We start from the raw sequence: 57,671 nt of genomic DNA on the forward strand, positions 1-57,671 counted from the left end.
GTGTCCGAGCACCAGGTGAACCTGGGCGTGGTCTGGGAGCAGGTCGTCCGGGAGCTCTCGGCCGGGACCCTGTCGCCCTCGCAGCGCGCGTGGATGCGGATGACGCGCCCGATCGGCCTGCTCGACGGCACCGCGCTGCTGTCCGCGCCCAGCGACTTCGCCAAGGAGGCGATCGAGCGCGCGCTGCGCGAGCCGATCACCGCCGCGCTGTCGCGCAGGCTGGGCCGGGTGGTGTCGCTGGCGGTGAAGGTCGACGTCGCGCCGAGCGCCGCGGCCCGCGGCCCGGTGGCCGCCCAGACCGCGGTCATCCCGCCGATCGCCCCGCCCGCGCCGCCGGTGCCGGTGGTGCCGACCACCCTGGGCATCGACTCCGACACCGTGACCATCCCGGCCGCCGACGTCGCCGCCGCTGAGGCCACCCCGTACGAGCAGGCGCCCTACGGCGCCGAGGGCTACGAGCCCGCGGCCTACGAGCCGCCCGCCCGCGAGTTCACCGCGCCCGAGCAGCCGCAGGCGCAGGCCGGTGAGGGCGACGACGACTCCGAGGAGGTGGACGAGGAGGGCGACGCGCTCGCCACCGTCCACGAGATCTGGCCGACCTTCACCGGCCAGCCCCCCGACAGCGGGCAGCCCTACACCGCCCCCGCCCAGCCGCAGACGTCGAAGACCCGGCTGAACGAGAAGTACAACTTCGACACCTTCGTCATCGGCGCGTCGAACCGGTTCGCCCACGCCGCGTCGGTCGCGGTGGCCGAGGCTCCGGCCAGGGCGTACAACCCGCTGTTCATCTGGGGCGAGTCGGGCCTGGGCAAGACCCACCTGCTGCACGCGGTCGGGCACTACGCCCAGCGGCTGTTCCCCGGGATGCGGGTGCGGTACGTCTCGACCGAGGAGTTCACCAACGACTTCATCAACTCGCTGCGCGACGACCGCAAGGTGGCCTTCCAGCGCCGCTACCGCGACATCGACGTGCTGCTGGTCGACGACATCCAGTTCCTGGAGGGCAAGGAAGGCACCCAGGAGGAGTTCTTCCACACCTTCAACACCCTGCACAACGCCAACAAGCAGATCGTGGTGTCCTCCGACCGGCCGCCCAAGCGGCTGGAGACGCTGGAGGACCGGCTGCGCACCCGGTTCGAGTGGGGCCTGATCACCGACATCCAGCCGCCGGAGCTGGAGACGCGCATCGCCATCCTGCGCAAGAAGGCCGCCCAGGACCGGCTGGCCGCGCCCGCCGAGGTGCTGGAGTTCATCGCCGCCCGGGTCGAGGCCAACATCCGCGAGCTCGAGGGCGCGCTGATCCGGGTGACCGCGTTCGCCTCGCTCAACCGGCAGCCGGTGGACGTGCCGCTGGCCGAGATCGTGCTGCGCGACCTGATGCCGGACTCGCAGGCGCCGGAGATCAGCGTCTCGACGATCATGGGCGTGACCGCGGAGTACTTCGGCGTGGCCATCGACGACCTGTGCGGGCCGGGCAAGACCAAGGCGCTGGCGCAGGCCCGGCAGATCTCGATGTACCTGTGCCGGGAGCTGACCGACCTGTCGCTGCCCAAGATCGGCCAGACCTTCGGCGGCCGCGACCACACCACGGTCATGCACGCGGACAAGAAGATCCGCAAGGAGATGGCCGAGCGCAGGCGGGTCTACGACCAGGTCCAGGAGCTGACCTCCCGGATCAAGCAGCGCGCCCGCGGCTGAGCCGCCACCCCCACCCCGGACAGGCACCATCCCCGCCAGGCACCACCCCGGACGACCGCGTCCTCCCGGCCTGAGCCGACCCGGTTGACGCCCAGCCCCCGCCCCCCACGGGCGGGGGCTGTTCTTATTGCGCCGGTGGAGCGGCCCGCACAGCCGCAATAAGGCCCGGCGTCGCGCCCGGCCGCGGGGGCCGGCAGGCTGCTCCCCGGTGCGACCACCCCGGCGGCCGCCGCACCGGCCGAACTTTTCTGCCACCGGGGGCGGAGCCCGCACCTCCCCGCAAAACCCCCGCGCCGCCCGGCGCCGCCGCGCCCTCGGCACCCGCGCCCCCGGCCGACCGCGCGGGCGGGACTTTTCTGCGGCTGGGGGCAGCGCCTCCCCAACCGGGAAAAAGTCGCTGGAGCCGGATCGCGGGCGGGCGACCACACCGCCGCGACGACCGATGAGCGGATGGGCACGCCGGCCACCGCGCCGGGCTCCGCGCAATAAAGACAGCCACCGCGCGGCGCACCGCCTTATTGGGGGTGGGGAGCGGGGCGTCCACACCCCGAAAAGTCGGCCGGAGGTGAACGGCGGGCGTCCGGTGACACCGCGCGGCGAGGTCCGGGGCCGCCGCCGGGCGCTCGAACCGGCTCGCCGGGGGGTCGGCGACGCGTCCTCCACCGCCCCGAAAACCCTTGCCACACCGGGAAAACCGGCACCGGTGAGTGGTCTCGGTCACCGGTACGGGGGACTTCAGCTGTGGATGGCTGTGGACAACCCTGTGGGTCGTTCGCGGGCAACCTGTGCGCTACTCGGCGCACATCTGGGGATGGAAATGTGGACAACTCGCGCCGTCTGTGGACAGTTCGAGCCTGTGGACAACTCATCCACCGAAGGCCCGAGTTGTCCACGGGTTGTCCCCAGGGGTTCTCCACAGCCCCGCACCGGTCCTGACCTGCTGGGACAACGGCTGTCCACAGTATCCACAGGACCTACTACTGCTACTGGCTTTTGATCTCTTGAAGAGAAGAAAAAGACAGAAATAGGGGAGCTGTGGATCTGGGGACAGCTCGGCCGGGGCGGGTGGTCGGGGCACCGGGCCGGGGCGGCCGCGACCACCCGCCCGAATCGACGCGGCCCGGGAGCACGCTCTACGGTTGGGGCTCCACAGCGTGGACAGCCCGAGGCCCCGGCCTGCACCGCACGGCGCGCTCGCCGGGCCCCGGGCCAGGCTGGGGCTGGCACCCGACTCCGACGCGGACCGACCCGACCGCACCCGACCCCCGACGCGGGGACCCGTGCCCGGGACCGGTCGTGCGCGCGGCGCCGGTCGCCCGCCCCGACCTCGGGGACCGCGCCGTGGTCCCGGCCCGCCGTGCACGAACCGTGCCGCGAAAGGACTCGCATGAAGATCCGCGTCGAGCGCGACGGCCTGGCCGACGCCGTCGCCTGGGTCGCCCGCAGCCTCCCGTCCCGGCCCCCGGTCCCCGTCCTCGGCGGTGTGCTGCTGGACGCCGGGTCGGCCGACGGCGCGGACGGGCTGACCGTCTCCGGCTTCGACTACGAGGTGTCGGCCACGGTCGGCGTGCCCGCCACGGTGGCCGACGGCGGCCGGACCCTGGTCTCGGGCAGGCTGCTGGCCGACATCACCAAGTCCCTGCCCGCGCAGCCGGTGGAGATCTCCGTCGACGGCGCCAGGGTGGCCATCTCCTGCGGCAGCGCGCGGTTCTCGCTGCCGACGATGCCGGTGGACGACTACCCGCAGCTGCCCGCGATGCCCCAGCACGCAGGCGAGCTCGCCGGTGAGGTGTTCGGCCAGGCGGTCAGCCAGGTCGCGGTCGCGGCGGGCAAGGACGACACGCTGCCGATGCTGACCGGGGTGCGGGTGGAGATCACCGGGGACAAGCTGACCCTGGTCGCCACCGACCGCTTCCGGCTGGCGATGCGCGAGTTCGACTGGAAGCCCTCCGGCGACGTCGAGGACGCCGCGGTGCTGGTGCCCGCGCGCACGCTGGCCGACGCGGCGAAGGCGCTGGGCAGCGCCGGGCGCACGGTGGAGCTGGCGCTCTCGCCCACCGACGGCCTGCTGGGCCTGTCCGGCTCCGGCCGCCGCACCACCAGCCGCCTGCTCGACGCGGAGTTCCCGCGCTACCGCCAGCTGCTGCCGAGCGAGCAGACCTCCAGCGCGGTGATCGCGGTCTCGGCCCTGGTCGAGGCGATCAAGCGCGTGTCACTGGTCGCGGAGCGGGGTACCCAGGTGCGGCTGGAGTTCGCCGACGGCGTGCTCCGCCTGTCCGCGGGCGGCGAGGACGAGGGGAGCGCGGAGGAGGAGCTGCCGGTCGAGTTCACCGGCGAGCCGGTGACCATCGCGTTCAACCCCGGCTACCTGCAGGACGGCCTGGCCGCGCTGCACTCCGACCGCGCCGAGCTGTCGTTCACGACCCCGAACCGGCCCGCGCTGGTCAAGCCGGTCGGCGCGGAGGGCGAGGTCACCCCCGGCTACCTCTACCTGCTGATGCCGGTGCGGCTGCCGGGCTGACCCCCGGCAGGCACCCGATCGAGAGGAATGTGATCGTGCAGCTCGGACTCGTCGGCCTGGGCAAGATGGGCTTCAACATGCGCGAGCGCCTGCGCGCCGCGGGGCACGACGTGGTCGGCTACGACCGCAACCCCGAGGTCAGCGACTCGGAGTCGCTGGCCGACCTGGTCGGCAAGCTGGCCGCGCCGCGCGTGGTGTGGGTGATGGTGCCCTCGGGGCAGCCGACCCGCGACACCGTGGCCGAGCTGGGCGAGCTGCTCAGCGAGGGCGACCTGGTCATCGACGGCGGGAACTCCCGCTACACCGACGACAAGGGCAACGCTGAGGTGCTGGCCAAGCAGGGCGTCGGCTACCTGGACTGCGGGGTGTCCGGTGGCGTGTGGGGCAAGGAGAACGGCTACGGCCTGATGGTCGGCGGCGAGCGCGAGCAGGTCGACCGCGCGATGCCGATCTTCGACGCGCTGCGCCCGGAGGGCCCGCGCGAGGAGGGCTTCGCGCACGCGGGCAAGGTCGGCGCGGGCCACTACGCGAAGATGGTGCACAACGGCATCGAGTACGGCCTGATGCAGGCCTACGCCGAGGGCTACGAGCTGCTCGAGGCCGCCGACGAGGTCACCGACGTCGCCGCCACCTTCAAGGCGTGGACCCGCGGCACCGTCGTCCGCTCCTGGCTGCTGGACCTGCTGGTCAAGGCGCTGGAGGAGGACAAGGGGCTGACCGGGATCTCCGGGTACGTCGAGGACTCCGGCGAGGGCCGGTGGACCGTCGAGGAGGCCATCGCGCACGGCGTGCCCGCCCCGGTGATCTCCGCCGCGCTGTTCGCCCGGTTCGCCTCCCGGCAGGAGGACTCGCCCGCGATGAAGGCCGTGGCCGCGCTGCGCAACCAGTTCGGCGGGCACGCGGTGCACAAGGCGGGACCGAGCTCCGGCCACGGCACCACCGCCTAGTGCGCGTGCGGCACCTCCAGGTCGTCGACTTCCGCTCCTGGGAGCAGGCCGACCTGGAGCTGGAGCCGGGGCCGAGCGTGCTGGTCGGGCGCAACGGGCAGGGCAAGACGAACCTGGTGGAGGCCATCGGGTACGTCGCGACGCTGGGGTCGCACCGGGTGGCGCAGGACGCGCCCCTGGTGCGGCACGGCGCGACCAGGGCGATCATCCGGACCGCGGTGGTCAACGACGGCCGCGAGCTGACCGTCGAGCTGGAGATCACCCCCGGCCGGGCGAACCGGGCGCGGGTCAACCGCGGCCCGGTGCCGCGCCCGCGCGACGTGCTCGGCATCCTGCGCACGGTGCTGTTCGCGCCGGAGGACCTGGCGCTCGTGCGCGGCGACCCCGGGGAGCGGCGCCGGTTCCTCGACGACCTGCTGGTGCTGCGCGCGCCCCGGTACGCCGGGGTGCGCAGCGACTACGAGCGGGTGCTCAAGCAGCGCAACGCCCTGCTCAAGAGCGCGGCGGCGAACCGGCGGGCCCGGCGCAGCGACCCGGACGCGCTGGCCACGCTCGACGTGTGGGACGGGCACCTGGCCGCGCACGGCGCCGCGCTGCTGGCCGCGCGCCTGGACCTGGTGGCCGACCTGCAGGAGCGGGTGGCCGACGCCTACGCCGGGGTGGCGCCGGAGTCCCGCCCGGCGCAGGTGGGGTACCGCTCGAAGATCGAGGACGCGCTCCCGCCGGGGTACGGCAAGACTGGTGGCGAGCGCGCGGACCAGGAGGTCTGCGCCGACGCGCTGCTGGCCGAGATGGCCGCCCGCCGCGACAACGAGCTGGAGCGCGGGGTGAGCCTGGTCGGCCCGCACCGCGACGAGCTGGACCTGGTGCTCGGCGAGGCCCCGGCCAAGGGCTACGCCAGCCACGGCGAGTCGTGGTCGTTCGCGCTGGCGCTGCGGCTGGCCTCCTACGAGCTGCTGCGCGCCGACGGCGCCGAGCCGGTGCTGGTGCTCGACGACGTGTTCGCCGAGCTGGACCGGCGCAGGCGGCAGCGGCTGGCCGAGGTGGCCGCGGCGGCCGAGCAGGTGCTGGTGACCGCGGCGGTGGCCGAGGACGTGCCGGGCGAGCTGGCCGGTGCGCGCTACGAGGTGGCGGAGGGGCGGGTGCGGCGTGCCTGACGACCTGTTCGGCGGGGAGCTGGTGCCCGAACCCCGCCCGTCACGCACCGTGAGCAAGCCCGGTGTGCGCCGTCGCACATCTGGGGATAAACCTGTGGATACTGTGGATAACACGGGCCGCAGGGGGCCGTCCGGCGCAGCGGCGGAGCCGTTCGACGCCGATCGATCCACAGGTACCGGTGGACAACCCCGGATTTCATCCACAGGGTCGGGTGACGCGCACCCCGGTCCGGTTGCGGAGGGTGATCGGGGCGGTGGCCCCGGCGCGGACCAGGACGCGGGCGCGCAGCCCCCCAAGGGTGCTGATCTTGCCAGAGCCGCCCTGGCGGCCGCGCGGCAGGCCGCCAAGGCCAAGCCCCGGCGCAAGCAGGTTCCACGTGGAACCGCGGTCGGCGGCTCGCGGGCCCGGCGGCGCTGGTCCGGTCCGGGCGCCGACGACCGGGACCCGCAGCCCCTGGGCAGGCTGGCCTCCCGGGTCGCCGCCGACCGCGGCTGGCACGAGAACCTGGTGGGCGGCAAGGTGTTCGACCGGTGGGCGGCGCTGGTCGGCGCCGAGGTGGCCGAGCACGCCAAGCCGGTGAAGCTCGACGACGGCGAGCTGACCGTGCAGGCCGAGTCGACCGCGTGGGCCACGCAGCTGCGGCTGCTCCAGCGCAAGCTGCTCGCCCAGATCGCCGCCGGGGTGGGCCGCGACGTGGTCACCAGGCTCAAGGTGCTGGGCCCCTCGGCGCCGAGTTGGCGGTTCGGCCCCCGGCACGTCGCCGGTCGCGGACCGCGGGACACCTACGGCTGAGCCTGGCGCCCCGAACCGCCCGGTCGGGCGGCAGGACCCGCGCCCGTTCCGCCCGATCGCTCTGTGAGCAATCCAGGGGTGTCCTTGGCCCCCTCCTGCGCGAGCGCCCCGGTAGTATGTGGGGTAGAGATGTGACGGCCCCGGCGGACCTGGGGAGCGCGTGGGCGTCGCAGTCGATCCGACGCACGAGGAGACACCGGGCAACGTGGCAGCTGAGCAGGAGAAGTCGTACGGCGCCGGTTCCATCGGGGTGCTCAAGGGGCTTGAGGCGGTCCGGCTCCGCCCCGGCATGTACATCGGCTCCACCGGCGAGCGCGGTCTGCACCACCTCATCTGGGAGGTCGTGGACAACTCCGTCGACGAGGCGATGGCAGGCCACGCGACCAGGGTGGAGGTCACCCTGCTCGCCGACGGCGGCGTGCGGGTCGACGACGACGGCCGGGGCATCCCGGTCGACGAGCACCCCGAGGAGAAGCGGTCCGCGCTGGAGGTCGTCATGACCGTCCTGCACGCGGGCGGCAAGTTCGACTCCGACAGCTACGCCGTCTCCGGCGGCCTGCACGGCGTCGGCATCTCCGTGGTGAACGCGCTGTCGACGAAGCTCTCGGTCGTGGTCAAGCGCGACGGGTACGCCTGGCGCCAGCAGTACCGCGACTCCGAGCCGGTGGCCCCGGTCGAGCGCGGCGAGGAGACCACCGAGACCGGCACCTCGATCACCTTCTGGGCCGACGGCACCATCTTCGAGACCACCCAGTACTCCGCCGAGACCGTGGCCAGGCGCCTGCAGGAGATGGCCTTCCTCAACAAGGGCCTGACCATCGTGCTGCGCGACGAGCGGGTCTCCGACGAGGAGGCGGCCGAGGACGCCGACGGCGTGGCCGCCAGGGTCAAGGAGCGCACCTACCACTACCCGGGCGGGCTCGAGGACTTCGTCAAGCACATCAACCACTCGCGCGAGGCGGTGCACGCCTCGGTGATCGCCTTCGAGGCCGAGGACAAGTCCCGCGGCGTGCAGGTCGAGGTCGCGATGCAGTGGAACACCGGGTACAGCGAGTCGGTGTACACCTTCGCCAACACGATCAACACCCCCGAGGGCGGCACGCACGAGGAGGGCTTCCGCGCCGCGCTGACCCGGGTGGTCAACGTGTTCGCGCGGGAGAAGAAGCTGCTCAAGGACAAGGACGCCAACCTCAGCGGCGACGACGTGCGCGAGGGCCTCGCCGCGATCGTGTCGATCAAGCTGGCGGAGCCGCAGTTCGAGGGCCAGACCAAGCAGAAGCTGGGCAACACCGAGGCCAAGACGTTCGTGCAGCAGACCTGCAACGAGTGGCTGGCCGACTGGTTCGAGCGCAACCCGGCCGACGCCAAGACCATCGTCACCAAGGCGGTGTCCTCGGCGCAGGCCCGCATCGCCGCGCGCAAGGCCCGCGAGCTGGTGCGCCGCAAGGGCGCGCTGGACATCGGCGGCCTGCCCGGCAAGCTCAAGGACTGCCGCTCGACCAACCCGGAGGAGTGCGAGCTCTACATCGTCGAGGGCGACTCGGCGGGCGGGTCGGCCAAGGAGGGGCGGGAGTCGCGCTACCAGGCGATCCTGCCGATCCGCGGCAAGATCATCAACGTCGAGAAGGCGCGGCTGGACCGGGTGCTCAAGAACACCGAGGTGCAGTCGCTGATCACCGCCCTGGGCACCGGGATCCAGGAGGACTTCGACGTCTCCAAGCTGCGCTACCACAAGATCGTGCTGATGGCCGACGCCGACGTCGACGGCAAGCACATCACCACGCTGCTGCTGACGCTGCTGTTCCGGTTCATGCGCGGGCTCATCGACCACCGGCACGTGTACCTGGCGCAGCCGCCGCTGTACAAGATCAAGTGGCAGCGCGCGGAGCCGGAGTACGCCTACTCCGACCGCGAGCGCGACGGGATGCTGCAGACCGGCCTGGCGGCGGGCAAGAAGATCAACAAGGAAGACGGCATCCAGCGCTACAAGGGCCTCGGCGAGATGAACGCCGAGGAGCTCTGGGAGACCACCATGGACCCGGCCAACCGGCTGCTGCGCCAGGTCACCCTGGAGGACGCCGTGCAGGCCGAGATGCTGTTCACCACCCTGATGGGCGAGGACGTCGAAGCGCGCCGCTCGTTCATCACCCGCAACGCCAAGGACGTGCGGTTCCTCGACGTCTAGCCCGGCGCGGGCCCGGCGCCGAGCGCGCTGCCGGGCCCCGCCGCGCCGGACGCGGCACCCAGCACGCCCCCGAGATCAGAGCACCCCGAAGGGACCACCGGTCGTGACCGAGACCCTGCCGCCGCCTGGCGACCGCATCGAGCCAGTCGACATCCAGCAGGAGATGCAGAGCTCCTACATCGATTACGCGATGAGCGTCATCGTGAGCCGGGCGCTGCCCGACGTGCGCGACGGCCTCAAGCCGGTCCACCGGCGCGTGCTGTACTCGATGTACGACACGGGCCTGCGCCCCGAGCGCAGCTACGTGAAGTGCTCGCGCGTCGTCGGCGACGTCATGGGCAACTACCACCCGCACGGCGACAGCTCGATCTACGACACCCTGGTCCGGCTCGCCCAGCCGTGGTCGATGCGGTACCCGCTGGTCGACGGGCAGGGCAACTTCGGCTCGCCGGGCAACGACCCGGCCGCGGCCATGCGGTACTGCGTCACCGCGGGCACCCGGGTGAAGCTGGCCGACGGGTCCACCCCGCGCATCGGCGACCTGGTGCCCGGCGCCGCGCCGAACTCCGACAACGAGGTCGACCTCAAGGTCCTCGACCGCAACGGCGACCCGGTGCGCGCCGACGCGCTGTTCCACTCCGGCGAGCACCCGGTGCTGCGGCTGCGCACCGCCGACGGCTTCGAGCTGACCGGCACCCGCAACCACCCGGTGCTGGCCCTGGTCGACGTCGGCGGCGTGCCGACCCTGCTGTGGAAGCTGCTGGAGGAGGTCGCCCCGGGTGACCGGGTGGCCGTGCAGCGGGTCCCGGTCGACGACGTCGACGCGCCCACCGCCCGCGAGCAGGCGGGCGCGCTCGGCGCCGCCGCCCGGTTCATCACCGAGCCGACCGCCGACGCCCGGGTGCCGGAGAACGTCTGGCAGGGCGGTCCGGTCCTCAAGCGGGTGTTCCTGCGCGTGCTGCTCACGGCGGGCGCGAGCGTTTCCACCGACGACGGCACCATCCGCCTCACCTACTCCGCGCCCTCCCCGGGCTGGGTGGCCGACGTGCAGCAGCTGCTGCTGGAGTTCGGCGTGCTCGCCCGGCAGGCAGGCGTCGAGGGCGTGCCCTCGCTGGTGGTCGTCGGGCACGCCGACGTCAGCCGGTTCGCCGCCCGCGTGGGGCTGCGCTCGGTCGCCCACGACGACCTGCTGCACGCGCTGGCGGGGGCGCCGGTCGAGGAGCACGACCCGCTGGCCGGGATCACCGACCCCGAGGTGCGCGCGGCCGCCGAGCCGCTGGCCGACGGCCGGTTCCACTACGCCGAGGTCACCGCCGTCGACGACGCGGGCGTCGCACCGGTGTTCAGCCTGCGGGTCGACACCGAGGACCACGCCTACGTCACCGACGGGTTCGTCTCGCACAACACCGAGGCCCGGCTGATGCCGCTGGCCATGGACATGCTGCGCGACATCGGCGAGGAGACCGTCGACTTCGCCCCGAACTACGACGGCAAGACCGAGGAACCCCTGGTCCTGCCCTCGCGCATCCCCAACCTGCTGGTCAACGGCGGGTCCGGGATCGCGGTCGGGATGGCCACGAACATCCCGCCGCACAACCTGCGCGAGGTCGCCGAGGGCGTGTTCTGGGCGCTGGACAACCCGGACGCGGGCGAGGACGAGACCCTCGCGGCGATGATGACCCGGATCAAGGGCCCGGACTTCCCGACCCACGGCATGATCCTGGGCACCGCGGGCATCGAGGACGCCTACCGCACCGGCCGCGGCTCGGTGCGCATGCGCGCGGTGGTCGAGGTCGAGGAGGACGCCAAGGGGCGCACCACCCTGGTCGTCACCGAGCTGCCCTACCAGGTGAACCCGGACAACCTCATCGAGGGCATCGCCCAGCTGGTCCGCGACGGCAAGCTCACCGGCATCTCCGAGATCGCCGACGAGTCCAACAAGCGCTCCGGCATGCGCATCGTGATCACGCTCAAGCGCGACGCGGTGGCCAAGGTCGTGCTGAACAACCTCTACAAGCACACCCAGCTCCAGCACAACTTCGGCGTGAACATGCTGGCCCTGGTCGACCAGGTGCCGCGCACGCTGCGCCTGGACCAGATCATCCGGCACTACGTCAAGCACCAGCTGGAGGTCATCCTCCGGCGCACGAAGTACCGCCTGCGCAAGGCCCAGGAGCGCGCGCACATCCTGCGCGGCTACGCCAAGGCCCTCGACCAGCTCGACGAGGTCATCGCGCTGATCCGCCGCTCGCCCTCGGCCGACGAGGCGCGCACCGGGCTGATGGCGCTGCTGGAGGTCGACGAGGTCCAGGCCACCGCCATCCTGGAGCTGCAGCTGCGCAGGCTGGCCGCCCTGGAGCGGCAGCGGATCATCGACGAGCTGGCCGAGATCGAGCGGGTCATCGCCGACCTGCAGGCCATCATCGACAGCGAGCAGCGGCAGCGGGCGATCATCCGCGAGGAGCTGCAGGAGATCGTCGACAAGCACGGCGACGACCGGCGCACCCGGATCCTGCCCTTCGACGGCGAGGTCTCGGTCGAGGACCTCATCGCGGTGGAGGACGTGGTCGTCACGATCACCCGCACCGGCTACGCCAAGCGCACCAAGACCGACCTGTACCGGGCGCAGAAGCGCGGCGGCAAGGGCGTGCAGGGCGCGGCGCTCAAGCAGGACGACATCGTGGCGCACTTCTTCGTGTGCTCCACCCACGATTGGATGCTCTTCTTCACCAACAAGGGCCGGGTCTACCGCACCAAGGCCTACGAGCTGCCGGAGGCCAGCCGCACCGCGCGCGGCCAGCACGTGGCGAACCTGCTGGCGTTCCAGCCGGACGAGGAGATCGCCCAGGTCATCCAGATCAAGGACTACCAGGCCGCGCCGTACCTGGTGCTGGCCACCCGCGACGGGCTGGTGAAGAAGTCCCGGCTGGCCGACTTCGACTCCAACCGCGCGGGCGGGCTCATCGGCATCAACCTGCGCGAGGACGACGAGCTGGTCGGCGCGGTGCTCTGCTCCGCCGAGGACGACCTGCTGATGATCTCCGCGGGCGGCCAGTCGATCCGGTTCCGGGCCAGCGACGAGGCGCTGCGGCCGATGGGCCGGGCCACCTCCGGCGTGCAGGGCATGCGGTTCAACGCCGGGGACGAGCTGCTGGCGCTGGGCGTGGTGCGCGAGGGCACGTTCGTGCTCGTGGCCACCGACGGCGGGTACGCCAAGCGCACCCCGATCGAGGACTACTCGGTGCAGGGCCGCGGCGGCAAGGGCGTGCTCACCATCCAGCACGACAGCAGGCGCGGTCGCCTGGTCGGGGCGGTCATCGTCGACCTGCAGGACGAGCTGTACGCGATCACCTCATCGGGGGGCGTGATCCGGACGACGGCGGCCGAGGTGCGCAAGGCGGGCAGGCAGACCAAGGGCGTCCGGTTGATGAACCTGGGCGAAGGGACCACCCTGGTGGCCATCGCCCGCAGCGCGGAGGAGACCCAGGCCGCCGCCGAGGTGGTCGACGCGGTCGCCGACGCGATCGAGGCGGGCGAGCCGGTGCCCGCCCCGGCCACCGACGCGGCGGGCGAGCCGATCGCCGCCGAGGCGGGCGGGGACGGCGCCGCCGAGCCCGGCGACCCGGCCGAGCAGTGACCCCGGGCCGCTGAGCCCGGCGGCCAGCAGGACCAGTACGACGAGTTCGACGCAGTCCAGGACCAGGCAGTGAGGGACACCCCGCTCGTGACACCACCCGAGAAGCCGGACAACGCCGAGGCCGGACCGGACCGCGCGTCGGTCGCCACCGACCACACCCCGGGCCAGCCCGCGGACACCCCGGCCGCGGGCGGGGACGCTGCGGCCGAGGGCGCGCCCGCCGCCCAGGCCAACGACCACACCCCGCCGCCGTGGTCGCGGGTCTCCGCCGACCCCGCCCCCGAGGCGCCGCCGGGCGAGGCGACCCAGACCCTGCCCCGGCCGCCCGCGGGCGGCTTCACCCCGAGCGCGGCCTACCGGCCCGACGACGAGGTGACGGTGAACGTGCCGCGCCCGGTCGTCACCGGCACCGCCGCGGGCAGGCTGTTCGGCACGGCGGCGCCGCAGACCGAGGAGGAGCGCACCGGCACCCCCGCGGGCGGCACCCCGCTCGGCGGCGCGGCGGGCGGCGCCCCGCCCAGCGCGCTGCGCCGCCCCGGCCGCGGCCCGCGCCGGGCCAACCTCCAGGTCAAGCGGTTCGACCCGTGGTCGGTGCTCAAGCTGTCGCTGGTGCTCGGCGTGGCGCTGTTCTTCGTCTGGCTGGTGGCGGTGGGCGCGCTGTACGCGGTGCTCGACGGCATGGGCGTCTGGGACAAGATCAACGGCCTGTCCAGCGAGCTGCTCAACGCCTCCGAGAGCGGGGGCGGCGGCGACCAGCTGATCAGCGCGGGCCGGGTGTTCGGCATCGCCGCGATCATCGGCGCGATCAACATCGTGCTGTTCAGCGCCCTGGCGACGGTCGGCGCGTTCGTCTACAACGTCTCCGCCGACCTCGCGGGCGGGCTCGAGGTGACGCTGGCCGAGCGCGAGTAGCCATACCGGTTTGGGGCGCTCGGAGGACGTGCTGTAGTCTTCTCCTCGTTCCGAACACGGGCCTATAGCTCAGGCGGTTAGAGCGCTTCGCTGATAACGAAGAGGTCGGAGGTTCAAGTCCTCCTAGGCCCACGGACGACGGGCGACCCTTGCTTGCGGAAAGCGCAAGCGGGGTCGTCCTTTGTCATTTCCGGGGGGCGACCCCCCGGACCCCCACGGTGCGGTGGGTGCCTTCGCGGGGAAGGTGGGGGTTGGGTGGGTGGGGGGACGGGGGAAGTGGGGGCGAATGGGGTGGGGGACGGGGAAGGGGGTGGGGGAGGGGAAGGGGGAGAGTGGGGGGTGGCAGGATGTGTAGTGCGCCACCTTGATGGGGGGTGCGTCGTGGAAGTGCCTGAAGGAGGCGTGGTCGTGAAGAAGCTCCTCGCGCTGGTTGCGGTTGCCGGCGGTGTGCTGTTCGTCGTTCGCAAGAAGAGCGCGGCGAAGGCGGAGGCCGACTTGTGGCGCGAGGCCACCGCGCCCGCCCCGGTGAACAACGGCGTGAAGAAGGCCTGACAACGCCTGCGTGACTCTTCTGGCCGCGACGGGGTACCGTGGCGGCCGCCAGGGGATGTAGCTCAATTGGCAGAGCACTGCCTTTGCAAGGCAGGGGTTAGGGGTTCGATTCCCCTCATCTCCACCAACCAGGGGTACCCGCCCGCGCGATAGGGGCGGTGTTCGGACCCCGCTGCTGGCTCCCGCGTGACGTGCTGGAGGTTCGGTGGGGCGGTCGGTTGCCGGGCGGGTGTCCGGGATGGGGCGGTCGGCCACCGTCTCCCTCTTCGACGTGGTGGGGCAGCTGCGCGCCGAGGGGCGGGTGGTCGTCGACGTCAGCGGGGGGCAACCCGACTTCGTGACCGGCGAGCACGTCGTGGACGCCGCCGTGGACGCGCTGCGCGCCGGGCACACCCACTACACCGCCAGCCGCGGCCTGGTCCGGCTGCGGGAGCTGATCGCGCAGAAGCACCAGCGGGACAACGGTTTCACCGTGTCCCCCGAGGACGTCATCGTCACGCCCTCGGCCAAGCACGCCCTCTACATCAGCCTGCTGACCCTGCTCGACCCCGGCGACGAGGTCGTGGTGCCGACGCCGAGCTGGGTGAGCTACCAGGCCATGGCGCACCTCGTCGGCGGTCGGGCGGTCGAGGCCGAGCTGCGCGCGGACGAGGGGTTCCGCATCACCCGCGACGTGCTGGAGTCCGCCACCACCGACCGGACGCGGGTCCTGCTGCTCAACACCCCCAACAACCCCACCGGGCGGGTGCTCGACGCCGAGGAGGCCGCCGTGGTGGCCGCGCACGCGGCCGAGCACGACCTGTGGGTGGTGGCCGACGAGATCTACGAGGCGATCCGGTTCGACGGCCGCGCGCACACCAGCGTCGCGGCGCTGCCCGGGTGCGCCGAGCGGACGCTGACGGTCAACGGGTTCTCCAAGAGCCACGCCATGACCGGGTGGCGGCTGGGCTGGGTGGCCGCGCCGCGCGAGGTGGCGGGGCACCTGCTCAAGGCCCAGGAGCACACCGTCAGCTGCGCGGCCTCGTTCGCCCAGCACGGCGGCATCGCGGCCCTGGAGGGGCCCGCCGGGCACGTGGCGGCGATGCGCGACTCCTACGACGAGCGGCGCCACCTGGTCGTCGACGGGCTGAACGCGCTGCCTGGGGTGCGCTGCGCGCTGCCGGAGGGGGCGTTCTACGCCTTCGCGGACATCACCGGCGCGGGGCGCGGCGGGTCGCTGGAGTTCGCGGGGTGGGCGCTGCGCGAGGCCGGGGTGGCGGTGACGCCGGGGACGGCGTTCGGCGCGGGCGGGGAGGGGCACGTGCGGGTGTCGTTCGCCGCCCGGCGGGAGCTGCTGGAGGCGGCGCTGGAGCGGTTGGCCGCGGCGCTGGGCTGAGGTTCCACGTGGAACCGGCGGCGGGCGGCGGTGGGGAAACCACCCGCCCGGGTGATGACCGGGTCACCCGGACGGGCGGCGTCCGACGAGCGGAGGAGACGGGAGCTGGCTCCCGGCCGTCGCCCCGCCGCACCGGGGGTGCGACTAGGCGGGGACGGTCTCCGGGGTGCTCGCCGTGCTGCGCGAGCGGGTGAACAGCTGGTCCACGGCCCAGGCGCCCGGCCCGGTGAACGCGATCAGCAGGAACGCCCAGCAGAACATGGCCGACGCCTCACCACCGTTGAGCATGGGCCAGAGGTCCTTCGGCGCGTGCACGACGAAGTAGGCGTAGGCCATCGAGCCGGACGCGATCAGCGCCGCCCAGCGCGTGCCGAGGCCCACCGCCACCAGCGCACCGCCGACGAGCTGGATCGCGGCCGCCCACCAGGACGGCCACTCGCCGACCGACGGCACGCCGCCGCCCTTGGGGCCGCCCAGCACGTTGAACAGCGTGGCGGCTCCGTGGCAGGCGAACAGCAGTCCGACGACGATCCGGAACAGTGCGAGCACGTGGGGCTTGATTCGGTCGAACAAGTCCGTCTCCGCTCTTTCTCGGTCGATTCAGCAGGGGTGCTTCTTGCCGAGGCGGTCGGGGTGACCACCGTGGGTGTGTATGTACCTGCACCCCGTGACGGTTCAAAAGGTGGCCTGGAACACACCACCCGCCGATCTGGTTGACTGGCCCCTGCTATGAGACGAGCCGTGATCCTCACCGCGCCCCTGCTCGCCCTCGCGGCGTGCACCGGCGACCCCGCCGCGCAGGCCCCCACCAGCAGCTCCGCCGCGGCGCCCGCGACCAGCGGCGCCCGGCCGACCAGCCAGGCGCCCGCGCAGGTGCCGCCCGCGCCCGAGCCGGTCGCCGACGGGCCCTGCCCCTACCTGACCAGCACCGCGGTGGCCGACGCCAACGGCCAGCACGTCACCAAGGTGCGCACGTCGGCGGACAAGCCGACCCCGGCGTGCTTCTTCTACCGGCCGGACGGGTCGGTGCAGCTGACCATCCGCGTCTACCAGGGCGAACCCGCCGTGGCCAAGGCGCTGGTGGACTCCGCGGCGCCGATCGACACCTCGAACCCGGCCACCTCGCCCGCGGGCTGGGAGGGCGGGTCGCTGTCCGGGGAGGAGAACGCGGTGTACGCCGTGGCCAAGGGCGGCGCGGCGGTGGTGGTCGACTCCAACCAGAAGCAGACGATCAAGGCCCGGCGGATCGCCGAGACCGCGATCGAGAACCTGGGCCTGTAACCGGCCGCGCCCGGCCCGTCGACGCGCGAAGGCCCGCGCCCCCCGGGTGGGGAGGCGCGGGCCTTCGTCTGCTGCTGCTGCTCAGCCCTTGTCGGAGCCCGCGGCCTTGGGAGCGGGCTTGGACTGCCCGTTGGTCTCCGGCGCGCCCGCGGCGGGCTTGGCCACCGGCGCGTCCGCGGCCTTGGGGGCCGGGGTCGGCGCGGGGGCAGGCTTGGCCACCGGGGTCGGGGCCGGGGCGGGCTTCTGCTGCCCCTTGAGCACCACGGCGGCACCGGCGCCGAGCGCGGCGAGCGCCACGACCCACGGCCACCGGCGGCGCTTGCGGTTCGCCGGGTCCTTCGCCGCCTGCTTGGCCGCCGCGCGCGCGGCCTTGAGCTGCTCCTCAAGCTCCTTGCGGTACTGCTTGACCTGCGGCTTGAGGTCCTTCTGGAGCTGCTTGACCTGCTTCTTGACCGGCGCGCCCGCCGCGACGGCCTGCTTCACGGTCTTGTTCTTGCCCGCGTCCTTGCGGGCGGACTTGGCCGCCTTCGCCAGGTCCTTGCGGGTCTGCTTGGCGGTCTTGGCCAGGCGCTTGCGGGCCCGGCGGCCGGTCGCGACCGCCTCTTCCCTGGCCACCTGGGCGCCCTCGGCGATGGCGCCCGCCACCTGCTGCGGGGCCAGGCCCTTGGCCGCGAGCTTCTGCTCGGCGGCGTGCGCGGCCTCGGCGCCCGCCTGACCAGCGCGAACGGCGCCCTCGCGAACCGCGCGCCAGCCGGTGCCCACTGCCTTGCCCACCGACTCTCCGGCCCTGGTCATGGCTTCACCTCGTCGATCGTGCTTCAGCCGCGGCGGCCGCCGCGTCCGTCCGTCCCCCCAATCCTGCCCCTTCCGGACGGATCCCGCCGGAGATGGCACGATGGCGGCGTGGCAGACAGCAACGAGTCCCTCGTCGGGACGAAGGTAACCACCACCCTGCACACCAGCATGGGTGACATCCGGATCAACCTCTTCCCGGACCACGCGCCCAAGACCGTCGCGAACTTCGTGGGCCTGGCCGAGGGGACCAAGGAGTACAAGACCGAGAACGCGAAGGGGGAGAAGTCCGGCCCGTTCTACGACGGCGCGGTCTTCCACCGGGTGATCTCCGGGTTCATGCTCCAGGGCGGCGACCCGACCGGCACCGGCCGCGGCGGCCCCGGCTACCAGTTCGGCGACGAGTTCACCCCCGAGCTCCAGTTCAACCGGCCGTACCTGCTGGCCATGGCGAACGCGGGCCCGGGCACCAACGGCTCGCAGTTCTTCATCACGGTGGCCCCGACCACCTGGCTGAACTTCAAGCACACCATCTTCGGCGAGGTGGCCGACCAGGACTCGCGCAACGTCGTCGACGCGATCGGCAGCACCCCGACCGGCCCCGGCGACAAGCCGCTGACCGACGTCGTCATCACCAAGATCTCCGTCGAGCGCGGCTGAGCGTCGCGTGAGCGTCCCCCCGCACCACCCGGGTCCCGGACCGCAGGCGGGCCTGCCCGCCTGCGCCCGGCACCCGGACCGGCCCACCGGCCTGGGCTGCACCCGCTGCGGCAGGCCCGCCTGCCCGGAGTGCCTGGTGGAGGCCTCGGTGGGCTTCCAGTGCGTCGACTGCGTGCGCAGCGGGCAGCGGTCGGTGCGCCGCCCGACCACGGTCGCGGGCGCCCCGCTGGCCAGCAAGCCGGTGCTCGTGCCGGTGCTGGTCGCGGTCAACGTCGGCGTGTTCGCGCTCACGGCGCTGCTGGCGCGCTCACCGCTGACCAACGAGAACTCCGAGTTCTTCCACGCGCTGAGCGGGTTCGCCCCGGCCATCGCCTCCGGCGGCTGGTGGCGGGTGCTCACCGCGGGGTTCCTGCACTTCGGCGTGCTGCACATCGTGGTGAACATGGTCGCGCTGTGGTTCCTGCGGGACCTGGAGCTGCTGCTGGGCCGGGTGCGCTTCGCCGTCGTCTACGCGCTGTCGCTGCTGGGCGGCTCGGCGTCGGCGTACCTGTTCGGGGCGCTGCTCAGCGAGAACGCTGGCGCGTCCGGGGCGATCTACGGCCTGCTCGGCGGGCTGCTGGTGGCGGTGATCCGGCTCAAGCAGGACCGGCACGCGCTCATGCAGGTGGTGGCGGTGATCGCGCTCAACCTGGCGATCAGCGTGGCCGTCCCGCAGATCTCGCTGCTGGCCCACCTCGGCGGCCTGGTGGTCGGCGCGGTGGTGACGGCGGGGATGCTCTACGCCCCGGCGGCCTCCCGGGTGCTGTGGCAGTCGGTGGTGTCGGTGGCGGTGCTCGTCGCGCTGGCGGTCGCCTTCGCCGTGCGCACGCCCGCCGTGACCGACGAGGTGCGGTGCGCGGACCCGGTCGACCTGGGCAGCTGCGTCTACGTGCTCCCCGGCGGCTTCCCGACCTGACCGCTCAGGTGCGCAGGCGCAGCAGGGCGTTGACGACCTCGCGCGGGTCGACCCCGAGGTCGAGCTGCCCGAGCACGACCAGCGCGGGCTCCGCGGCGCCGTCGGCGTCGACCTCCACCGAGGTCGTCTCGCGGCCCAGCCGCCGGTGGGTGGCCAGCCGCACGTTCACCTCGCCCCACCGCCAGGTGCGGGCGCCGGTGAGCCCGCGCACGGTGACGCCCGCTGCGTCGGCCGACAGGCGGGGGCGCACGACGGTGCCGTGCAGGGCCAGCGTGGCCAGCACGGCGGCCGCCACGGCCAGCAGGAGCGCGCCGCGGGGGTCGTCGACCAGGACCGCGGTGGCACCGGCGACAGCGGCAGCGGCCCACCCCACGCCCACCACGGCGGGTCGGGGGGCCCAGCTCGCGGCGGGGTGGGCGGGGTGGGTGATCGGCTCGTCAGCGGTCACCGCGGAGATCCATCCACAGGAGTTGTCCACACTGGGGATGAACCACAAGCGTGTGGTTCAGCGGCGCCGCGCCACCCGGCGCGGCCGCGCCGACCGGTCAGCGCCACCGCATCGTCATGAGCAGGCCCGCGATCATCAGGGCGAAGCCGATGGCGAAGTTCCAGTTGCCCAGGTCGGCCATCAGCGGGATCTTCTCGCCCGCGATGTAGTTGACGACCAGCCAGGCCAGGCCGATGAGCATCACGCCGAGCATGACGGCGATGTACACCGGGTGCGACGGGCCCGCCTGCTTCACCTTGACCGGCGTGCGCCGGTCGGTGGTGGGAGCGGTGTAGACGGACTTCTTCCTGACCTTGGACTTGGGCATGCTGTCCTCGCCTGACGTCTAGCGGTGGGTGCGGTGGTTCGCTGGCAGGTCGTTCCGGCAGGTCAGCCGGCACAATCGCAACTCCCGCCGTGGTGACACGTTAACGTAGCCGAACGGCGTCACGAACCCCCAGTAGGCAACGATCTCCACCAGCCCGCGGGCTGGCCGCCCAGGAAGGAGGCCGGACGTGAGCACGGTCGGCCACAGCGAGGCGGCAGCCGCGCCGCCCACCGGCCCCGGGCCCGGCCGGACCGGGCGCGACCCGGTGCGCACCGCGGTCCGCGGCATCGGCGAGCTGCTCATCACCGCGGGCCTGGTGGTGCTGCTGTTCGTCGTCTACGAGGTGTACGTCACCGACCTGCTGTCGGCGGCCAAGCAGCGCGACGCCACCGCCGCGCTCGACCAGGAGTGGCGCAGCGCCACCCCGGAGGACGAGCGCGACCGGGTGGAGCACTTCGACGGCCCCGAGGGCTCCGGCATCGCCAAGATGTACGTCCCGGCCTTCGGCGCCGACTACTCCTTCACCGTCCTGCAGGGCACCACGGAGAAGACCCTGGAGGTCGGCCCCGGGCACTACACCGGCAGCGGCGACCCCGGCATGCCGGGCAACTTCGCCGTCGCGGGCCACCGGGTCGGCAAGGGCGCGCCGTTCAACGACATCGACCTGCTCAACTCCTGCGACGCGATCGTCGTCGAGACCGCCTACAGCTGGTACGTCTACCGGGTGCTGCCCAAGTCCGACGAGGTGGCGGACTGGGCGAGCACCAAGGCCGCCGACCCGCGCTGCGCGGGGGTGGGCCCGCTGGGCGCCCCCTACGAGCAGGTGGTGGGCCAGGAGATCGTCGCCCCCACCCAAGGCGGGGTGGTGCTGCCGGTGCCGAACCGGCCGGGTGCCGAGCAGACCCTCAGCGCCGGGCAGCAGGTGTCGCTGATGACGCTGACCACCTGCCACCCCAAGTTCTCCGACCGGCAGCGCCTCATCGTGCACGCGGTGATGGTCAAGCAGTGGGCGAAGAACCCGCAGCAGCCCGGTCAGACCCCGCCCGAGTTGAAGGAGACCAGCTGATGTACGGGTGGATCTGGCGCCACCTCCCCGGCCCGGTCGCCGTGCGCGTGCTCACCGCCGCGGTGCTGGTGCTCGGCGTGGTGGCCCTGCTGATGTTCGTGGTGTTCCCCTGGGTGGAGCCCAAGCTGCCCTTCAACCAGGTCACCACGCAGTAACCCGCGGGGCGCCGCGGGTCGGTACCGTGGCGGCATGCGCGTGCTGGTGGTCGACAACTACGACAGCTTCGTCTACAACCTCGTGCAGTACCTGGCGCAGCTGGGCGCCACCACCGAGGTCTGGCGCAACGACGCCGAGCAGCTGTCGTCCGCGTCCGCCCTCGACGGGTTCGACGGCGTCCTGGTCAGCCCCGGGCCCTCCACCCCGGAGCGCGCGGGCCGCTCCATCGACGTGGTCACCTGGTGCGCCGAGCGGCGGCTGCCCGTGCTCGGCGTGTGCCTGGGCCACCAGGCGATGGGCGTGGCGTGGGGCGCCACCGTCGACCGGGCGCCGGAGCTGCTGCACGGCAAGACCTCGCTGGTGCACCACTCGGGGGTCGGCGTGCTCGCGGGCCTGCCCGACCCGTTCGTGGCCACCCGCTACCACTCGCTGACCGTGCTGCCGGAGACGATCCCGGACGAGTTCGAGGTCACCGGGCGCACCGAGGGCGGCATCGTGATGGCGATGCGGCACCGGGAGCTGCCGGTGGAGGGCGTGCAGTTCCACCCCGAGTCGGTGCTCACCGACGGCGGGCACCGGATGCTGGCGAACTGGATGGGCTCGGCCGGGTTCCCGGTGGACGACGGCCGGGTCACCGAGCTGGAGAGCGGCATGCGGGCCCTCACCCGCGGCGTCGCCTGAGACCGACCCCGGGCGACTCCCCCGGCGACGAACCCCGGACAACGCGAGAGCCCCGCACCCCTGAGGGGGTGCGGGGCTCTCGCCGCGCTGGGGACTACCGGTTCGTGGTGGTCGGGTCCGGTCCGCCGCCGCCGATCAGCGACTTGCCGATGGTGACGTTGACCGTGTCGTCCTTGGCGATCTTCTCGCCGGGCTGCTGGTCCTGCTCCAGCACCTTGCCCACCTCGTCGCGGTCGGTGGTCGGGTAGTCCACGGCGTTGAGCGAGCCGGTCCAGCCCAGCTGGCGCAGCGCGGCCTCGGCCTCGGCCCGGGACTTGCCCTCCAGGTTCGGCATGCTGATCTCGACCTGGTCGCCCTTGGACACGCTCAGCGTCACCGTGGACCCCGGCTTGAGCTTGCCGGACTTGGGCGCCTGGTCGGTGACCGTGCCCGCGGGCTGGTTGGAGGAGACGTCCTGGCGCTTGGCGGTGAGCCCGGCGCGCTGGAGGTTGGCCGCGGCGGTGTCGTAGTCCTGGCCCACCAGGTTCGGCACGTCCACCTGCTCCTGGGCCTTGCCGATCACCAGCTTGACCTCGGTGCCCGCGCTCACCGACGTGCCCACCGCCGGGTTCGACGAGGTGACCTTGCCGACCAGGTCGTCGTCGGTGGTCACCTCCTCCTCGGTCTGCGCCGCCACCGACAGCTTGGCCTGCTTGAGCAGGTCGGTGGCCTCCTGCAGGGTCTTGCCGGAGACGTCGGGGACGGCGACCTTCTCCGGGCTCACGCCCACCCGCAGGGTGATCCGGTCGCCCTTGCGCACCGCGGCGCCGGTGCTCGGGTCGGTGCCGATGACCTTGCCGATGCTGTCCGGGCCGCACGGGCCGGGGGCGCCGGTCTCGGTCTGCTGGCAGGGCACGTTCTCCACCACCGGTTGCAGGCCCAGGTTCGACAGCTGGCTCTGCGCCTCGGCCTGGGACTTGCCCACCACCTCCGGCACGGTGAACGACCCGTCGGCCTGGTCGGCGGAGCTGTCGCTGAGCAGGTACCAGACGATGCCGATGAGGCCGACGACGATGAGGCTGCACAGCACGATCAGCCACGTCTTGCGCTGCCTGCGCCTGCGCTCCTCCTCCTCGTCGGCGTAGTCGTCGTAGTCGTACTCGGTGTCCAGCGACTCGGGCCGGTGGCGCCCGCGCATCTCCGGCTGCGGGCGGCCCGCGCCCAGCACGGCGGTGCGGTCGTCGTCGGTCATCACCATCGGCGCCGCCGGGCGCTGGCCGGAGAGCACCCGGACGATGTCGGTGCGCATCTCGGCCGCGGACTGGTAGCGGTTGGCCGCGCCCTTGGACATCGCCTTGAGCACGATCGCGTCGAGCTGCGGGCTCACCCGGGGGTTGAGCTGCGACGGCGGCCGCGGGTCCTCGCGCACGTGCTGGTAGGCCACCGCGACCGGGCTGTCGCCGGTGAACGGCGGCTCCCCGGTCAGCAGCTCGAACAGCACGCAGCCGGTGGCGTAGACGTCCGAGCGGGCGTCGACGGACTCGCCGCGGGCCTGCTCGGGGGACAGGTACTGGGCGGTGCCGATGACCGCGGCGGTCTGGGTCACCGCGACCTGGCCGTCGGCCACCGCGCGGGCGATGCCGAAGTCCATCACCTTGACCGCGCCGGTCTTGGTGATCATGACGTTGGCGGGCTTGACGTCGCGGTGCACGATCCCGTGCCGGTGCGAGAAGTCCAGCGCCGCGCACACGTCGGCCATGATCTCCATCGCGCGCTGGCCGGGCAGCGGGCCCTCGGTCTTGACGATGTCGCGCAGCGTCCGGCCGTCGACGTACTCCATGACGATGTAGGGCAGCGGCCCGGAGTCGATGCGCGTCTCGCCGGTGTCGTACACGGCCACGATCGCCGGGTGGTTCAGCGCGGCGGCGTTCTGCGCCTCGCGCCGGAACCGCTCCTGGAACTGCGGGTCGCGGGCCAGGTCGGCGCGCAGCACCTTCACCGCGACCTCGCGGCCGAGGCGGACGTCGCGGCCGAGGTGGACCTCCGACATGCCGCCGTAGCCGATCGCGTCGCCGATCTCGTAGCGGTTGGAGAGCAGTCGCGGTGTGGTCATCGGTGCGTCGTCCCGATCCTCGTCAAGTCTGGTCCCATCATGGTGGTGCCGAGCGCCGCGCTCACCCCGGCGGGCCGTTCTGCTGAGGGTCGCAGATCACCCGCACCGCGGACCTGCGCTCCACCCAGCCGTTGGGGGTCACGTTGGTCACCACGCAGGTCGACGGGTCTGCCGGGGGCAACTGCTGCTGGCGGGTGACGACCTTGGTCTGCAGGCCGAGCGTGCCCAGCTGGATCGCGGCCTGGTCGGCGGTGAGCCCCAGGTAGTCCTCCACGTCCACGCGCACCTGGTCGCCGTCCTCGGGGTCGGTGGGGTCCACCGGGGAGGTGCTGGGCGGCGTCGCGCCGGGGGGCGGCACGGGCGCGCCCGTGGTGCCGGTCGGCTCCGCCCGCTCGGAGCTCGTCGGGGCGCCGCCGCCGACCCGGCCGTCGTCCTCGCGCTGGTCGTCGCGCAGGATCGCGGGCAGGCCGAAGGCCAGCGCCGCCACCAGCGCCACCGCCAGCACGGCGATGGTGATCCACAGCCCGGTGCGGCCCTCCCGGTGCTGCTGGTGGCCGGGCACCGGGGTGAACGGCGGCTGCGGGCCGCGCGGCAGCGGCCCGGACACCGGGGCCAGCCCGGGGTGCGTGCCCGCGGCCGGACCGCGGTGGGCGCCGGAGAGGGCCAGCCCGGACGGCGCGGGCAGCGGCCTGCCCGCGCGCACGGCGGCCACCGCCACGGCGAACTCCCCGCCGTTGGCGTAGCGCTGCCGGGGGTCCTTGACCAGCGTCGCCTCGATGAGCGCGCGGGTGCCGGGCGGCACGTCGGCGGGCAGCGGCGGCGGGATGTCGCGGATGTGCATCATCGCGACCGTCACCGCGTTCTCGGACAGGAACGGCCGGTGCCCGGTCAGGCACTCGTAGCCGACCACGGCCAGGGAGTACACGTCGCTGGCGGGTTCGGCCTCGTGGCCCAGCGCCTGCTCGGGGGCGATGTAGTGCGCGGTGCCCATCACCATGCCGGAGCGGGTCACCGGGGCGGCGTCGGCGGCCTTGGCGATGCCGAAGTCGGTCAGCTTCACCACCCCCGACGGGGTGATGAGGATGTTGCCCGGCTTGACGTCGCGGTGGACGTACCCGCGCTCGTGCGCGGCGTTGAGCGCGGCCGCCGACTGCTCCAGCACGTCCAGGGTCCGGTCGGCGGGCAGCCTGCCCTCCTTGGCCAGGATCGCCGCCAGCGGCTCGCCCTCGACCAGCTCCATCACCAGGTAGGCGGTGTCCTGCGGGCCGTCGACGACGCCCGCGGTCTCGCCGTAGTCGTGCACCGCGGCGATGCCGGGGTGGTTGATGGAGGCGGTGGTGCGCGCCTCGGTGCGGAAGCGGTGCAGGAACTCCGCGTCCCCGCACAGCTCCGGCTTGAGCACCTTCACCGCGACCCGCCGGTCCAACCGGGTGTCCGCGGCCTCCCACACCTCGCCCATGCCGCCGACCGCGATCCGGCGGGCGAGCCGGTAGCGGTCGGCGAGCAGCTGGCCGGAGGTGAGCACGTCAGCCACCGCCCAGCACGGCGTTGATCGTCGCGCGGCCCACCCCGGCCGAGACCTGCGAGCCGGTCGCCGCCGGGTCGTCGGTCTCCACCACCACGGCCACCGCGACCTTGGGGTCGTCGGCGGGGGCGAAGGCGACGTACCAGGCGAACGGGGGGGTGTCCTTGGGGGCGTCGCCGGTCTCGGCGGTGCCGGTCTTGGAGGCGATCTGCACGTCGGCGCGCTTGCCGCCGCCGCGGGTGTTCTTCTCCGACTCCTTCATCATGTCGCGCAGCTGGTCGGCGGTGGAGCGCGAGATGGGCGAGCCCAGGCTGTCCTCGGAGAAGTCGGAGATCACCGACAGGTCCGGGGCCAGGATCGAGCGCACCAGCTGCGGGCGCATCCGCTCGCCGCCGTTGGCGATGGTCGCCACGATCTCGGCGTTCTGCATCGGGGTCAGCCGCACGTCGCGCTGGCCGATGCCGGTCTGGTAGATCGCCAGCGGGTCGGGCAGCGCCATGCAGTCGTCGTCGGGGGAGCGCGGGCCGATGCAGGAGCGCACCACCGGGGTGGGCACGGTCAGGTCGCTGTCGCCGATGCCGTAGGCGGCGGCCTGGTCGATGAGCTTGTCGTCGCCGAGGTCCTTGGCCAGCTGGGCGAAGGAGGTGTTGCACGACAGCGCGATCGCGGTGGTCATGGTGACGGTGGTGGAGCTGCCGCCGCAGGTGCCGCGCGAGTAGTTGCGCAGCTCCGAGCCGCCCACCTTGATGCTGGCGGTGGCGGTCAGCGGCGAGTCCTTGGTCTGCCCGTCCTCCAGCGCCGCCGAGGCCACCAGCAGCTTGAACGTCGAGCCGGGCGGGTAGGTCTCGGCCACCGCCCGGTTGAGCATGGGCTTGTTGGCGTCGGCGTCGTAGGCCGCCCAGGCCTTGCCCTGCACGTCGCCGTCGTGCGCGGCGAGCGGGTTGGGGTCGTAGGAGGGGGTGGACACCATGGCCAGGATGGCGCCGGTCTTGGGCTCCAGGGCCACCACCGCGCCGCGGTAGTTCGCCTGGGTCATCGCCTCGTAGGCCGCCGCCTGCGCCGCCGGGTTGATGGTGATCTCGACGTTGCCGCCGCGCGGGTCCCGGCCGGTGATCAGGTCCGACAGGCGGCGGACGAAGAGCCGGTCGTCGGAGCCGTTGAAGATCTCGTCCTCGGCGCGCTCGAGGCCGGTGGCGCCGTAGCGGGTCGAGTAGAACCCGGTGACCGGGGCGTAGAGCGGGCCGTTGGTGTACTGGCGCAGGTAGCGCAGCCGGTCGTTGGTCGGCTGGACGGTGGCCACCAGCTGCACGTCGTTGCCCGCCCGGACGAGGATCTTGCCGCGCTCGCGGGCGTACTCCTCCAGGATGATCCGGTTGTTCTTCGGGTTCTGCCGGTAGTCGTCGGCCTTGAAGATCTGGATGTAGGTGGCGTTGGCCAGCAGCAGGATGACCATGCCGAGCATGGCCAGGCCGACGCGGCGCAGCGGGGTGTTCACGTCGGCCGCTCCACCATGACGGTGTGCGCCTCGGCGATGGGCGCCTGCGGGACCGGGCGGGGCCGCGACCCGCTCTGCGGGCGGCGGGCGGCGTCGGAGATGCGGAGCAGGAGTGCCACCAGGATGTAGTTCGCGAGCAGGGACGAGCCGCCGTAGGACAGGAACGGCGCGGTGATGCCGGTCATCGGGATCAGCTTGGTGACCCCGCCGACGACCACGAACACCTGCATGATCAGCAGGAACGACAGGCCGCCGCCGAGCAGCTTGCCGAAGGTGTCGCGCACCGCCAGCGCCGAGCGCATGCCGCGCAGCGCGAGCACGGTGTAGATCAGCAGCAGCGAGGCCAGGCCGATGAAGCCCAGCTCCTCACCGATCGCCGCGACGATGAAGTCGGTGTTGGCCAGCGGCACCAGGTCCGGGCGGCCCGCGCCGAGGCCGGTGCCGCCGACGCCGCCGGTGCCCAGGCCGAACAGCGCCTGCGCGATCTGGTAGCCGCCGCCCGCGTCGTCGTAGGTGGCCAGCGGGTCCAGCCAGTTCGCCACGCGCTGCTGGACGTGGGTGAACAGCTGGTAGGCCACCAGGGCGCCGCCGACGAACAGGCTCACCCCGATGCCCACCCACACGCCGCGCTCGGTGGCGACGTAGAGCATCACCAGGATCGTGCCGTAGAACAGCAGCGAGGTGCCCAGGTCCTTCTGGAAGACCAGGACGCCCAGCGACATGGCCCAGGCGAACAGCACCGGGCCCAGGTCGCGGGCGCGCGGCAGGTCCACCCCGAGCACCCGCCTGCCCGCGGACATGAACAGGTCGCGCTTGGAGACCAGGAACGCCGCGAAGAACACCAGCAGCAGGACCTTGGAGAACTCGCCGGGCTGGATGGAGAACGGCCCGATCCGCAGCCAGATCTTCGCGCCGTTGATCGTGGGGGCGATGATGCCGGGCAGCAGCGCGGGCAGCGCCAGCAGCACCAGGCCCGCCACGCCGAAGGTGTAGTAGTACTTCGTCAGCGTGCGGTGGTCCTTGATCACCACGAGCACGGCGAGCAGCAGGGCCAGGGCGACCGCGGTCCACAGGATCTGCTTGGGGACGTCGTTGTTGAACTCCCGGCCCGCGCGCAGCGCCCGCTCGCTCAGCGCCAGGTCGATGCGGTAGATGACCACCAGGCCCAGCCCGTTGAGCAGCGCCACGCAGGGCAGGATCAGCGGGTCGGCGTAGGGGGCGAACTTGCGCACGGCCACGTGCGCGACGCCGAACAGCGCCAGGTAGGCCAGGCCGTACCAGACGATGCGGAAGGTGAGCGTCTGCTCCTGGTTGGCCTCGACCAGCACCAGCGCGCTGGTGACGATGAGCGCGGCGAAGCCGAGCAGCCACAGCTCGGTGCCGCGCCGCGTCGGCGTGCCGCCCTCGGGGGTCGACCCGGTGCGCCCGGCCGCCGGACCACCCACCGCGCCCTGGACCGGTGCGCCCATGTCAGCCGCCGCCCTTGTCCGTGTCGCGCGGGGTGCGGCAGTCCGCGGACTGCGCGGCGCTCGTCGACGGGGTGGCGGTGGTCGTGGTCAGCGCCGGGGTCGTGGTCGGCGGCGCCGGGGTGGTGGTCGGGGTGGCCTGGCCGACGCCCGGCGGCAGGCCGGGGGCCTCGGTGGCCGACTGGTCCGGCTCGTCGCACAGCGGCAGCCGGTTGGTGCGCAGCTGCTTGAGCTTGTCCCTGGCGTCGTCGATGCTGGTGGCGACGTTGCGCCCGGAGCGGACGACGTCCTGCCCGATGGAGTTCAGGTCGTCGACGTAGAGCTTCTCGCACGGGGTCGAGTCGGTCGGCCCGCAGCTGCCCTGCACCTGGCTGTTGAGCGACAGGCCCAGCACCGAGCCCTGGATGCCCTGGAAGATCGCGACCTCGCCGCCGGTGCCCTCGCCGATGAAGTACTGCGAGTTCACCCAGTAGCGCACGCCGACCGCGCCCGCGCCGAGCAGCAGCACCAGCAGCAGCGCGAACAGCAGGGCGCGCACGCGCTTGCGCCTGCGCACCGACGGGTCCGGGGGCTCGGGCTGCGCCTGCGGCCTGGGCACCGGGCGGGGGGCGGTGATCGCCCCGGCGCGCGAGGCCGGGGAGTCCGGCGGCGGCACCTCGTCCTGGCCGTTGCCCGCCGCGCCGCCCACGATCCGGTGGTTGTCGCCGTAGTCGACGTCGACCACGTCCGCGACGATCACGGTCACGTTGTCCGGGCCGCCGGACTTCAGCGCCAGCTCGATCATCCGGTCCGCGCACTCCTGCGGGTCCGGGATGCGGATGGCCTCGGCCAGCGTCTCGTGGCTGACCGGGCCGGACAGCCCGTCCGAGCACAGCAGGTACCGGTCGCCGGGGCGGGCCTCGCGGACGGTCAGCGTCGGCTCCACCTCGTGCCCGGTCAGCGCCTTGAGCAGCAGCGACCGCTGCGGGTGGGTGGCCGCCTCGTCCTCGGTGATCCGGCCCTCGTCGATCAGCGACTGCACGAAGGTGTCGTCGTGGGTGATCTGGGTGAACTGCTCGTCGCGGCTGAGGTAGATCCGCGAGTCGCCGACGTGCACCAGGCCGATGCGGCTGCCCGCGAACAGGATCGCCGACAGCGTCGTGCCCATGCCGTCGAGGTCCGGGTCGTTGGCGACCAGCTCCGCGATCGCGCCGTTGCCCGCCGTGGTGGCCTCGCGCAGCTGGCCGAGCAGGTCGTCGCCGGGTTCGTCGTCGTCGAGCGGGGCCAGGGCGGCGATGACGACCTTGGAGGCCACCTCACCGGCCACGTGGCCGCCCATGCCGTCGGCGAGGGAGAGCAGGCGGGGGCCCGCGTACACGGAATCCTGGTTGTTCGAGCGCACCAGGCCCCGGTCGCTGCGGGCCGCGTAACGAAGAACAAGGGTCATGAGCGCAGCTCGATCACCGTCTTGCCGATGCGGATCGGGACACCTAGCGGCACCCGGAGGGGTTGGGTGACCTTAGCCCGGTCCAGGTAGGTGCCGTTCGTCGAGCCCAGATCTTCCACGTACCAGTCCGTTCCGCGCAGCGACAGCCGGGCGTGCCGGGTCGAGGCGTAGTCGTCGTCGAGCACCAGCGTCGAGTCGTCGGCGCGGCCCATCAGGATGGGCCTGCCGTCGAGGTTGATCCGCGTCCCCTGCAGCGCGCCGTGGGTCACCACCAGCTGCCGCGGCGCCTTGCCCCGGACCTTCTTCTCGGTCGACCTGCGGAACCCGGGCACCGCCACGCGGAGCCCGGACGCGGCGTAGAGGTCCGAGCGGACCACCCGCAGGGCGGCGAGCACGAACAGCCAGAGCAGGGCCAGGAAGCCCGCTCTGGTCAGCTGCATGACCAACTCTGGCACTGGTAGTCGCCGCTCCCGCTTCTTCCCTCAACCGGTCGGGACCGCCCCCCGGGCAGGGGGGCCATGACCCGACACGAGGACTGCCCGGTGCCGTGCCCGGACAGCCCTCATATCCTCCGACAGCTTGCAGGACGCCCGGCGCCCCGCCCGCGTTGCCCGCCCCCTCCGGGCGGGCGCCGCGTCACCCCTGGGTGCGGAACACCAGCGACGAGTGGCCGATGCGCACCACGTCGCCGTCGGCCAGCTGCCAGGTCTGCACCGGGGTCCCGTTCACGGTGGTCCCGTTCGTCGAGCCCAGGTCGGCCAGGGTGGCGCTCTGCCCGTCCCAGGTGATCTCCAGGTGCCTGCGCGACACCCCGGTGTCGGGGAGGCGGAAGTCGGCGTCCTGGCCGCGGCCGACCACGTTCCCGCCCTGCTTGAGCGAGTAGTTGCGGTTGGAGCCGTCGTCGAGCTGCAGGCTCGCGGAGAGCTGGCGCTGGGTCTGCACCGCGGGCGGGGCGTAGCCGCCCTGCTGGCCGTAGGGGTCCTGGCCGTAGCCCTGCTGCTGCTGGCCATAGCCGCCCTGGTCGTAGCCGCCCTGCTGGCCGTAACCCTGGTTGTAGCCCTGGTCGTAGCCGGGCTGCTGGCCGTAGCCCTGCTGGTCGTAGCCACCCTGCTGCTGGCCGTAGCCCTGGTTGTAGCCCTGGTCGTAACCCTGCTGGCCGTAGCCCTGCTGCTGGTCGTACCCGCCCTGCTGGCCGTAGCCCTGCTGCTGGCCGTAGCCCTGCTGGTCGTATCCGCCCTGCTGCTGGCCGTAGCCCTGCTGGCCGTAGTTGGGGTCGTTGCCGTACTGCCCTTGGCCGTACCCGTACTGCTGTCCGTAGGGGTCGCCCTCGGGGGCTTGTCCGTAGCCGGGCTGCTGGCTCATGGATCGGTCTCCTGCGTTGCGGGGTTGTGCCGGCCGTCGGCCTGCCTGGTCACCTGCACCCACGGGGTGGGCCTTCACGTCGGGGTCGACGGACGAGCGGGTTCGGAACTGTCCGGTGTGCAGCGCGTCCGAGCGCTCCAAGGAGACTACGACGTCGCCGTAGGTGTCCCAGCCGTGCTCCTGGAGGTGCTCGGCCACGCTCTCGGCGAGCAGCACTTGCATGCGGGAGTCGGCCGAGAGGTTGCCGTGGTCGGTCGGCCCCAGCTGCACCACGTAGTGGTTCGGCGCCAGCAACCGCCCGCCCGCCAACTCCTGGACCTTGTCCTCGCCCTCGCGCTGCAGCGCCGCGGCCACCTCCTGGGGCACCACGCTGCCACCGAAGACGCGCGCGAACGAGTTGTCCACGAGGTTCTCCAGCTTGCGGTTCAACCGCTGCCCGATGCCCATGGACCCTCCCTCCCGTGCGTGCTCCTGCCTCGATCGTATCCGGGTGCGCCATCCCCGACACGGGGATGTGCGAACCCCGGTGCAGACCCCCTCCGCGACCGTGCTACTGTTCTCCTCGTTCCCCACGGGGGACACCACCACTCGGGCGAGTGGCGGAATGGCAGACGCGCACGGTTCAGGTCCGTGTGTCCGAAAGGACGTGGGGGTTCAACTCCCCCCTCGCCCACACGAATGACGGCGGGTGCTCGTGGAGAGCACTCGCCGTTTTCGTGTGTCCACGTCTTTCCGGGGGGCGACCCCCCGGGCCCCCACGGTGCGTGCTCCTCGGCTTGCGGGGGGTGGGGGTTGGGGTGGGACCAGCTGGCTCGCGGGGTGTGTGGGTGGGGAGTGGAGTGGGGCGGCGGGAGTTGGGTGGGGGAGGGAGCGGGGATGGGGGGGTAGGTGTGTGGGTTGAGGGGATTGGGGGGGTGAGTGGTGGGGAGGGTGCGGTGAGTGGAAGTGGGGGAATGGGGAGTGGGATTGTGGGGGAGGGGCGGGGTGTGGCTCTTTGTGGTTTTGAAGTCACGGAACGTCGTTGTGGGCTGGGGATGGGGAGTGGGTGTGGTCCGGGGCACTTTATGCACCAGTTGTGGGGAGGGGTGCATTTTTGCGGCGGCGATTGCGGGGCGGGGTGGAAAAGGGGTGCGGTGAGCGGCGGGGGAGTGGTGCCGGGGGGCCTGGTGCGCGCTGGTGATGGGCCATGTGGGGGACACCGGAAATAGCGGTTTTCCAGGGTTGTGGCCGCCGATGATCTTTGTCACCGCACTGAGGGTGCTGCTCGTGGCCGTTGTCCACCGACGCGATCACCCGGATGGCGGGATAGCGGCAGTGAAGTTCGTTTACCGGTCGTCGACCGGTCGTCGATGGTGGACGGCCGCCGGCCGCAGGGGGGTGCTCGGGGGGTCTTATCGGGCGGGTGCCGACTGGTACTCAATGGGATGACCGATCGACACCGCTCGGCGGGGACCGCGTCCCGGCCGGGGGGAGAGAAGGGCGGAAGTTCGTGAGCGGCATCCCCGGGCGCACTGCGATCACCGAGACCCTCAAGGCGCTGCCCGCACAGCTGACCCCACCGGTCGAGCTGCCCGGGACGCCCGACGAGCTCGCCGCGGGCGCCGCCGCCGCGCTGGGCTGGGCGGGCACCGTGCTGCCCGAGGTCGTCCTCTTCGGCAGGCGCGTGTGCCTGGTCGCCGACCTGCTGCCCGACGTGCACGCCGAGCGGATCTGCCTGGGGCAGGAACCGGTCACCGACAAGGCCAGCGTGTCCACCTGGGCCTGGCCGGAGCTGGCGGGCCGGGTGCCCGAGCCCGCCGTGCGCATCGTCGGCGCCATCGCCGTCGCCCGGCACTGGCGCACCGGCCTGGCCAACGCCGTGCCCTTCCTGCGCTACGGCGACGCCGCGGTCGTGCTGCCCACCTCCGCCGTGCTCACCCACGACTACCTGGTCAACTGCCTGCCGCGCGCCCGCGCCTACGGCGTCGCGGTCACCAGCGCCGAGCCGGACGGCGCCGTGCAGCTCGACCTGCCCGGCCGCGGCGACCGCGCGGGCGCCGAGACCGACAGCACCTACCGCTGGGTGTCCGAACTGGCCTACGACCAGATCCTCGACTCCGCGGCCAACGGCCCCCGCGCCTGAGGACTCCTGCGGCCTGAGGACTGCTGCGGCTGAGGACCGCTGAGGCTGAGGACCGCGGGCCTGCGGTCGACGGCGGGCGCGCCTAGCTTGGGGTCATGCGCACAGTCATCGCCGGGGGCCACGGGAAGATCGCACTGCTGCTGACCGAGCTGGCCGCTCGGCGCGGGGACGCCGTGACCGGCCTGGTCCGCAACCCCGACCACGTCGAGGACGTCCGCGCCGCCGGCGGCGAGGCCGTGGTGCTCGACCTGGAGTCCGCCACCGCCGAGCAGGTGGCCGCCGCGCTCGCCGGTGCCGACGCCGTGGTGTTCGCCGCGGGCGCCGGACCGGGCAGCGGCACCGACCGCAAGGACACCGTCGACCGCGGCGCGTCGGCGCTGCTGGCCGACGCCGCGCGCATCGCGGGCGTGCAGCGGTACGTGCAGGTCAGCGCGATGGGCCTGGAGCGCACCGACGACGAGGACGTCGACGAGGTGTTCCGCGCCTACCTGCGGGCCAAGCTGCTCGCGGAGCAGGACCTGCGCTCCCGCGACCTGGACTGGACCATCGTGCGGCCCGGCAGGCTCACCGACGACCCGCCCACCGGCACCGTCACCCTCGCGGAGTCCGCGGGTCACGGCGAGGTCAGCCGCGCCGACGTGGCCGCGGTGCTGCTGGCCGTGCTGGACGACCCGACCACCGCGGGGATCACCGCCGAGCTGGTCGGCGGCAGCACGCCGGTGGCCGAGGCGGTTCAGGCCCTGCCCAGGACCCGGTCGGTGTAGGGGTTCGCGAACCGGCCCTCCGGGTCCACTTCGGACCGCACGCGCAGGAAGTCGTCGAACCGCGGGTACCTGGCGCGCAGCGCCTCCGCGTCCAGCGTGTGCATCTTGCCCCAGTGCGGCCGACCGCCCACCTGGGCCACGACCGACTCGAACAGGTCGAAGTACTCCCGGTAGGGCATCCCGACGTACTGGTGGATGGCGAGGTAGGCGGAGTCGCGGCCGTGCGCGGTCGACAACCAGATGTCGTCGGCCGCCGCGACCCGCACCTCCACCGGGAACATCACCGGGTCGGCCAGCCGCGGCACCCGGGTGCGCAGCTCGCCCAGGACGTCGGCCAGGGACTCGCGCGGGACGGCGTACTCGGACTCCACGAAGCGCACGCGCCTGCTGGTGACGAACACCCGGTGCGAGGTGTCGCTGTAGGACCGCTCGGACAGCGCCGACGCCGAGATCCGGTTGAGCGGCTTGACCAACCGCGGCACCGCGCGCCCGACCCGGCACAGCGCGCCGAACGCGGCGTTCTCCACCACCTCGTACTCCACGAACCTGCGCAGCGCGCCGAGCGGTCGCGGCACTTCGCCCTCCGGCAGCCGGTTGTTGCGCTTGACGAGCGCCTTGCTGCCGTAGGGGAACCAGTAGAACTCGAAGTGGTCGTTGGCGGCGCAGTGCTCGTCCAACCCGGCCAGCACCTCCGCCAGCGGCTCCGGCCGCTCCTGGGCGGCCAGGGCGAAGGCGGGCACCACGCGCAGGGTCACCGTGCTGATCACGCCCAGCGCGCCGAGGCCGATCCTGGCCGCGGCGAACAGGTCCGGGCGCTCGGTGTCCGAACAGGACACCACCGAGCCGTCCGCCAGCACCAGCTCCAGCGCGGTCACCTGGGTGGCGATGCCGCCCAGCCCGGCCCCGGTGCCGTGGGTGCCGGTGGAGATCGCGCCGGAGATGGTCTGCGCGTCGATGTCGCCCAGGTTCTCCAGCGCCAGGCCCAGCGCGTCCAGCTCGCGGTTGAGCTGGGCGATGGTCGTGCCCGAGCGGACGGTCACCCGGCGCGCGTCGAGGTCCGCGCCGCAGACACCGGTCCACCGCGACAGGTCGACGGCCACCCCGTGCGCCGCGGCGGCGGCGGTGAACGAGTGGCCGCTGCCGCGCGCCTTCACCCGGGCGCCGCGCTCGGCGGCCCACCGCACCGCGGCCGCGATCTCCCCCGGGTCGCGCGGGCTGCGCACCGCCGTCGCGGTCGCCGCCTCGGTGCCCGCCCAGTTCCGCCACGCCAGTGCGTCGTCCCGCGCCACGCCACGCCTCCGCTCCGGTGCTGAAGACCCTTCAGGTCTGCGAGGATATGGTCTGAACCTGCCGTAGGGTGCTGCGGGTGGACCCCGCCGAGCTGCGCACCCGACTGGACCAGGCCACCGCCGACCTCGACCCGCCGTTCGCCGCGGTCGACCTCGACGCCTTCGACCGCAACGCCGACGACCTGGTGCGCCGGGCCGCCGGGCGCCCGGTGCGGGTGGCCAGCAAGTCCATCCGCGTCCGCGCGCTGCTGGAGCGGGTGCTGCGCAGGCCGGGGTTCGCGGGCGTCCTCGCCTACTCGCTGCCGGAAGCCCTGTGGCTGCACGGGGAGTGGGCGGGCACCGACCTCGCGGGCACCGACCTGCTCGTCGCCTACCCGACCGCCGACCGCTCGGCGCTGCGCGCGCTGGCGGCGGACGCGGGCGCCCGCGAGCACATCTCGGTGGTGGTCGACTCCCCCGAGCAGCTCGACCTCGTCGACGCCGCGCTCGGCGCCGACCACCCCGAGATCCGGGTGTGCCTGGAGCTGGACGTGTCGTGGCGGCCGGTGGCGGGCGACCGCCGGGTCCACATCGGCACGCTGCGCTCGCCGGTGTTCACCGCCGAGCAGGCCGCCGACCTCGCCGCGCGCATCCGCGCCCGCGCCGGTTTCCGGCTGGTCGGGCTGATGGGCTACGAGGGCCAGATCGCCGGGCTCGGCGACGCGCCGGTGGGCAACCCGCTGCTCGGCGGGTTGCGCCGGGTGCTGCGCCGCGGGTCCGTCCCGGAACTGGTGCGCAGGCGCGGGGACGCGGTGCGCGCGGTCCAGGCGGGCGGCCCGCTGGAATTCGTCAACGGCGGTGGGACGGGGTCGTTGGAAGAAACCGGTTCCGATCCGGTGGTCACCGAATTCGCGGCGGGTTCCGGACTGCTCGCGCCCGCGTTGTTCGACAACTACCGCGCTTTCACCCCGGAACCGGCGGCGTTCTTCGCGCTGCCCGTCGTGCGCCGCCCCGGGCCCGGCGTGGCGACGGTGTTCAGCGGCGGCTACACCGCCTCCGGACCGGCCAACGCGCTGCGCCTGCCGGTCCCCGCCCTGCCCGCCGGGCTCAAGCTGGTGGCCACCGAGGGCGCCGGTGAGGTGCAGACCCCGGTGACCGGACCGGCCGCCGACGCCCTCGCGGTCGGCGACCGGGTCTGGTTCCGCCACGCCAAGGCGGGCGAGCTCGCCGAGCGCTTCACCGCCTACCACCTGGTCTCCGGCGGGGCGGTCGTGGCGACCACCCCCACCTACCGGGGTGAGGGGCGCAGCTTCGGCTGAGCGCCGGGTCAGCCCGCCGCGGCGGCGACGCCGGTGCCGGTGGTGCGCCCGGACAGGTACTCGCGCACCACCGCCTTGGCCTCCGCGATGACCTGCTCCTCGGGGAACAGCGCGCGGCGGAAGGCGAGGTTGAGGATGCTGTCGGCGATCTCGTTGGCCACCGCCACCGGCATCCGGATCTCGTCGAAGGGCACGCCGAACCGCTCGGCGAGCAGGGTGGCCATGCCGTCGGCGATCACCGTGTTGTTGTCCCGCTCGCCGTCGATCAGGCGCAGGTCCACCACGTCGCCGAAGCGGATCCGGCTGAACCCGGGCACCTCGCGGTACATCTGCACGTAGATGTCGAACACCAGGTCCGCGCCGTCGAACCAGTGCGCGGGGGCCTGCGCGTCGAGCCTGCGGGCGATCTCGGTCATGAACCGGTCGAGGTTGCGCTGGGTCAGCGCCTGCACCACGGCCCGCTTGTCCGGGAAGAACTGGTACAGCGAGCCCACCGCGACGCCCGCGCGCTCCGCGATGAGGGTGGTGGTGACGCCGTCGTAGCCGAGTTCACCGACCAGCTCCGCGCACGCCTCCAGCATCCTCTCCACCCGCTTCGCGCTGCGCTGCTGCACGGGCTGTCGGCGAAGGGGGGTAAGCGTTGCCACCGTGTCTCCTCCTGGTCGCAGGGCGTGATCACCCTGTCCAACGACCGACAGCCCGGGAGGACGCGGGTCCGCGGCGGATTAGTGCAACGGATTTCACCTTATTACCGGGCGGTAACGACGTTATCCCGGACAGGTGGAAACCGCGGGCCCGCGCGGCGTGCGGAGGCACCCAGCACCGCTGCCGCGCGGACCCGCGGGGCCCGCACCCCCGCGCCGCGCGCCGTCAGCGGGGCGGGGGGAACTCGTGGGGTGGTCGACCACCGGCCCGCCCACCTCGGGGGAGCGGGCGGACCGGCGGCCGACCGCGGCCGGTCGCGCCGGCCTCCGCCGTCCGGGGGAACGGCGGAGGCCGGGACCGGACGGCTACCTGGCGCCCGCGGCGACCCGGCGGGGGAACGCGTCGAGGGCGTGCCGGGCGGGCTTCTCCGGGGCGAGGCCACCGGCCACCAGGTGCTCGTGGGCGGCCCGCCACACCGAGCACGGCGCCTTCTGCTGGCGCCAGCGGCCGGAGCAGGTCGGGCAGTTGCCCCGCTCGTCGGGCTCGTGGGCGGTGAGCATCGCCCGCCACCCCTCGGTGAGCCGGGGCAGTTCGGAGCGGGCGACCGAGAGCAGGCTCGGCGCGTCCGCGCGGTCGGCCAGTTCGGTGAGCATGTCCAGGCGCTCCCACACGGCGCTGCGCAGGACCTGGCCGAGTATCTCGTCCACCTCTACACCGTCACCTCTCCGCCTGTGCGGCGGCTTCGCGGAGGGCGGCCCGCAACTGGCCCAGTTGGCCGGTCGTCAGCACCGCCGCCTCACCGGGTGGTCCGACCAGGACCACCTTGTCGTCGTCGACGAGCACGGTCAGGCACCGGTCGCGGTCGGCCACGTCGCCGCAGCCGATCCGCCAGGTCCGGCGCCCCGAGGTGGACCCGGTGAGCGGGCGCAGCGCGTCGGCGCGGGCAACCGGCGCCGCGGCGCCGGTGTCCTGTGCCTGGCGGAGCAGTTCCACGTCCACCGTCCCTCTCCGTGCTCGTGCGCTTACAACGAACTACATTGAGGCCTGGGCAACGGCGACGGGTCTGCACAGCGCCGATCGGCGCCCGCCCGACGATAAGCGGTCGACGGAGTTCACCCGGGCCTATCAGGCCCGCCGAAGGGGGCTTCTCGCCGCTCGTGAACTGCGCTTACGCTGCGCTCGACGCCCAGCGGAACGGTGAGGGGCCGGTATGAACTCGATCGGATCGCAGGGTTCTCCCATCACTCCGGACACGTGGGAAGACCCCGAGATGCGCGCCGCGCTCGCGGCGCGGGAGATCAGTTCCGTCTACCGGCTCCTGCGGCGCACCGGTGTGTCGCAGCGGCAGATCGCCGCGATGACCGGCCAGTCGCAGTCCGAGGTGTCGGAGATCCTCAAGGGCCGCCAGGTCATGGCCTACGACGTGCTCGCGAGGATCGCCGACGGGCTGGGCGTCCCGAGGGGATTCATGGGTCTCGCCTACGACGAGGTGACCGCGGTGCGAGTCGCGGTGTCGCGCGAGGCCGCACAGCCTGAGGAGAGCGAAGAGGTGAAGCGTAGGGAGTTCCTGGCGCACGCCGCCGCCGTCACGGTGGGCGCGAACGTGCTGGGCACGAACTCCGGGTCGTGGGTCGCCAACCCGGTGCAGACCCCCGCGCCCGGGCGCATCGGGATGACCGATGTGCGCCAGGTCGAGGCCGCCACGCGGGCGCTGCGCTCGCTGGACTACCAGTACGGCGGCGGGTTCTGCCGCGACGCGGTGGTGGCGCAGCTGTCGTGGGGCCAGCAGATGCTCGGCGCGTCCGGACCCGAGCACGTCAAGCAGCGGCTGCACGTGGCGCTGGCCGACCTGCACAACCTGGCCGGGTGGACCTCGTTCGACATCGGCCTGACCGACTCCGCCCGCAACCACTTCGGCAAGGCGCTGGAGCTGGCGAAGGCGGGCCGCAGCGAGCCGCTGGTGGCCAACATCCTCTACCGGATGGGCCGGGTCTACCTGCACAAGGAGTCCCCGGACGACGCGCTGAAGATGTTCCAGCTCGGCCAGATCGCCGCCCAGGAGTCCGGTTCGGAGCTCGCGGTGGCGGTGATCTGCGCCAACCAGGCGTGGGCGTACGCGCTGATGGGGCACAAGGACCAGACCATGAAGCTCATCGGCAGGACCCGCGACGAGTTCGCGCGGGCCAACGTCTCCGAGGCCGAGGACTGGGTCAAGTTCTTCAACGAGACCGACGTGCACGCCATGATCGGCACGGTGCACACGGTGCTGGCGCAGACGGTGGACCCGACGCACACCAAGTACGCCATCCCGGCGCTGTCGAAGGCCATCGACTCCTACGGCGAGGACATGAGCCGGTCGAAGGCGTTCAACCTGGGCGCGCTGGCCACCAACCACCTGCTCGACGGCGACGTCGACCACGGCGCCCGGATCGGGCGGCAGGCGGTGGAGATGGCCGAGACGCTCAAGTCCAGCCGGGTCAAGGACCGGCTCAAGCCCCTGCTGGAGGAGGCGGCGAAGCGGCGCAACAACGCCGACGCGCGCGACCTCGCCGAGCAGATCACCAACCTCAACGTGGCGTGAGCGCGGCGCCCGCACCCGCTGACGTGGCCAGGGACGGGCTGTTCACCAGGGAGAACCTCGACTCGACGCTGGCCGAGGTGTGCGCCGGGGTCGGCCTGGACCCCACCGGCGCCCGCCTGCTGCGCTTCACCAACAACGCGGTGTTCCTGCTGCGCTCGCGCCCGGTCGTGGTGCGCATCGTCGGGTCGGTGTCGCTGCGGCACCGGGTGGACAAGGTCGTGCGGGTGGCCCGCTGGTTCGCCGAGCACGACGTGCCCGCGGTGCGCCTGGTCGACGGCCTGGAGCACCCGGTGCACGTCGGCCCGTACACCGCGACCGTGTGGGACGCGGTGCCCCCCGGCGGCGAGGAGCCCCGCCCGCGCGACCTGGCCCGGCTGCTGCGCCGGGTGCACTCGCTGCCGCCGCCCGCGGACCTGCCCGCCTGGGACCCGCTCGACGACGTGCGCAGGCGGGTGGACGAGGCCGAGGGCATCGACGACGAGCTGGCCGGGTTCCTGCGCGAGCGGGTGGCCGGTGCCGCCGCCGCGGTCGAGGCGCTGGAGTTCCCGCTGGCCAGGGGGTTCGTCCACGGCGACGCGCACCTGGGCAACCTGGTGCCCTCGCCTGCGGGCCCGGTGCTGTGCGACTTCGACTCCAGCGGCGTCGGCCCGCCGGAGTGGGACCTGGTCCCGTTCGCCGTGGGCGTGCTGCGCTTCGGCGAGTCGGAGGCGGACTACCGGGAGCTGTCGCGGGCCTACGGCTTCGACGTCATCGGCTGGTCGGGCTTCCCGGTGCTGCGCGAGGTGCGCGAGCTCAAGCTCATCACCAGCGTGCTGCCGATCATGGTGAGCAGCCCGCAGGTGCGCCCGGAGCTGCTGCGCCGCCTGCGCGACTTCCGCGGCGGCGACACCTCGGCCCGCTGGGCCCGCTACCGCTGAGCCCCTCAGGAGGTAACGCGTGGCCGCTGCCAGGCGAAATGCCTGTCGTGGGGCCCGCGCGGAGGGCCCCGGTCCTCCGAGGTGGCCCCATGTTCGCTCTCCCCAGCAAGGCCGTCCGGCGGCGGCGCGCGCTGTGCACCGCCGCGGCCATCGACCGGCTGGTCGACGACCGGGTCGCCGGTGTGCGCGGGCTGCCCGAGGCCGACCGCCGCAGGCACGCCGAGCACCTGGCCGAGCTGGTCGCCCTGGCCCAGGCCTACCGGCACTTCGGCAAGGGCTGGATCGGCAAGCGCGAGCTGGACCGGCGCTCCGCCGCGGCCACCCGCAGGCTCACCGCGCTGCGGCTGGCGGTGCCGTCCGCCGCGCACCTCACCGATGGGGACTGACCACTCGCCGTACCGGGAGACTGCCCCGAACGGGTTACGAGTGCGCCCGGTGCGTTGCACGGGTCGCTGCGCAGCGCGTTGAGCGGCAGCATTCCCGCGACGAACGCGCATCCGGTGAGTTGTCCCCCGCTGCCTGTGGACAACTAGGGGTAGTTGTCCACAGGTGTGGACCACCGGTGCTCGCCGCGATCACCCGCCGAGGCCCGGAAACCGCTGCCGAGCAGGGGGAGGGCAGGTGCCGGGGCGGGGTGTGCACAGCCTGTGGACAACTCCACCCGGCCTGTGCACTACACGTTGATGGGCGCCCGGGTGAGGACGGTGGCGATGCCGAACGCCAGGCCCATGACGCCGAGTTCAACCGCCGCCCAGGTGACCAGGGCGGTCGGCTTGTGCGCGGTGACCGCGGGCAGCAACCGGTACCGCATCTTCGCCCCGAGCAGGCCCAGCGCCACCAGGCACACCACCTTGAGCAGGAGCAGCAGCCCGTAGTCGGTGGTGAACAGGCCCTCGACGACGCCCAGCGTCGGGCTCACCACCAGCTCGACGAAGCCGTTGAACACCCCGGTGGCGGTGACCACCAGGACGCAGGCCGTCGCGAGCTTGGAGAACCGGGGCAGCGCGTGCGCCAGCAGGGTGCGGTTCGCGGCGAGCACGACGACCACCGCGCCCAGCCCGCCGGTCCACGCCGCCGCCGCCAGCACGTGCAGCTCCATCGAGATCATCGTGAAGTCGTGCCAGCGCGGGTTGGTGGCGTGCCCGGTCACCGGCAGCGGCAGCAGCGCGAACAGCGCCACCGCCGCCAGCAGCTCGGCGGGCACCCGGTCCCCGGCGCGCACCGACCACAGCGCCAGCCCGAAGCACAGCAGGCCGAACACCGCCACGAACACCAGCGCCTTGCCCGCGGCGATGGTGACCACGTACTCGACCACCGACGCCGCGGTCAGCGGTGCCCCCGGCCGCAGCTCCGCGGCCTGGAGCACCAGGGTGGCCAGCGCCGCGCCGACCCACAGCAGCGAGGTCTGCACCGCGGCCCGGCGGGCGCCGAGCAGCAGCGGCGCGGACAGCTTGGGCCGGTCGAAGCCGACCAGCAGCGACAGCAGGCACAGCCCGGTGGTGACCACGGCGGCCACGTCGAGCAGCACCCGCACCAGCGGCAGCGCGACCCGGACCACCGCCGGGGGCTCCGGCAACCCGGGGACCGGCTCCGCCGCGGTGATGGCGAGGCCGACCAGCACGCCGAGGACCGCGCCCGCGGTCAACGACGCCACCAGGTGGTACCGGCGCCCGGGGGTGGTGGTCCGGGTCTCGGTCACAGCGCGTTCTCCCAGTTCAGGCTACTTGTCGGCACCGCTGCCCACCCGCGCGGCGAGGAAGCCGCCGCCACCGAGCAGGACGACGGCACCAACGACCCACACCCACACCGGGATACCGCCGCCGCCGTCCGGGGCGGAGCTTCCCGAGGACTGGGACGCGGTGCCCCCGGCGGTGGCGGGCGCCGGCGTTCCGGTGCCCGCCTGGGTGAGGGTGAACTCGACCTCACCGGTGACCGAGTGGCCGTCGGCGGACAGGATGCGGTAGCCGATCGTGTACTTGCCCGCGGGGCCCAGGGCGCGCAGCGGCGCGGACACCACGTTGCTCTTGACCTGGGCGGCGCCGCCCTGCCACTGGCTCGACCCGTCCGGACCCTGCACGACGACCGTGTTGAGGTCCTGCCCCTCCTGCACGGGCTGGTCGAAGGTCAGCTCGACGGTGTCGGGGGCGGTCGCCACCGAGGAACCGGCGACGGGGTTGCTCCCGACGAGCTGGTTGTGGGCGGACGCCGTCCCCGCCGCACCGGCGAGGGCGAGCAGCGCCACCGCGGTGGTGGTGAGGACCCGACCGAGGACGCGCACGGGTCACTCGCCCCGCTTCGCTGCCGCGACGGCCTTGCGGGCGCGCAGGGTCGCCCCGGCGGCCAGGCCCAGGCCCAGCGCGCCGACGACCAGGCCTGCGCCGCCGAGCCAGCGGGCGGTGGTGTCGGACCCGGTCGCCGCCGCGGCGGTCTCGGTGCCGCCGCCGTGCTCGGAGTGCTCCGACGAGGCGCTCGCCGCGCCGTGGGCGTCGCCGGTGGCGGCGGCCAGCGCGATCGACGGCGCCGGGTGCTCGGGCTCCTCACCGCTGGGCGGGGTGGGCTGGTCCCAGGCCACGACCTTGCCGTTGTCGTAGGTCTGCACGGCCGGGGTGGTGAGGGTGTCGGTGTTGTCGGGCAGCTTGCCCACCGACAGCTTGAAGTCCTGGAACTGCCCGGGGGCGATGCGCGCGGGCGAGACCGCGGTCCAGGTCACGGTGTTGAAGTACTCGGTGACCTCGGTGTTGCCGACCTTGACCGGCTTGTCGAGCTTCGCCTTGGTGGCGGTGGCCGTCCACCCCGCGATCGGCTCGGTGCGCACCGAGCTGAGCGGGTACTCCGCCGGGAGCTTCACCTCGACCTTGACGGTGCCCGCGGTGTTGTCCTCGTTGGGCACCCGGTAGGTGATGACGGTGTAGCCGCCCTTGGCGGCGGCCTCCCCGACGACGCGGGCGGTGACGTGGGCGGACGCGACGCCGGAGGTGAGCAGGGCGGCGGCGCCTGCGGCGGCGAGCACGACGCCCGCGCGGGCGGCGGTGCGGCTGGGCATGGGGGTTCTCCTGGAATGCGTGCTGGTGACCCCGGCCGATTCCGGCCGGGCTTCTGCGGGGGGTTCTGCGGTTTCTCAGGAGAAGAGCGGGGGACCGCGGCGGCCCAGGGAACGGCGCAGTACCCCGAGCACGGTGCGATCGGGGTCCCATTCCACGACGGGGAGCGGGCGCGGGGCGGTGGACCCCGCGCCGAGCACCACGACGAGCACGCCCACCCAGCGCAGCACCGCGGTGGCGATGGCGGTGAACGCCACCCCCGCCCGGGTCAGCAGCACGGCGGCGAGCAGGGTCGCCAGGGCGTGCAGGCCGAGCATCAGCGGCGTCGGCAGCACCGCCGAGGGCTCCTGCCCGGGGTGGTCGTCGGCGATGTAGGTGAGCAGGACGTGCAGGCCCGCCTGGCTGACGGCCAGCACGGCCAGGGTGGCGAGCACCCCGCCGCGCCGGTCGGCCACGGCGGTGCCCGCCCAGCCGACGAGCGCGGTCATGACCGCGGTGACGGCGGTGTCGGGGACGCCACCGCCCGCCGTGCCGTGCGCGGCGACGGCCAGCCCGGTGCAGCACAGCCCGAGCAGGACGGCGCGAGCGGCGCGGGCAGGCCGCTGCGCGCGGTCCGCTCTGCCCGCTCCGGTGGTCACAACTCACCAGGGTAGGAGGCCCTGTCCAGACCCTTCGCCCACCATGCGGGAAGTTGTTACCTCAGACACCCAGGGTTTTGAGCAATTGCTCCTCGATGCGATCCAATTCACCCGACACGGCCCGGTGCGCGGCTTTCCGGCGGGTGGTCGGCATGCGCTCGGCGGCGCGCACCGCGGCCGCGAGCTGGCGCAGCGTGGTCTCGGCGCCGTCAGCGAAGGCGAGGTCGTCAGCGGCGGCGCCGGGCTTGCCGCGCACCTCGCCCAACCCGGTCGCCACCCCGGCGATCCTGGCGTGCAGCGCCCCGCCCCGGCCGCTGAACCGCCCGAGGTCGTCGACGGCCACGCCCAGCTTGCGGGCCCGGCGCCGCTCCAGCCGCTCGCGGACCGCCGCGGCGCCCTGCACCACGAACGGGGTCACCACCGGCAGCACGGCGGGGCCGACCACCTTGGCCACCGCGAGCGCGTTCCTGGCCTTGGCGGGCGTGAACCGCCCCTCGGCCACCTTCTTCCGAGCCACCTTCCGAGCCACCCTGACCTCCACCGACCGCGGCCGCACCGACAACGCAGGAGAACCTGCACGCAGAACCTAGCGGCGGCCCCGGTCGCGGGCACCTCGACCCGCGCCCCCGTCGTGGTCCAGACCAGGGTGGAGCGCCTGCCGGGGGAAACCGCCGGGGGATCGTCGCCACGTGCAACTAAGCTGCGGGGTGTGACGACCACGGTGCTGCTCGACGCCGGCGTGGTGAGCCGGTGCAGGCGCCGGGTGCACCTCGAACACGACCCCGCCCTGCGCGACGTGCCGCGCAGCGCCCCCGACCCGACCGCCGAGCTGCGCAAGGCCGACGCCGCGGCGCACCGCAGGGCGGTCGCCGACCGGCTGGCCGAGCGGTTCGGCGACCGCTGGGTGGAGGTGCCCGCGGGCCGCGCCGCCGACCGCGAGGCGGCCACCGCCGCGGCGCTGGCCGCGGGGGCCGGGTTCATCTGGGGCGCCCAGCTGCCCCGCGACACCGAAGCGGGCAGGCGCGGGTCGATCGACCTGCTCGTGCGCACCGACCACGGGTACGTGCCGGTGCTGGTGGTCCGGCACAAGGTGCACGACCCGGGCGCCGGGGCGAACACCGGCCCGCTGTTCGCCGTGGACGCCGTCGGCGGCACCGCCGACCCCAAGCGCAAGGCGCGCCCGCAGCCGCGCGACCAGCTGCGCCTCGCGCACGCCCGCGCGCTGCTGTCCGCCGCCGGGTACGCCGACGAGCGCACCGGGCACGCGGGCGTGGTCGGCCTCGACGGGGAGGTCGTCGTCTGGCACGACCTGACCGCCCCCACCTGGCCGGGCGGGCGCACCGCGCTGGCCGAGTACGCCGCCCGCTTCGCCGACCGGGTCGCGGTGGCCGAGGCCGCGGCCGCGGGCGCCGAGCCGCTGGCCCAGCCGTCGCGGGTCGTCGAGTGCAAGAGCTGCCCGTGGTGGTCGGTGTGCGGCCAGGACCTGCTGGCCGCCCGCGACGTCAGCCTGGTCGTGCGCGGCGAGGACGCCACCCTGCTGCGCGGCGCCGGGGTGGGCACCGTCGACGAGCTGGCCCGGCTCGACCCCGCCGCGGGCGAGCTGCCGCCGATGGTCGGCATGCCGGTCGACGACGCCGTGGGGCTGGCGAAGGCCTGGCTGGCCGACCTCACCCTGGTGCGCAGGCACCGCGAGGTGCTGGTGCCGCGCGCCGACGTCGAGGTCGACGTGGACATGGAGAGCTTCGGGGACCTCGGCGCCTACCTGTGGGGCACCCTGCTCTCCGGCGCCGACGTGGGCGTCGAGCCCGGCTACCGGGCGTTCGTCAGCTGGGACCCGCTGCCCACCGACGACGAGGCCCGCTCGTTCGCGGAGTTCTGGACCTGGTTCACCGGGGTGCGCGACGCCGCGCACGCGCGCGGGCTGACCTTCCGCGCCTACTGCTACAACGAGCTGGCCGAGAACCGGTGGCTGCTGGCCTCGGCCAAGCGGTTCGCGGGCAAGCCGGGCATCCCCACCCGCAGGCAGGTGCTGTCGTTCATCGAGTCCGACGAGTGGTTCGACCTGTTCGGCAGCGTGCGCGACCACTTCCTGTGCTCGCAGGGCAAGGGGCTCAAGACGATCGCCCCGGTCGCGGGCTTCCACTGGCGCGACCCGGAGGCGGGCGGGGAGAACTCGATGCGCTGGTACCGCGACGCGGTCGGCCTCGACGGCGGTGCGCCGGACCTGCCGCAGCGCGCCCGGCTGCTGGAGTACAACGAGGACGACGTGCGGGCCACCGCCGTGCTGCGGGCGTGGATGTCCTCGCCGGAGGTCGGCGAGATCCCCTACATCGGCGACCTCTGACCGCCGCCCGCGCCGCGCGGGCCACCGGAGCGGGGGACCTCCGCCCTTCCATCAGTGCGTGCGCATCTGTTCTCCCATACGGTTGAAGCCACAACCGATCAGAGGAGCTGCGCATGGCACAGCAGGTCAAGGCCGTGGTGGCGCGGGCCAAGGGCGCCCCGGTCACCGTGGAGACGATCACCGTCCCGGACCCCGGTCCGGGTGAGGCGGTGGTCGAGGTCCGGTCCTGCGGGGTGTGCCACACCGACCTGCACTACCGCGAGGGCGGGATCAACGACGAGTTCCCGTTCCTGCTCGGCCACGAGGCCGCGGGCGTGGTGGAGTCGGTGGGCGAGGGCGTCACCGACCTGGCCCCCGGCGACTTCGTCGTCCTCAACTGGCGGGCGGTGTGCGGCAGCTGCCGGGCCTGCCTCAAGGGCAAGCCCTGGTACTGCTTCAACACCCACAACGCCGCCCAGCCGATGACCCTGGCCGACGGCACCCCGCTGACCCCGGCGCTGGGGATCGGGTCGTTCGCGGAGAAGACGCTGGTCCACAGCGGCCAGTGCACCAAGGTCGACCCGCAGGCCTCGCCCGCCGCGGTGGGCCTGCTCGGCTGCGGCGTCATGGCGGGCATCGGCGCCGCGGTGAACACCGGGGCGGTCACCCGGGGCGACTCGGTGGCCGTGTTCGGCTGCGGCGGCGTGGGCGACGCGGCGATCGCGGGCGCCAAGCTCGCGGGTGCCACCACGATCATCGCCGTCGACGTCGACGACCGGAAGCTGGAGTGGGCCAAGGGCTTCGGCGCCACGCACACCGTCAACTCCCGCTCCACCGACCCGGTCGAGGCGATCCGCGAGCTGACCGGCGGCTTCGGCGCCGACGTGGCCATCGACGCCGTGGGCCGCCCGGAGACGTGGAAGTCGGCGTTCTACGCCCGCGACCACGCGGGCGTGGTCGTGCTGGTGGGCGTGCCGACGCCGGAGATGTCCATCGAGATGCCGCTGATCGATCTGTTCTCCCGCGGCGGGTCGCTCAAGTCCAGCTGGTACGGCGACTGCCTGCCCTCGCGCGACTTCCCCTACCTGGTGGACCTCTACCGGCAGGGCGCGCTGGACCTCGACGCGTTCGTCACCGAGACGATCGCCCTGGACCAGGTCGAGCAGGCGTTCGAGAAGATGCACCACGGCGAGGTGCTGCGCTCGGTGGTGGTCCTGTGACCCGGGTCGACCGCGTCGTCACCTCCGGCACCTTCAGCCTGGACGGCGGCACCTGGGACGTGGAGAACAACGTCTGGATCGTCGGCGACGACGAGCAGTGCGTGGTCGTCGACGCCGCGCACGACCTGGAGGCGATCAAGCGGGGCATCGGTGACCGCCGGGTGCTGGCGATCGTGTGCACGCACGCCCACGACGACCACATCAACCAGGCCGCCGCCCTCGCCTCGCACACCGCCGCCCCGGTCAAGCTGCACCCGGCCGACGACCAGCTGTGGCAGCGGGTCTACCCCGGCACCACCTACCAGCCGCTGGCCGAGGGTGACCGGGTCGAGGTCGCGGGCACGGCGCTGACCGTCCTGCACACCCCGGGGCACGCGCCGGGCGCCGTCTGCCTGCACGCGCCGGAGCTGGGCGTGGTGTTCAGCGGGGACACGCTGTTCCAGGGCGGGCCGGGGGCCACCGGCCGCTCGTTCAGCGACTTCCCCACGATCATCGGCTCGATCACCGACAAGCTGCTGGTGCTGCCCGAGGAGACCGTCGTGCACACCGGCCACGGCGACAGCACCACCATCGGCGCGGAGGCCCCGCACCGGCAGGAGTGGATCGACCGCGGCCACTGAGCCCGGGAGCCGGGTCCGGGGTCGCTGCCCCGGACCCGGCGGCCCGCTAGCGGGGCGCCATCCGCAGGGAGCCGTCGAGGCGGATGACCTCGCCGTTGAGGTAGTCCTGCTCGATCATCGACAGCGCCAGGGCCGCGTACTCGCTGGGCAGGCCGAGGCGCTTGGGGAAGGGCACGCCCTCGGCCAGCGCGGCGCGGAACTCGTCGCTGACGGTGGCGAGCATCGGGGTGTCGATGATGCCGGGGGCGATGGTGAGCACCCGGATGCCGGAGCTGGCCAGGTCGCGCGCGGCGGGCAGGTTCAGCCCGACGACCCCGCCCTTGGACGAGGAGTAGGCCACCTGGCCCACCTGGCCGTCGAACGCCGCGATCGACGCGGTGTTGATCACCACGCCGCGCTGGCCGTGGTCGAGCGGGTCGGTCTTGGCGATCGCCTCGGCGGCGATGGTCAGCACGGTGAACGTGCCGACCAGGTTGATCTCGACGACCTTGCGGAACAGGGCGAGGTCGTGGCGGCCCTTCTTCGACAGCACCCGCGCCGAGGGGCCGATGCCCGCGCAGTTGACCACCACGCGCAGCGGGTGGCGACCGCCCGCGGCCTCGTCCACCGCGGCCTGCACCTGGTCGGCGTCGGTCACGTCGGCGGCGACGTAGGTGACGCCCTCCACCTTCGGGGCGTCCTCGACCGCCCGGGGCAGGTCCAGGGCGTACACCGACGCCCCCTTCTCCGCCAGCGCGGCGGCGGTGGCGCCCCCGAGCCCCGACGCACCGCCGGTGACGAGCGCGGCGACACCGTTGACCTGCATGAGCGTTGTCCTCTCTGACATACCGACGGTCCGCAGCAGAGGTTAACGCTCGTTCAGCCCGCGCCGCTGCGAGGTGTGGCTCACCCAACCGGCGGGTCCCCTCCCGCAGGCCCGCGACCGCCGCGCTGGAACAGGCCCGAGGACAGACCTAGCGGCGGCCGGGCGGGCAGACGTCGTCGATGGCCGCGAGGTCGTCCGCCGAGGGCCGCCAGGACACCGCCTCGGCGTTCTCCTCCACCTGCTCGGGCGTCGTCGCGCCCGCGATCACCGACCCCACCGCGGGCCGCGAGGTCAGCCAGCCGATCGACAGGGTGGCCATGGAGATGCCGCGCTCCTCGGCCAGCGCCCGCAGCTTCTCGATCCGGGTCCACGGCGCGTCGGCCAGCAGCCGGGGCCTGCCCGCGAGCCTGCTGCCCGCGGGCGGCGCCCCGCCCTGGGAGTACTTGCCGGTGAGCAGGCCGTTGGCCAGCGGGAAGTAGGGCAGCACGCTCACCTGGAACCGGCGGGCCGCGGGCACCACCTCGCGCTCGACCTCCCGCTCCAGCAGCGAGTAGTGGTGCTGGGCGGCCACCGGCGCGCCCACCCGCTCGGTGCGCGCGGTCCACACCGCGTCCGCCAGCTGCCAGGCGGGCAGGTTGCAGAGCCCGGCGTAGCGGACCATGCCCGCGCGCACCAGGTCGTCGAGGGCGGACAGGGTCTCCGCGACCGGGGTCGCCGGGTCCGGGCGGTGCAGCTGGTAGAGGTCGATCCAGTCGGTGCCCAGCCTGCGCAGCGACTGCTCGGCGGCGCGGCGCACGTACCGGCGGGAGCCGCGGGCGCCGAAGTCCGGGCCGTTGGCGCCGTGCATGTCGACGCCGAACTTCGTGGCGATCACCGCCTGGTCGCGCCGCCCGGCCAGGGCGTGCCCCAGCAGCTCCTCGCTGCGCCCGCGCGGCGCGCCGTAGACGTCGGCCACGTCGAACAGGGTGATGCCCGCCCCCAACGCGGCGCTGACCAGCTCCCGGGACCCGCCGAGGGACTCCGCGGCGGTGCCCGGCCTGCCCAGGTTGTTGCAGCCCAGGCCGACGGCACTCACCACGAGTCCCGAATCGCCCAGGTGACGCAGCTCCACCCCGCTGACAGTAAGCGGCGGTGCGGCTGTGATCCAGAACTGCGGCGGATACCGGTCCACGCGCCGCGCGGCGCGGGCCCGTGCGCCATGCTGTGCCCATGAGCAGCACTCCGGAGGACGCCCAGGCCGCCGCCGCGCCCGGGTGGACCGCCGCGGACCTGCCCGACCTGGGCGGGCGCACGTTCGTCGTCACCGGCGGCACCAGCGGGCTGGGCTTCCAGACCTGCCGCGAGCTCGCGCGCCACGGCGGGCACGTGGTGCTCACCGCGCGCGACGCGGCCAAGGGCGCCGCGGCGGTCGCGGAGATCACCGCCGAGGTCCCCGGGGCCGAGGTCGAGACCAGGGTGCTCGACCTGGCCGACCTGGACTCGGTCGCGGACTTCGCCGAGTCGCTGGACCGCGTGGACGTCCTGGTCAACAACGCGGGCGTGATGATGCCGCCGCACCAGCTGACCGCGCAGGGGTTCGAGCTCCAGTTCGGGGTCAACCACCTCGGGCCGTTCGTGCTCACCTCGATGCTGCTCGACGCGCTCGGCCGGGGCACCGACGCCCGGGTCGTCACCGTGACCTCGTACCTGCACCGGCGCGGCCGCATCTACTTCCACGACCTCGACGGCACCGGCAACTACGACCGGGCGAAGTTCTACGCCCAGTCCAAGCTCGCCAACGTCGTGTTCGCCCTGGAGCTGCACCGGCGGCTGCGGGCGGCTGGCGCCGGGATCGCCAGCGTGCTCGCCCACCCCGGCTACGCGGCCACGAACCTCCAGTCCAACGGCCCGACCGGGGTGGCGAAGCTGGCGCTCAAGGTCACCAACCGGTTCCTGGCCCAGGACGCGGCCATGGGCGCGCTGCCCCAGCTCTACGCCGCGGCGCACCCGGACGTGGAGTCCGGGCAGATGATCGGCCCGGACGGGCGGCGCGAGCAGAAGGGCCACCCGAAGGTGGTCTACCCGCTGGAGGCCGCGCGCGACCGGGAGCTGGCGCAGCGGCTGTGGGAGGTCAGCGAGGAGCTGACCAAGGTCGAGTTCGGCCTGCCGGGGCGCTGAGTCCGCGCAGGTCAGCGACCGCGGCTCTAGCCCAGGCTACCTACCTCTGAGTAGCATCAGCGCATGGACGCAGCGGAGCAGCAGGTGGCCAGGCGTGTCACGATCACCGACTTCCTGCGCGCCCTGCCGCCGATGGCACTCGACGCGCCCAGGATGGCCGCGGGCGCGCTCGGGCTGATCACCACCAAGCCGGTGACCCGCGAGTCGATCGGGCACATCTTCCAGCGCATCGCGGGCAAGCACCCGGACCGGGCGTTCCTCCGCTTCGAGGGCCGCACGATCACCTACGGCGAGGCCAACGCCCAGGTCAACCGGTACGCCTCGGTGCTGGAGGCCAACGGCGTGCACCCGGGGCGCACGGTGGCGGTGCTGGCGGGCAACCGGCCGGAGACGCTGCTGGCGGCGCTGGCCGCGGTCAAGCTCGGCGCCGCCGCCGGGATGATCAACACCAACCAGCGCGGCGACGTGCTCGACCACAGCCTGCGGCTGCTCGACGCGGCGGTGCTGGTCGTCGGCGAGGAGTACCGGCACGCCCTCGACGGCGTGGAGACCCGCGGCGTGATCGACCTGGACTCGCTGGACTACGGCGCGACCACCGACCAGGACCCGCCCGGCACCGAGCGGATCATGGCGGGCAGCACCGCGTTCTACATCTTCACCTCCGGCACCACCGGCCTGCCCAAGGCCTCGGCCATGTCGCACATGCGCTGGCTCAAGTCGATGGCGGGCCTGGGGTCGATGGGCGTGCGGCTGTCCTCCGGCGACACCCTCTACTGCTGCCTGCCGCTCTACCACAACAACGCGCTCACGGTGTCGCTGTCGTCGGTGCTGGCGGCGGGGGCGACCATCGCCATCGGCAAGTCGTTCTCGGCGTCGAAGTTCTGGGACGACGTGGTGCGCAACCAGGCCACCGCCTTCTGCTACATCGGTGAGCTGTGCCGCTACCTGCTCAACCAGCCGGTGCGCGAGGCCGAGCGCAAGCACAAGGTGCGGGTCGTGGTGGGCAACGGGCTGCGCCCGGAGATCTGGGACGAGTTCCAGCAGCGCTTCGGCATCCGGCGCATCGCGGAGTTCTACGGCGCCTCCGAGTGCAACCTGGCCTTCATCAACGCGCTCAACATCGACCGCACCGCGGGCATCTGCCCGCTGCCCTACGCGGTGGTGCAGTACGACCCCGACACCGGCCGGGCCAAGCGCTCCGACGACGGCAAGCTGCGCAAGGTCAAGGCGGGCGAGGTGGGCCTGCTGCTGACCAAGGTCACCAACCGCGCCCCGTTCGACGGCTACACCGACGCCGAGGCCACCGAGAAGAAGCTGGTGCGCGGCGGGTTCAAGGACGGCGACTGCTGGTTCGACACCGGCGACCTGGTGCGCAACCAGGGCTTCAAGCACGTCGCGTTCGTCGACCGGCTCGGCGACACCTTCCGCTGGAAGGGCGAGAACGTCGCCACCACCGAGGTCGAGGGCGCGATCGGGGAGCACGGCGACGTCGAGCAGGCCGTGGTCTACGGGGTGTCGATCCCGGGCACCGACGGCAAGGCGGGCATGGCGGCGATCAAGCTGCACTCGGGCGCCCGCTTCGACGGCGCGGCCATGGCCGAGCACCTGGCCAAGCGGCTGCCCTCCTACGCGGTGCCGCTGTTCATCCGGGTGATCGACGAGGTGGAGCAGACCTCGACGTTCAAGTCCCGCAAGGTCGACCTGCGCACCGAGGGCTACTCCGAGGACGTCGACGACCCGATGTACGTGCTGCGCGAGGGCGAGTACGTCCCCGCCTACGCCGGCTACGCGGACGAGGTCGCGGAGGGCAAGGTCCGGGTCTGAGCCCGGCCCCGCGCGGACCGGCTCAGCGGCCGACGGCGTAGCCCTGCATCCCGCGCGGGTTGGCCGCGGCGCGCAGCCTGCCGCCGCGGTTGCCCACGGCGGACATGCGGCCCAGCGACCACGGGCCCATGTCCACCAGCTCGTGCCCGCGGGCACGCAGCTCCGCCAGCGCCGCCGCGCCCAAGCGGCTCTCCACCTGGGCTTCCCGGGGGGAGAAGGTGCGCGGGTAGAAGCTGCTGGGGAACGCCGTGGAGTGCCAGGCGGGGGCGTCGATGGCGGCCTGGAGGTCCAGGCCCGCGGTGAAGGCCAGCCAGAAGCACAGCTGCCACTGGTCCTGGCTGTCGCCGCCCGGGGTGCCGAAGGCGATCGTCTCGCCGTCGCGCTGGGCCAGCGACGGGGACAGCGTCGTGCGCGGGCGCTTGCCCGGCAGCAGCGAGGCGGGCAGCCCCGGTTCCAGCCAGAACATCTGCGCCCGGCTGCCCAGGCAGAAGCCGAGGCCGGGGATGGCCGGGCTGGACTGCAACCAGCCGCCGGAGGGCGTGGCCGAGATCGTGTTGCCCCAGCGGTCGGTGACGTCGACGTGCACCGTGTCGCCGCGGGTGGCGCCGAGGTTGCCGACGGTGGGCTCCCCGGTGGTGGGCAGGGTCGGCTCCATCGAGTCGCCGCGGGCGCTGGTCGGGGCCTCGCGCACGTACCGGGGCAGCACCGGGGCGCGGCCACCCGGGGAGCCGGGGCGCAGGTCGGGTGAGGCGGAGCCGCCCAGCAGGGCCCGGCGCTCGGCGGTGTAGCCGGGGGAGAGCAGCTCGGCCAGCGGCACCTCCGCGGAGTCGCCGTACCAGGCCTCCCGGTCGGCGAAGGCGAGCTTGGCGGCCTCCAGGGCCTGGTGCACGGTGTCGGCCGTCGGCACGCCGTCGACGTGGCGCAGGTCCAGGCCGTCGAGCAGGAGCAGCTGCTGGAGCAGGACCGGCCCCTGGGTCCACGGGCCGCACTTGGCGACCGCCCACCCGCCGACCTCCGCGGTGGCGGCGTCCTCGTAGGTCGCTGACCACGACGCCAGGTCTTGCCCGGTGAGCACGCCCGCGTGCGCCTCCCCGGAGTCGTCGAGGTGCGGGCGGCGGGCGAAGGCGTCCACGGCCTCGGCGATGAAGCCCTGCGACCAGGCGCGGCGGGCGGCGTCGATCCGGGCCTCCCGGGTCGGGCCGGTGGCCTCCGCCAGCAGGCGCTCCCAGGTGCCCGCCAGCGCCGGGTTGGCGTGCCACCCGCCGGTGGCGTGCAGCCACAGCTCCCCGGAGGTGGGCCAGTGCTCGGTGAACAGCTCGCGGACGGCGGCCACCACCGGCGGCACCCGAGGTGGCAGCGGGTAGCCGTCGCGGGCGTAGCCGATGGCGTGCTTGAGCACGTCCGCCAGCTCCTTCGTGCCGTGGTCGCGCAGGAGCAGGAGCCAGGCGTCCCAGGACCCGGGGACGGTCGCGGCGAGCAGGCCGCTGCCCGGCACCAGATCGAGGCCCAGGCCGCGGTAGTGCTCGACGGTGGCCGCCGCGGGCGCCACGCCCTGCCCGCACAGCACCCGCGGGGTGGGGTCGCCCGCGGTGCGGAACACCGCCGGGACCTCGCCGCCCGGGCCGTTGAGGTGCGGCTCCACCACCTGGAGCACGAACCCGGCCGCGACCGCCGCGTCGAAGGCGTTGCCGCCGTCCTCCAGCACCGCCATCCCCGCCGAGGAGGCGAGCCAGTGCGTGGAGGCGACCATGCCGAAGGTGCCCGTCAGCTCGGGCCGGGTGGTGAACACGCAACGGCACGTTACCCCGTCACGCTCGGTCACTCGAACATTTGTGCACAGTGTGGACAACCCCTGTGGACAACTCGACGAACGCGAGGTCACGGGCGGGTGCGGGCGGGTCGTTCGCTACAGTCGCGGCCGTGTCAGCCGAGGACGAGCGCGCCAGGGGCCGAGCGGCCGGGATCGGCGCGGTGGCCGTGTGGAGCAGCACCGACCTGCCCGGGTGGGGTGACCAGGTCATCGGCCGGGTCGTCGAGCGGGCGCTGACCAGCAGGCTGCCCGGGTGGCGGGCCACGCACTGCGCGCCCTGGGGCTGGTCGCGGCCCAGCCTGGCCGACGGCGGCATCGCCGCCGAGCCGCTGGGCACCCCCACCCCGACCCGGCTGGCCGACCTCACCGCGGGCGCCGACGCCTCCGTGCTCGCCCCCGCCTTCGCCCTCGGCCACGACCCGTACGCGGGGCAGGCGCCGGGCGTGCGCTTCTTCCTCGACCCGCGCGTCGGGCACGCCACCGCCCTGTCCGCCGTGCGCACCGCCCCCGGCGCCGACCTGTCCGGCCTGGTCGGCGTGTCGTTCGCGGCCGCCCGCGACCGGGCCTCGCAGCTCGCGCTGTCCGCCCTGCACCTCGACCCCGAGGTCGTCCCGCACCCCGGCATCGCCGTCACCACCGCCGTCGACCCGGCCACGCTGCCCGAGCGGGTGACCCAGCTGCGCACCCTCGGCCTGCTGCCCGCCGGGGACTACGTGCTGGCCAGCGCCCCCGGCCTCGACCAGGACGCCGTCGTGGTCCCGCCGGAGTGGGTGCTGGAGGACCGGGTGGCCGCCGTCGCGGGCGCCCGGCTGGTGCTGGCCGCCGACGAGCACGCCGCCGCCGTCGCCGCGGGCGTGGGCGCCGAGTGGGTGCTGGTGGACACCGCCGACCCCGCCGACGCCGAGGTCGTGGCCGAGTTCGGGCCGCGCGCGCGGATCGGCGCGCGCACCCCGCCGCCCGGCGCGCCGGTGCTGCTGCCCGACGCCCACGACCGGCTGGCCGCGCACTTCGACGCGCTGGCCGAGGCGGTGGAGACCGCCCGCTCGCTGCGCGACGGCGACCTGGTGCGGCGCACGTCGGTGCTCGCCGGGGAGAACGCCGCCGTCCGCGCCGCGCACTGGCAGCTGCGGCAGCGGCTGCTCACCGAGCGCCGCCGGTTCGCCGAGCCCTACGCCACCGCCCTGCGCGAGCTGGCCGAGACCCGGGAGGCGCTGGCCGAGCGGCGCGCCACCGCCGAGGCCCAGCAGGGGCACATCGAGCACCTGGAGCGGGTCAACGCCGACCTCGCCGCCCGGCTGGCCGCCGCCGAGCGGGAGCTGGCCGCCTGGCAGGGCACCAAGCTCGTGCGCTGGAGCGAGCCGCTGCGCCGCGCCTACGGCAGGGCCCGCGGGTGAGCACCCCCAGGGTCACCTTCGTCCTGGTCAGCTACGGCGGCCGGGACATGCTGGTCAGCTGCCTGCGGGCGCTCGCGGAGCACACCCCGCAGCCGCACCGCGTCGTGGTCGTCGACAGCGCCTCCCCCGACGGCACCGGTGAGTGGCTGGAGCGCAACCTCACTGGTGCCACCGTGCTGCGGCTGCCGGAGAACCTGGGCTTCGGCGTGGGCTGCAACCTCGGGGTGCGCCACGCCGACACCGAGTTCGTCTGCTTCCTCAACGCCGACATCGAGGTCACCGCGGGCTGGTTGGCGCCGCTGCTGGCCTTCCTCGACGCCACCCCGGCCGCCGCCGCGGTCGCGCCGGTGCTGCTCAACGAGGACGGCACCGTGCAGGAGGCGGGCAGCCTCATCGGCGGCGACGGCTGGTGCCGCGCCTACGACGAGCCCGCCGAGCGGCTGTTCGCCCGCGAGGTCGACTACGCCTCCGCGGCCTGCCTGCTGGTGCGCCGCTCGGCGTTCTTCGCCGTGGGCGGCTTCGCCAGCGACTACGAGATCGCCTACTTCGAGGACGTCGACCTCGCCCTGCTGCTCGCGCGGGCCGGGCACCAGACCTGGGTGCTGCCCTCGACCGCGGTCCGCCACCTGCGCCACGGCAGCTCCTCCTCGGCGCGCGCCGAGGAGCTGATGCGG

Annotated in this window: 52 protein-coding genes and 3 tRNA genes (1 of these 55 running past the window's edge); 32 read left to right on the forward strand and 23 right to left on the reverse strand. The window is 73.4% G+C overall.

Going from position 1 to position 57,671, the window contains the following annotated elements:
* The 12 genes from dnaA to BJP25_RS00055 all read left to right on the forward strand — a co-directional run.
* The coding region (gene dnaA / locus BJP25_RS00005; RefSeq protein WP_269844509.1) for a chromosomal replication initiator protein DnaA at positions 1–1,698 on the forward strand (1,698 nt) is incomplete at its 5' end.
* A 1,387-nt stretch (positions 1,699–3,085) separates the two neighbouring features.
* The gene (gene dnaN, locus BJP25_RS00010; protein ID WP_075972655.1) at positions 3,086–4,219 is read left to right on the forward strand and encodes a DNA polymerase III subunit beta; all 1,134 of its coding nucleotides are present in this window, start codon (positions 3,086–3,088) and stop codon (positions 4,217–4,219) included.
* A gap of 32 nt (positions 4,220–4,251) precedes the next feature.
* A complete protein-coding gene (gene gnd / locus BJP25_RS00015) occupies positions 4,252–5,166 on the forward strand; it encodes a phosphogluconate dehydrogenase (NAD(+)-dependent, decarboxylating) (protein ID WP_075972729.1) in 915 nt (304 codons plus the stop codon).
* Positions 5,166–6,323 (forward strand): DNA replication/repair protein RecF, encoded by a 1,158-nt coding sequence (recF, locus tag BJP25_RS00020; protein ID WP_075972656.1) that lies wholly within the window; start codon positions 5,166–5,168, stop codon positions 6,321–6,323. Before gnd ends, recF begins: the two co-directional genes overlap by 1 nt.
* Before the next feature lie 103 nt (positions 6,324–6,426).
* Positions 6,427–7,116: a DciA family protein gene (locus tag BJP25_RS00025; protein WP_084793561.1), complete on the forward strand. Its 690-nt coding sequence runs from the start codon at positions 6,427–6,429 to the stop codon at positions 7,114–7,116.
* A gap of 205 nt (positions 7,117–7,321) precedes the next feature.
* Entirely contained in the window at positions 7,322–9,301 is a 1,980-nt protein-coding gene (gene gyrB / locus BJP25_RS00030; RefSeq protein ID WP_075972657.1) for a DNA topoisomerase (ATP-hydrolyzing) subunit B, read from the forward strand.
* A gap of 103 nt (positions 9,302–9,404) precedes the next feature.
* On the forward strand, positions 9,405–12,938 hold the full coding sequence (gene gyrA, locus BJP25_RS00035) for a DNA gyrase subunit A (RefSeq protein WP_075972658.1): 3,534 nt from the start codon (positions 9,405–9,407) through the stop codon (positions 12,936–12,938).
* A 69-nt stretch (positions 12,939–13,007) separates the two neighbouring features.
* On the forward strand, positions 13,008–13,850 hold the full coding sequence (locus tag BJP25_RS00040) for a DUF3566 domain-containing protein (protein ID WP_233157840.1): 843 nt from the start codon (positions 13,008–13,010) through the stop codon (positions 13,848–13,850).
* A gap of 58 nt (positions 13,851–13,908) precedes the next feature.
* Positions 13,909–13,982 (forward strand) — tRNA-Ile (locus tag BJP25_RS00045).
* A gap of 276 nt (positions 13,983–14,258) precedes the next feature.
* Positions 14,259–14,402 (forward strand): DLW-39 family protein, encoded by a 144-nt coding sequence (locus BJP25_RS32940; protein WP_143218797.1) that lies wholly within the window; start codon positions 14,259–14,261, stop codon positions 14,400–14,402.
* 51 nt (positions 14,403–14,453) lie between these two features.
* A tRNA-Ala gene (locus BJP25_RS00050) sits at positions 14,454–14,529 on the forward strand.
* Between the two features lie 78 nt (positions 14,530–14,607).
* Positions 14,608–15,777 (forward strand): pyridoxal phosphate-dependent aminotransferase, encoded by a 1,170-nt coding sequence (locus BJP25_RS00055; RefSeq protein WP_198943289.1) that lies wholly within the window; start codon positions 14,608–14,610, stop codon positions 15,775–15,777.
* A gap of 144 nt (positions 15,778–15,921) precedes the next feature.
* Here the strand turns inward: BJP25_RS00055 and BJP25_RS00060 are convergent, their stop codons facing one another.
* Complete coding sequence (locus tag BJP25_RS00060) at positions 15,922–16,326, reverse strand: DoxX family protein (RefSeq protein WP_233157841.1); 405 nt, start codon at positions 16,324–16,326, stop codon at positions 15,922–15,924.
* 180 nt (positions 16,327–16,506) lie between these two features.
* On the opposite strand from BJP25_RS00060, the gene BJP25_RS00065 reads away from it, so the two are divergent.
* Positions 16,507–17,058, forward strand: coding sequence for a DUF2020 domain-containing protein (locus tag BJP25_RS00065; protein WP_075972661.1), 552 nt, complete (start codon positions 16,507–16,509; stop codon positions 17,056–17,058).
* A gap of 81 nt (positions 17,059–17,139) precedes the next feature.
* Here BJP25_RS00065 and BJP25_RS00070 read toward each other — a convergent pair whose 3' ends face one another.
* Positions 17,140–17,853, reverse strand: a complete 714-nt coding sequence (locus BJP25_RS00070) for a hypothetical protein (protein WP_075972662.1) — start codon at positions 17,851–17,853, stop codon at positions 17,140–17,142.
* A 108-nt stretch (positions 17,854–17,961) separates the two neighbouring features.
* On the opposite strand from BJP25_RS00070, the gene BJP25_RS00075 reads away from it, so the two are divergent.
* Both BJP25_RS00075 and BJP25_RS00080 read left to right on the forward strand, forming a co-directional pair.
* On the forward strand, positions 17,962–18,510 hold the full coding sequence (locus BJP25_RS00075) for a peptidylprolyl isomerase (protein WP_075972663.1): 549 nt from the start codon (positions 17,962–17,964) through the stop codon (positions 18,508–18,510).
* 7 nt (positions 18,511–18,517) lie between these two features.
* Positions 18,518–19,465 carry a rhomboid family intramembrane serine protease gene (locus BJP25_RS00080; protein ID WP_075972664.1) on the forward strand — a complete coding sequence of 316 codons (948 nt, stop codon included), beginning with the start codon at positions 18,518–18,520 and terminating at the stop codon, positions 19,463–19,465.
* A gap of 4 nt (positions 19,466–19,469) precedes the next feature.
* On the opposite strand, the gene BJP25_RS00085 is transcribed toward BJP25_RS00080, so the two are convergent.
* Positions 19,470–19,913, reverse strand: coding sequence for a PH domain-containing protein (locus BJP25_RS00085; protein ID WP_233157842.1), 444 nt, complete (start codon positions 19,911–19,913; stop codon positions 19,470–19,472).
* Between the two features lie 97 nt (positions 19,914–20,010).
* A complete protein-coding gene (gene crgA / locus BJP25_RS00090; protein WP_075972665.1) occupies positions 20,011–20,280 on the reverse strand; it encodes a cell division protein CrgA in 270 nt (89 codons plus the stop codon).
* Between the two features lie 187 nt (positions 20,281–20,467).
* Between crgA and BJP25_RS00095 the strand changes: the two genes are divergently transcribed.
* From BJP25_RS00095 to BJP25_RS00100, 3 genes are read left to right on the forward strand one after another with little or no spacing between them, the layout of a single operon-like run.
* The gene (locus tag BJP25_RS00095) at positions 20,468–21,346 is read left to right on the forward strand and encodes a class E sortase (RefSeq protein WP_075972666.1); all 879 of its coding nucleotides are present in this window, start codon (positions 20,468–20,470) and stop codon (positions 21,344–21,346) included.
* On the forward strand, positions 21,346–21,501 hold the full coding sequence (locus tag BJP25_RS34470) for a hypothetical protein (RefSeq protein WP_198943290.1): 156 nt from the start codon (positions 21,346–21,348) through the stop codon (positions 21,499–21,501). The genes BJP25_RS00095 and BJP25_RS34470 overlap by 1 nt, the downstream gene beginning before the upstream one ends.
* A gap of 34 nt (positions 21,502–21,535) precedes the next feature.
* Positions 21,536–22,183 (forward strand): aminodeoxychorismate/anthranilate synthase component II, encoded by a 648-nt coding sequence (locus BJP25_RS00100; protein ID WP_075972667.1) that lies wholly within the window; start codon positions 21,536–21,538, stop codon positions 22,181–22,183.
* A gap of 94 nt (positions 22,184–22,277) precedes the next feature.
* Here BJP25_RS00100 and pknB read toward each other — a convergent pair whose 3' ends face one another.
* The 7 genes from pknB to BJP25_RS00135 form a co-directional block, all read right to left on the reverse strand.
* Positions 22,278–24,275, reverse strand: coding sequence for a Stk1 family PASTA domain-containing Ser/Thr kinase (gene pknB / locus BJP25_RS00105; protein WP_075972668.1), 1,998 nt, complete (start codon positions 24,273–24,275; stop codon positions 22,278–22,280).
* Between the two features lie 61 nt (positions 24,276–24,336).
* A complete protein-coding gene (locus BJP25_RS00110) occupies positions 24,337–25,800 on the reverse strand; it encodes a serine/threonine-protein kinase (protein ID WP_075972669.1) in 1,464 nt (487 codons plus the stop codon).
* 1 nt (position 25,801) lies between these two features.
* Entirely contained in the window at positions 25,802–27,295 is a 1,494-nt protein-coding gene (locus tag BJP25_RS00115; RefSeq protein ID WP_075972670.1) for a peptidoglycan D,D-transpeptidase FtsI family protein, read from the reverse strand.
* A complete protein-coding gene (locus tag BJP25_RS00120; RefSeq protein WP_084793562.1) occupies positions 27,292–28,764 on the reverse strand; it encodes an FtsW/RodA/SpoVE family cell cycle protein in 1,473 nt (490 codons plus the stop codon). Before BJP25_RS00120 ends, BJP25_RS00115 begins: the two co-directional genes overlap by 4 nt.
* 1 nt (position 28,765) lies before the next feature.
* Positions 28,766–30,187, reverse strand: coding sequence for a PP2C family protein-serine/threonine phosphatase (locus BJP25_RS00125; protein WP_075972671.1), 1,422 nt, complete (start codon positions 30,185–30,187; stop codon positions 28,766–28,768).
* Positions 30,184–30,642, reverse strand: coding sequence for an FHA domain-containing protein FhaB/FipA (locus tag BJP25_RS00130; protein ID WP_075972672.1), 459 nt, complete (start codon positions 30,640–30,642; stop codon positions 30,184–30,186). The genes BJP25_RS00125 and BJP25_RS00130 overlap by 4 nt, the downstream gene beginning before the upstream one ends.
* 181 nt (positions 30,643–30,823) lie before the next feature.
* Positions 30,824–31,996 carry a DUF3662 and FHA domain-containing protein gene (locus BJP25_RS00135; RefSeq protein ID WP_075972673.1) on the reverse strand — a complete coding sequence of 391 codons (1,173 nt, stop codon included), beginning with the start codon at positions 31,994–31,996 and terminating at the stop codon, positions 30,824–30,826.
* Between the two features lie 143 nt (positions 31,997–32,139).
* Between BJP25_RS00135 and BJP25_RS00140 the strand changes: the two genes are divergently transcribed.
* The 3 genes from BJP25_RS00140 (at position 32,140) to BJP25_RS00150 (ending at position 34,435) form a co-directional block, all read left to right on the forward strand.
* Positions 32,140–32,222: transfer RNA gene (locus tag BJP25_RS00140), tRNA-Leu, on the forward strand.
* An 816-nt stretch (positions 32,223–33,038) separates the two neighbouring features.
* Positions 33,039–33,671, forward strand: coding sequence for a hypothetical protein (locus BJP25_RS00145; protein ID WP_075972674.1), 633 nt, complete (start codon positions 33,039–33,041; stop codon positions 33,669–33,671).
* A gap of 95 nt (positions 33,672–33,766) precedes the next feature.
* On the forward strand, positions 33,767–34,435 hold the full coding sequence (locus BJP25_RS00150; RefSeq protein ID WP_075972675.1) for an SDR family oxidoreductase: 669 nt from the start codon (positions 33,767–33,769) through the stop codon (positions 34,433–34,435).
* On the opposite strand, the gene BJP25_RS00155 is transcribed toward BJP25_RS00150, so the two are convergent.
* Complete coding sequence (locus BJP25_RS00155; RefSeq protein ID WP_075972734.1) at positions 34,405–35,706, reverse strand: D-arabinono-1,4-lactone oxidase; 1,302 nt, start codon at positions 35,704–35,706, stop codon at positions 34,405–34,407. The genes BJP25_RS00150 and BJP25_RS00155 overlap by 31 nt on opposite strands.
* 95 nt (positions 35,707–35,801) lie before the next feature.
* Between BJP25_RS00155 and BJP25_RS00160 the strand changes: the two genes are divergently transcribed.
* On the forward strand, positions 35,802–37,022 hold the full coding sequence (locus BJP25_RS00160; RefSeq protein ID WP_233157843.1) for an amino acid deaminase/aldolase: 1,221 nt from the start codon (positions 35,802–35,804) through the stop codon (positions 37,020–37,022).
* 8 nt (positions 37,023–37,030) lie between these two features.
* Here the strand turns inward: BJP25_RS00160 and BJP25_RS00165 are convergent, their stop codons facing one another.
* The 3 genes from BJP25_RS00165 to BJP25_RS00175 form a co-directional block, all read right to left on the reverse strand.
* Entirely contained in the window at positions 37,031–37,603 is a 573-nt protein-coding gene (locus BJP25_RS00165) for a TetR family transcriptional regulator (RefSeq protein ID WP_143218803.1), read from the reverse strand.
* 429 nt (positions 37,604–38,032) lie between these two features.
* Positions 38,033–38,374, reverse strand: coding sequence for a hypothetical protein (locus tag BJP25_RS00170; RefSeq protein WP_075972677.1), 342 nt, complete (start codon positions 38,372–38,374; stop codon positions 38,033–38,035).
* 10 nt (positions 38,375–38,384) lie between these two features.
* Positions 38,385–38,660, reverse strand: coding sequence for a hypothetical protein (locus BJP25_RS00175; protein WP_075972736.1), 276 nt, complete (start codon positions 38,658–38,660; stop codon positions 38,385–38,387).
* 217 nt (positions 38,661–38,877) lie between these two features.
* On the opposite strand from BJP25_RS00175, the gene BJP25_RS00180 reads away from it, so the two are divergent.
* The 3 genes from BJP25_RS00180 (at position 38,878) to BJP25_RS00190 (ending at position 41,551) form a co-directional block, all read left to right on the forward strand.
* Positions 38,878–40,248, forward strand: coding sequence for a helix-turn-helix domain-containing protein (locus tag BJP25_RS00180; protein ID WP_075972678.1), 1,371 nt, complete (start codon positions 38,878–38,880; stop codon positions 40,246–40,248).
* Complete coding sequence (locus BJP25_RS00185; RefSeq protein ID WP_408607072.1) at positions 40,245–41,165, forward strand: phosphotransferase family protein; 921 nt, start codon at positions 40,245–40,247, stop codon at positions 41,163–41,165. The genes BJP25_RS00180 and BJP25_RS00185 overlap by 4 nt, the downstream gene beginning before the upstream one ends.
* Positions 41,166–41,254: 89 nt before the next feature.
* Positions 41,255–41,551: a hypothetical protein gene (locus BJP25_RS00190; protein WP_084793564.1), complete on the forward strand. Its 297-nt coding sequence runs from the start codon at positions 41,255–41,257 to the stop codon at positions 41,549–41,551.
* Positions 41,552–41,838: 287 nt separating this feature from the next.
* Here BJP25_RS00190 and BJP25_RS00195 read toward each other — a convergent pair whose 3' ends face one another.
* From BJP25_RS00195 to BJP25_RS00215, 5 genes are all read right to left on the reverse strand, one after another.
* Entirely contained in the window at positions 41,839–42,864 is a 1,026-nt protein-coding gene (locus BJP25_RS00195; RefSeq protein WP_075972680.1) for a copper resistance D family protein, read from the reverse strand.
* A gap of 21 nt (positions 42,865–42,885) precedes the next feature.
* A complete protein-coding gene (locus BJP25_RS00200) occupies positions 42,886–43,443 on the reverse strand; it encodes a copper resistance CopC family protein (protein WP_233157845.1) in 558 nt (185 codons plus the stop codon).
* 3 nt (positions 43,444–43,446) lie between these two features.
* A complete protein-coding gene (locus BJP25_RS00205) occupies positions 43,447–44,208 on the reverse strand; it encodes a YcnI family copper-binding membrane protein (protein ID WP_075972681.1) in 762 nt (253 codons plus the stop codon).
* Positions 44,209–44,283: 75 nt separating this feature from the next.
* Complete coding sequence (locus BJP25_RS00210) at positions 44,284–44,844, reverse strand: hypothetical protein (protein ID WP_075972682.1); 561 nt, start codon at positions 44,842–44,844, stop codon at positions 44,284–44,286.
* A gap of 61 nt (positions 44,845–44,905) precedes the next feature.
* Positions 44,906–45,361, reverse strand: coding sequence for a DUF6474 family protein (locus BJP25_RS00215; RefSeq protein WP_143218798.1), 456 nt, complete (start codon positions 45,359–45,361; stop codon positions 44,906–44,908).
* Between the two features lie 192 nt (positions 45,362–45,553).
* On the opposite strand from BJP25_RS00215, the gene BJP25_RS00220 reads away from it, so the two are divergent.
* From BJP25_RS00220 to BJP25_RS00230, 3 genes are all read left to right on the forward strand, one after another.
* Positions 45,554–47,188, forward strand: a complete 1,635-nt coding sequence (locus tag BJP25_RS00220) for a TM0106 family RecB-like putative nuclease (protein WP_075972683.1) — start codon at positions 45,554–45,556, stop codon at positions 47,186–47,188.
* Positions 47,189–47,301: 113 nt separating this feature from the next.
* Positions 47,302–48,387: an S-(hydroxymethyl)mycothiol dehydrogenase gene (locus BJP25_RS00225; protein WP_075972684.1), complete on the forward strand. Its 1,086-nt coding sequence runs from the start codon at positions 47,302–47,304 to the stop codon at positions 48,385–48,387.
* Positions 48,384–49,007 carry an MBL fold metallo-hydrolase gene (locus BJP25_RS00230; protein WP_075972685.1) on the forward strand — a complete coding sequence of 208 codons (624 nt, stop codon included), beginning with the start codon at positions 48,384–48,386 and terminating at the stop codon, positions 49,005–49,007. Before BJP25_RS00225 ends, BJP25_RS00230 begins: the two co-directional genes overlap by 4 nt.
* Positions 49,008–49,053: 46 nt before the next feature.
* On the opposite strand, the gene BJP25_RS00235 is transcribed toward BJP25_RS00230, so the two are convergent.
* On the reverse strand, positions 49,054–49,812 hold the full coding sequence (locus tag BJP25_RS00235) for an SDR family NAD(P)-dependent oxidoreductase (protein WP_075972686.1): 759 nt from the start codon (positions 49,810–49,812) through the stop codon (positions 49,054–49,056).
* Between the two features lie 148 nt (positions 49,813–49,960).
* The gene (locus BJP25_RS00240; protein ID WP_075972687.1) at positions 49,961–50,923 is read right to left on the reverse strand and encodes an aldo/keto reductase; all 963 of its coding nucleotides are present in this window, start codon (positions 50,921–50,923) and stop codon (positions 49,961–49,963) included.
* Positions 50,924–51,021: 98 nt separating this feature from the next.
* Between BJP25_RS00240 and BJP25_RS00245 the strand changes: the two genes are divergently transcribed.
* Together BJP25_RS00245 and BJP25_RS00250 are read left to right on the forward strand one after the other, a co-directional pair.
* The gene (locus tag BJP25_RS00245) at positions 51,022–51,969 is read left to right on the forward strand and encodes an oxidoreductase (RefSeq protein WP_075972688.1); all 948 of its coding nucleotides are present in this window, start codon (positions 51,022–51,024) and stop codon (positions 51,967–51,969) included.
* 63 nt (positions 51,970–52,032) lie between these two features.
* Positions 52,033–53,793: a long-chain-acyl-CoA synthetase gene (locus BJP25_RS00250; protein WP_075972689.1), complete on the forward strand. Its 1,761-nt coding sequence runs from the start codon at positions 52,033–52,035 to the stop codon at positions 53,791–53,793.
* 22 nt (positions 53,794–53,815) lie between these two features.
* Here the strand turns inward: BJP25_RS00250 and BJP25_RS00255 are convergent, their stop codons facing one another.
* The gene (locus BJP25_RS00255; RefSeq protein ID WP_075972690.1) at positions 53,816–55,582 is read right to left on the reverse strand and encodes a gamma-glutamyltransferase family protein; all 1,767 of its coding nucleotides are present in this window, start codon (positions 55,580–55,582) and stop codon (positions 53,816–53,818) included.
* Between the two features lie 131 nt (positions 55,583–55,713).
* On the opposite strand from BJP25_RS00255, the gene BJP25_RS00260 reads away from it, so the two are divergent.
* Positions 55,714–56,997 carry a hypothetical protein gene (locus BJP25_RS00260; RefSeq protein WP_075972691.1) on the forward strand — a complete coding sequence of 428 codons (1,284 nt, stop codon included), beginning with the start codon at positions 55,714–55,716 and terminating at the stop codon, positions 56,995–56,997.
* A protein-coding gene (locus tag BJP25_RS00265; RefSeq protein WP_075972692.1) for a glycosyltransferase crosses the window boundary here: on the forward strand, positions 56,994–57,671 show its beginning. 1,245 nt of this gene lie beyond the right edge of the window; only the first 678 of its 1,923 coding nucleotides appear in the window; it begins with the start codon at positions 56,994–56,996; its stop codon lies off the right edge, out of view. The genes BJP25_RS00260 and BJP25_RS00265 overlap by 4 nt, the downstream gene beginning before the upstream one ends.

It is taken from the genome of Actinokineospora bangkokensis, assembly GCF_001940455.1.
Lineage (GTDB): Bacteria > Actinomycetota > Actinomycetes > Mycobacteriales > Pseudonocardiaceae > Actinokineospora > Actinokineospora bangkokensis.

Coding starts and splice junctions, on each gene's coding strand:
- dnaN (WP_075972655.1), top strand. CDS start 3,086: ATGAAGATCCGCGTCGAGCGCGACGGCCTGGCCGACGCCGTCGCCTGG.
- BJP25_RS00065 (WP_075972661.1), top strand. CDS start 16,507: ATGAGACGAGCCGTGATCCTCACCGCGCCCCTGCTCGCCCTCGCGGCG.
- BJP25_RS00070 (WP_075972662.1), bottom strand. CDS start 17,853: ATGACCAGGGCCGGAGAGTCGGTGGGCAAGGCAGTGGGCACCGGCTGG.
- crgA (WP_075972665.1), bottom strand. CDS start 20,280: ATGCCCAAGTCCAAGGTCAGGAAGAAGTCCGTCTACACCGCTCCCACC.
- BJP25_RS34470 (WP_198943290.1), top strand. CDS start 21,346: ATGTACGGGTGGATCTGGCGCCACCTCCCCGGCCCGGTCGCCGTGCGC.
- BJP25_RS00100 (WP_075972667.1), top strand. CDS start 21,536: ATGCGCGTGCTGGTGGTCGACAACTACGACAGCTTCGTCTACAACCTC.
- pknB (WP_075972668.1), bottom strand. CDS start 24,275: ATGACCACACCGCGACTGCTCTCCAACCGCTACGAGATCGGCGACGCG.
- BJP25_RS00120 (WP_084793562.1), bottom strand. CDS start 28,764: ATGGGCGCACCGGTCCAGGGCGCGGTGGGTGGTCCGGCGGCCGGGCGC.
- BJP25_RS00125 (WP_075972671.1), bottom strand. CDS start 30,187: ATGACCCTTGTTCTTCGTTACGCGGCCCGCAGCGACCGGGGCCTGGTG.
- BJP25_RS00135 (WP_075972673.1), bottom strand. CDS start 31,996: ATGGGCATCGGGCAGCGGTTGAACCGCAAGCTGGAGAACCTCGTGGAC.
- BJP25_RS00150 (WP_075972675.1), top strand. CDS start 33,767: ATGCGCACAGTCATCGCCGGGGGCCACGGGAAGATCGCACTGCTGCTG.
- BJP25_RS00165 (WP_143218803.1), bottom strand. CDS start 37,603: ATGCTGGAGGCGTGCGCGGAGCTGGTCGGTGAACTCGGCTACGACGGC.
- BJP25_RS00180 (WP_075972678.1), top strand. CDS start 38,878: ATGAACTCGATCGGATCGCAGGGTTCTCCCATCACTCCGGACACGTGG.
- BJP25_RS00190 (WP_084793564.1), top strand. CDS start 41,255: ATGTTCGCTCTCCCCAGCAAGGCCGTCCGGCGGCGGCGCGCGCTGTGC.
- BJP25_RS00205 (WP_075972681.1), bottom strand. CDS start 44,208: ATGCCCAGCCGCACCGCCGCCCGCGCGGGCGTCGTGCTCGCCGCCGCA.
- BJP25_RS00225 (WP_075972684.1), top strand. CDS start 47,302: ATGGCACAGCAGGTCAAGGCCGTGGTGGCGCGGGCCAAGGGCGCCCCG.
- BJP25_RS00235 (WP_075972686.1), bottom strand. CDS start 49,812: ATGCAGGTCAACGGTGTCGCCGCGCTCGTCACCGGCGGTGCGTCGGGG.
- BJP25_RS00245 (WP_075972688.1), top strand. CDS start 51,022: ATGAGCAGCACTCCGGAGGACGCCCAGGCCGCCGCCGCGCCCGGGTGG.
- BJP25_RS00250 (WP_075972689.1), top strand. CDS start 52,033: ATGGACGCAGCGGAGCAGCAGGTGGCCAGGCGTGTCACGATCACCGAC.